At 70.0% G+C, this 56890-nt stretch carries 50 protein-coding genes, 1 tRNA gene and 3 pseudogenes (1 of these 54 running past the window's edge); 23 read left to right on the forward strand and 31 right to left on the reverse strand.

The annotated features are described in order from the left end of the window. A protein-coding gene (locus tag AB0M70_RS33180) for a Crp/Fnr family transcriptional regulator (protein ID WP_016642758.1) crosses the window boundary here: on the reverse strand, positions 1 to 323 show its 5' end (the start). It extends 352 nt beyond the left edge of the window; the window shows 323 of its 675 coding nt (coding positions 1–323); its start codon is at positions 321 to 323; its stop codon lies off the left edge, out of view. A 312-nt stretch (positions 324 to 635) separates the two neighbouring features. On the opposite strand from AB0M70_RS33180, the gene nth reads away from it, so the two are divergent. Genes nth through AB0M70_RS33195 form a run of 3 tightly spaced genes read left to right on the forward strand, consistent with a single transcriptional unit; the run spans position 636 to position 3781 of the window. Beyond that, positions 636 to 1661 (forward strand): endonuclease III, encoded by a 1026-nt coding sequence (gene nth / locus AB0M70_RS33185; RefSeq protein ID WP_365825920.1) that lies wholly within the window; start codon positions 636 to 638, stop codon positions 1659 to 1661. A gap of 49 nt (positions 1662 to 1710) precedes the next feature. After that, positions 1711 to 2529, forward strand: coding sequence for a CoA pyrophosphatase (locus AB0M70_RS33190; RefSeq protein ID WP_365825922.1), 819 nt, complete (start codon positions 1711 to 1713; stop codon positions 2527 to 2529). Between the two features lie 49 nt (positions 2530 to 2578). Beyond that, positions 2579 to 3781 carry a MarP family serine protease gene (locus tag AB0M70_RS33195; RefSeq protein ID WP_365825924.1) on the forward strand — a complete coding sequence of 401 codons (1203 nt, stop codon included), beginning with the start codon at positions 2579 to 2581 and terminating at the stop codon, positions 3779 to 3781. A 71-nt stretch (positions 3782 to 3852) separates the two neighbouring features. Here the strand turns inward: AB0M70_RS33195 and AB0M70_RS33200 are convergent, their stop codons facing one another. The 6 genes from AB0M70_RS33200 to AB0M70_RS33225 form a co-directional block, all read right to left on the reverse strand. Then, the gene (locus AB0M70_RS33200) at positions 3853 to 4041 is read right to left on the reverse strand and encodes a hypothetical protein (RefSeq protein ID WP_365825926.1); all 189 of its coding nucleotides are present in this window, start codon (positions 4039 to 4041) and stop codon (positions 3853 to 3855) included. A gap of 151 nt (positions 4042 to 4192) precedes the next feature. Further along, positions 4193 to 5140 (reverse strand): alpha/beta hydrolase, encoded by a 948-nt coding sequence (locus AB0M70_RS33205; RefSeq protein WP_365825928.1) that lies wholly within the window; start codon positions 5138 to 5140, stop codon positions 4193 to 4195. Next, complete coding sequence (locus AB0M70_RS33210) at positions 5137 to 5643, reverse strand: phage holin family protein (RefSeq protein WP_365825930.1); 507 nt, start codon at positions 5641 to 5643, stop codon at positions 5137 to 5139. Before AB0M70_RS33210 ends, AB0M70_RS33205 begins: the two co-directional genes overlap by 4 nt. Positions 5644 to 5741: 98 nt before the next feature. After that, positions 5742 to 7151 carry a Na+/H+ antiporter NhaA gene (gene nhaA, locus AB0M70_RS33215; RefSeq protein ID WP_365825933.1) on the reverse strand — a complete coding sequence of 470 codons (1410 nt, stop codon included), beginning with the start codon at positions 7149 to 7151 and terminating at the stop codon, positions 5742 to 5744. Between the two features lie 200 nt (positions 7152 to 7351). Further along, positions 7352 to 9355, reverse strand: a complete 2004-nt coding sequence (gene acs, locus AB0M70_RS33220) for an acetate--CoA ligase (RefSeq protein ID WP_365825935.1) — start codon at positions 9353 to 9355, stop codon at positions 7352 to 7354. Between the two features lie 49 nt (positions 9356 to 9404). After that, positions 9405 to 11768, reverse strand: coding sequence for a SulP family inorganic anion transporter (locus tag AB0M70_RS33225; protein WP_365825937.1), 2364 nt, complete (start codon positions 11766 to 11768; stop codon positions 9405 to 9407). Positions 11769 to 12165: 397 nt separating this feature from the next. On the opposite strand from AB0M70_RS33225, the gene AB0M70_RS33230 reads away from it, so the two are divergent. Beyond that, positions 12166 to 13446: a hypothetical protein gene (locus AB0M70_RS33230; protein ID WP_365825939.1), complete on the forward strand. Its 1281-nt coding sequence runs from the start codon at positions 12166 to 12168 to the stop codon at positions 13444 to 13446. 28 nt (positions 13447 to 13474) lie between these two features. Here AB0M70_RS33230 and AB0M70_RS33235 read toward each other — a convergent pair whose 3' ends face one another. After that, positions 13475 to 14455, reverse strand: a complete 981-nt coding sequence (locus tag AB0M70_RS33235) for an ATP-binding protein (RefSeq protein ID WP_365825941.1) — start codon at positions 14453 to 14455, stop codon at positions 13475 to 13477. 101 nt (positions 14456 to 14556) lie between these two features. Between AB0M70_RS33235 and AB0M70_RS33240 the strand changes: the two genes are divergently transcribed. Continuing rightward, a complete protein-coding gene (locus AB0M70_RS33240) occupies positions 14557 to 15372 on the forward strand; it encodes an oxidoreductase (RefSeq protein ID WP_365825943.1) in 816 nt (271 codons plus the stop codon). Positions 15373 to 15699: 327 nt separating this feature from the next. On the opposite strand, the gene AB0M70_RS33245 is transcribed toward AB0M70_RS33240, so the two are convergent. Then, entirely contained in the window at positions 15700 to 16539 is an 840-nt protein-coding gene (locus AB0M70_RS33245) for an HAD-IB family hydrolase (RefSeq protein WP_365825945.1), read from the reverse strand. Between the two features lie 520 nt (positions 16540 to 17059). Between AB0M70_RS33245 and ssd the strand changes: the two genes are divergently transcribed. From ssd to AB0M70_RS33280, 7 genes and pseudogenes are all read left to right on the forward strand, one after another. Then, complete coding sequence (gene ssd / locus AB0M70_RS33250; protein ID WP_365825947.1) at positions 17060 to 18211, forward strand: septum site-determining protein Ssd; 1152 nt, start codon at positions 17060 to 17062, stop codon at positions 18209 to 18211. Further along, on the forward strand, positions 18208 to 19383 hold the full coding sequence (locus tag AB0M70_RS33255) for a TadA family conjugal transfer-associated ATPase (protein ID WP_365825949.1): 1176 nt from the start codon (positions 18208 to 18210) through the stop codon (positions 19381 to 19383). The genes ssd and AB0M70_RS33255 overlap by 4 nt, the downstream gene beginning before the upstream one ends. Positions 19384 to 19388: 5 nt before the next feature. Beyond that, complete coding sequence (locus tag AB0M70_RS33260; RefSeq protein ID WP_365826209.1) at positions 19389 to 20225, forward strand: type II secretion system F family protein; 837 nt, start codon at positions 19389 to 19391, stop codon at positions 20223 to 20225. Next, on the forward strand, positions 20222 to 21013 hold the full coding sequence (locus AB0M70_RS33265) for a type II secretion system F family protein (protein ID WP_365825951.1): 792 nt from the start codon (positions 20222 to 20224) through the stop codon (positions 21011 to 21013). Before AB0M70_RS33260 ends, AB0M70_RS33265 begins: the two co-directional genes overlap by 4 nt. A gap of 85 nt (positions 21014 to 21098) precedes the next feature. Continuing rightward, complete coding sequence (locus AB0M70_RS33270; RefSeq protein WP_365825953.1) at positions 21099 to 21302, forward strand: DUF4244 domain-containing protein; 204 nt, start codon at positions 21099 to 21101, stop codon at positions 21300 to 21302. After that, positions 21289 to 21693: a TadE family type IV pilus minor pilin gene (locus tag AB0M70_RS33275; RefSeq protein WP_365825955.1), complete on the forward strand. Its 405-nt coding sequence runs from the start codon at positions 21289 to 21291 to the stop codon at positions 21691 to 21693. The genes AB0M70_RS33270 and AB0M70_RS33275 overlap by 14 nt, the downstream gene beginning before the upstream one ends. Next, positions 21690 to 22031 (forward strand): annotated as a pseudogene (locus AB0M70_RS33280) (Rv3654c family TadE-like protein); the annotation flags it as partial. The gene AB0M70_RS33275 and the pseudogene AB0M70_RS33280, both read left to right, overlap by 4 nt. Positions 22032 to 22310: 279 nt before the next feature. On the opposite strand, the gene AB0M70_RS33285 reads toward AB0M70_RS33280, so the two are convergent. Further along, positions 22311 to 24764, reverse strand: a complete 2454-nt coding sequence (locus tag AB0M70_RS33285; protein WP_365825957.1) for a DEAD/DEAH box helicase — start codon at positions 24762 to 24764, stop codon at positions 22311 to 22313. Between the two features lie 80 nt (positions 24765 to 24844). On the opposite strand from AB0M70_RS33285, the gene bldG reads away from it, so the two are divergent. From bldG to AB0M70_RS33330, 9 genes are all read left to right on the forward strand, one after another. Continuing rightward, a complete protein-coding gene (gene bldG, locus AB0M70_RS33290; protein WP_003975386.1) occupies positions 24845 to 25186 on the forward strand; it encodes an anti-sigma factor antagonist BldG in 342 nt (113 codons plus the stop codon). A gap of 114 nt (positions 25187 to 25300) precedes the next feature. After that, a complete protein-coding gene (locus AB0M70_RS33295) occupies positions 25301 to 25738 on the forward strand; it encodes an ATP-binding protein (protein WP_365825960.1) in 438 nt (145 codons plus the stop codon). 330 nt (positions 25739 to 26068) lie between these two features. Continuing rightward, the gene (locus AB0M70_RS33300) at positions 26069 to 28477 is read left to right on the forward strand and encodes a sodium-translocating pyrophosphatase (protein ID WP_365825962.1); all 2409 of its coding nucleotides are present in this window, start codon (positions 26069 to 26071) and stop codon (positions 28475 to 28477) included. 199 nt (positions 28478 to 28676) lie between these two features. Then, on the forward strand, positions 28677 to 29258 hold the full coding sequence (locus tag AB0M70_RS33305) for a small secreted protein (protein WP_351166883.1): 582 nt from the start codon (positions 28677 to 28679) through the stop codon (positions 29256 to 29258). 133 nt (positions 29259 to 29391) lie between these two features. Then, positions 29392 to 30924, forward strand: coding sequence for a class I SAM-dependent methyltransferase (locus tag AB0M70_RS33310; protein ID WP_365825965.1), 1533 nt, complete (start codon positions 29392 to 29394; stop codon positions 30922 to 30924). 315 nt (positions 30925 to 31239) lie between these two features. After that, positions 31240 to 31437, forward strand: coding sequence for a hypothetical protein (locus AB0M70_RS33315; RefSeq protein ID WP_363210556.1), 198 nt, complete (start codon positions 31240 to 31242; stop codon positions 31435 to 31437). 296 nt (positions 31438 to 31733) lie between these two features. Continuing rightward, complete coding sequence (gene topA / locus AB0M70_RS33320) at positions 31734 to 34574, forward strand: type I DNA topoisomerase (RefSeq protein WP_365825967.1); 2841 nt, start codon at positions 31734 to 31736, stop codon at positions 34572 to 34574. Positions 34575 to 34699: 125 nt separating this feature from the next. After that, positions 34700 to 37930, forward strand: a complete 3231-nt coding sequence (gene tmk, locus AB0M70_RS33325; protein WP_365825969.1) for a dTMP kinase — start codon at positions 34700 to 34702, stop codon at positions 37928 to 37930. A gap of 174 nt (positions 37931 to 38104) precedes the next feature. Then, on the forward strand, positions 38105 to 39310 hold the full coding sequence (locus AB0M70_RS33330) for a DNA polymerase III subunit delta' (RefSeq protein ID WP_365825971.1): 1206 nt from the start codon (positions 38105 to 38107) through the stop codon (positions 39308 to 39310). On the opposite strand, the gene AB0M70_RS33335 is transcribed toward AB0M70_RS33330, so the two are convergent. Further along, positions 39307 to 39429, reverse strand: a complete 123-nt coding sequence (locus AB0M70_RS33335; RefSeq protein ID WP_365825973.1) for a hypothetical protein — start codon at positions 39427 to 39429, stop codon at positions 39307 to 39309. The two genes, AB0M70_RS33330 and AB0M70_RS33335, sit on opposite strands and share 4 nt — an antisense overlap. A 40-nt stretch (positions 39430 to 39469) precedes the next feature. Here AB0M70_RS33335 and AB0M70_RS33340 point away from each other — a divergent pair, with 40 nt between their 5' ends. Both AB0M70_RS33340 and AB0M70_RS33345 read left to right on the forward strand, forming a co-directional pair. Then, the gene (locus AB0M70_RS33340) at positions 39470 to 41017 is read left to right on the forward strand and encodes an alpha/beta hydrolase (RefSeq protein WP_365825975.1); all 1548 of its coding nucleotides are present in this window, start codon (positions 39470 to 39472) and stop codon (positions 41015 to 41017) included. Between the two features lie 103 nt (positions 41018 to 41120). Beyond that, positions 41121 to 41194: transfer RNA gene (locus AB0M70_RS33345), tRNA-Thr, on the forward strand. Between the two features lie 47 nt (positions 41195 to 41241). On the opposite strand, the pseudogene AB0M70_RS33350 reads toward AB0M70_RS33345, so the two are convergent. From AB0M70_RS33350 to AB0M70_RS33445, 20 genes and pseudogenes are all read right to left on the reverse strand, one after another. Then, a pseudogene (locus AB0M70_RS33350) lies at positions 41242 to 41472 on the reverse strand (integrase); the annotation flags it as partial. Positions 41473 to 41564: 92 nt separating this feature from the next. Continuing rightward, positions 41565 to 42317, reverse strand: coding sequence for a hypothetical protein (locus AB0M70_RS33355; protein ID WP_365825977.1), 753 nt, complete (start codon positions 42315 to 42317; stop codon positions 41565 to 41567). A gap of 3 nt (positions 42318 to 42320) precedes the next feature. Beyond that, complete coding sequence (locus AB0M70_RS33360) at positions 42321 to 43157, reverse strand: hypothetical protein (RefSeq protein ID WP_365825979.1); 837 nt, start codon at positions 43155 to 43157, stop codon at positions 42321 to 42323. 23 nt (positions 43158 to 43180) lie between these two features. Continuing rightward, positions 43181 to 44398, reverse strand: coding sequence for a DNA (cytosine-5-)-methyltransferase (gene dcm / locus AB0M70_RS33365; protein ID WP_365825981.1), 1218 nt, complete (start codon positions 44396 to 44398; stop codon positions 43181 to 43183). 358 nt (positions 44399 to 44756) lie between these two features. Then, entirely contained in the window at positions 44757 to 46166 is a 1410-nt protein-coding gene (locus AB0M70_RS33370; protein WP_365825983.1) for a site-specific integrase, read from the reverse strand. Positions 46167 to 46229: 63 nt separating this feature from the next. Then, positions 46230 to 46433: a helix-turn-helix domain-containing protein gene (locus AB0M70_RS33375; protein WP_161236311.1), complete on the reverse strand. Its 204-nt coding sequence runs from the start codon at positions 46431 to 46433 to the stop codon at positions 46230 to 46232. Positions 46434 to 46888: 455 nt separating this feature from the next. Then, entirely contained in the window at positions 46889 to 48364 is a 1476-nt protein-coding gene (locus AB0M70_RS33380) for an ATP-binding protein (protein ID WP_365825986.1), read from the reverse strand. 2 nt (positions 48365 to 48366) lie between these two features. Next, complete coding sequence (locus AB0M70_RS33385) at positions 48367 to 49254, reverse strand: bifunctional DNA primase/polymerase (RefSeq protein ID WP_365825988.1); 888 nt, start codon at positions 49252 to 49254, stop codon at positions 48367 to 48369. 83 nt (positions 49255 to 49337) lie between these two features. Further along, positions 49338 to 49814 (reverse strand): hypothetical protein, encoded by a 477-nt coding sequence (locus tag AB0M70_RS33390; RefSeq protein WP_365825990.1) that lies wholly within the window; start codon positions 49812 to 49814, stop codon positions 49338 to 49340. 202 nt (positions 49815 to 50016) lie between these two features. Beyond that, a complete protein-coding gene (locus AB0M70_RS33395; protein WP_365825992.1) occupies positions 50017 to 52146 on the reverse strand; it encodes an FtsK/SpoIIIE domain-containing protein in 2130 nt (709 codons plus the stop codon). Between the two features lie 129 nt (positions 52147 to 52275). Continuing rightward, positions 52276 to 52446 (reverse strand): pRL2-8, encoded by a 171-nt coding sequence (locus AB0M70_RS33400; RefSeq protein ID WP_365825994.1) that lies wholly within the window; start codon positions 52444 to 52446, stop codon positions 52276 to 52278. 2 nt (positions 52447 to 52448) lie between these two features. Beyond that, the gene (locus AB0M70_RS33405; RefSeq protein WP_365825996.1) at positions 52449 to 52766 is read right to left on the reverse strand and encodes a hypothetical protein; all 318 of its coding nucleotides are present in this window, start codon (positions 52764 to 52766) and stop codon (positions 52449 to 52451) included. Between the two features lie 68 nt (positions 52767 to 52834). Continuing rightward, positions 52835 to 53023 (reverse strand): hypothetical protein, encoded by a 189-nt coding sequence (locus tag AB0M70_RS33410; RefSeq protein WP_365826225.1) that lies wholly within the window; start codon positions 53021 to 53023, stop codon positions 52835 to 52837. Continuing rightward, complete coding sequence (locus AB0M70_RS33415; protein WP_365826227.1) at positions 53011 to 53577, reverse strand: hypothetical protein; 567 nt, start codon at positions 53575 to 53577, stop codon at positions 53011 to 53013. The genes AB0M70_RS33410 and AB0M70_RS33415 overlap by 13 nt, the downstream gene beginning before the upstream one ends. Beyond that, positions 53561 to 53980, reverse strand: a pseudogene (locus tag AB0M70_RS33420) (DNA cytosine methyltransferase); the annotation flags it as partial. The gene AB0M70_RS33415 and the pseudogene AB0M70_RS33420, both read right to left, overlap by 17 nt. Continuing rightward, complete coding sequence (locus tag AB0M70_RS33425; RefSeq protein ID WP_365825998.1) at positions 53977 to 54879, reverse strand: DUF2637 domain-containing protein; 903 nt, start codon at positions 54877 to 54879, stop codon at positions 53977 to 53979. The gene AB0M70_RS33425 and the pseudogene AB0M70_RS33420, both read right to left, overlap by 4 nt. Continuing rightward, on the reverse strand, positions 54876 to 55322 hold the full coding sequence (locus AB0M70_RS33430) for a Pycsar system effector family protein (RefSeq protein WP_365826000.1): 447 nt from the start codon (positions 55320 to 55322) through the stop codon (positions 54876 to 54878). The genes AB0M70_RS33425 and AB0M70_RS33430 overlap by 4 nt, the downstream gene beginning before the upstream one ends. After that, positions 55319 to 55582 carry a DUF6284 family protein gene (locus AB0M70_RS33435; RefSeq protein ID WP_365826002.1) on the reverse strand — a complete coding sequence of 88 codons (264 nt, stop codon included), beginning with the start codon at positions 55580 to 55582 and terminating at the stop codon, positions 55319 to 55321. The genes AB0M70_RS33430 and AB0M70_RS33435 overlap by 4 nt, the downstream gene beginning before the upstream one ends. A 184-nt stretch (positions 55583 to 55766) precedes the next feature. Then, on the reverse strand, positions 55767 to 55967 hold the full coding sequence (locus AB0M70_RS33440; RefSeq protein ID WP_365826003.1) for a hypothetical protein: 201 nt from the start codon (positions 55965 to 55967) through the stop codon (positions 55767 to 55769). Between the two features lie 90 nt (positions 55968 to 56057). Continuing rightward, positions 56058 to 56441 carry an RNase adapter RapZ gene (locus AB0M70_RS33445; protein WP_365826004.1) on the reverse strand — a complete coding sequence of 128 codons (384 nt, stop codon included), beginning with the start codon at positions 56439 to 56441 and terminating at the stop codon, positions 56058 to 56060. Between the last annotated feature and the right edge of the window lie 449 nt (positions 56442 to 56890).

Here is a 56890-nt window from a genome sequence, read left to right on the forward strand (position 1 = left end):
TCGCCGTGGCCCAGGCCGAGCAGCTTGACCTCGGTGAGCGCCGAGGCGGTGGCCGTACGCGGACCCGGGTCGAACAGCGAGAGCTCACCGATGAGCTCGCCGGGGCCGAGCACCGCGAGCATGTTCTCGCGGCCGTCGGGTGAGGTGCGGTGAAGCTTCACCTTGCCCTCGGTGACCACGTAAAGGCGGTCTCCGGGGTCACCTTCATGGAAAAGCGCATCCCCGCGCGCGAGCGTCACCTCACTCATGGAGGCGCGGAGCTCCGCGGCCTGCTCGTCATCGAGCGCCGCGAAGAGCGGGGCGCGCCGCAGAACGTCGTCCACGAGTTCTCTCCTTGTCGACCTGCATCAGGGGGACCGTGCTCCCCATTTTGCCGGACGGTCCAAACAGTGTGATCAGTCACAAGTCTGCCGCACTGCCGTCGCATGCTGTGCGGGAGGGGGCCAATTGGGGGCCGATCCATGGGGTCCAGGGCGGATGTCAGTGTCGGGCTCTAGGCTGGCCGGGTGTCCAAAAAGCCGGTGGGAGCACAGGCCAGGAGTACCGGGAAGGCTACAGCCCAACCGGATTCCGCTGTGGGCGAACATACATCCACTGGGCCAGAGAATGCGACAAAAGGGACAAGGGTGCCACCGGTGAGCAAGCCTTCGGAGCAGATTCCAGCCACCGCCGCCGCGGCGAAATCCACCCCGGCGAGGAAGGCCCCCGCGGCAGGCAAGAAGGCCCCCGCGGCAGGCAAGAAGACGGCCGCCGCAGCCAAGAAGACCGCCGCCGCGAAGAAGGCCGCTCCAGCCAAGAAGGCCACCCCCGCCAAAAAAGTCGCTGCGGCCGGCACCAAGCCCAACACCGAGCCGAACGCCAAGCCCAAGACCAAGCCCAGCACCAAGCCCAGCAAGCCCGAATCCCACACCGCCCTCGTCCGCCGAGCCCGCCGCATCAACCGTGAGCTCGCCGAGGTGTACTCGTACGCCCACCCCGAGTTGGACTTCGAGAACCCCTTCGAGCTGCTCGTCGCCACGGTCCTCTCCGCGCAGACGACCGATCTGCGGGTGAATCAGACGACCCCGCGCCTCTTCGCCGCGTACCCGACCCCCGAGGACCTCGCCGCCGCAAGCCCCGAAGAGGTCGAGGAGTTGATCCGGCCGACCGGGTTCTTCCGGGCGAAGACGAAGTCGATCATGGGGCTCGCCACGGCCCTCAGGGACAATTACGGCGGCGAGGTCCCCGGCCGCATAGAGGACCTGGTCAAGCTCCCCGGCGTGGGACGCAAGACCGCGTTCGTCGTGCTCGGGAACGCCTTCGGGGTCCCCGGCATCACCGTGGACACCCACTTCGGACGGCTCGTCAGGCGCTGGAAGTGGACCGAGGAGACCGACCCGGTGAAGGTCGAGGCCGCCGTCGCCGAGCTCTTCCCGAAGAGCGAGTGGACGATGCTCTCGCACCGCGTGATCTTCCACGGGCGCCGGATCTGCCACTCCCGCAAGCCCGCCTGCGGTGCCTGCCCGATCGCCGACCTCTGCCCGGCGTACGGGGAGGGCGAGACCGACCCGGAGAAGGCGAAGAAGCTCCTGAAGTACGAGATGGGCGGCCTGCCGGGCCAGCGCCTCAAGCCCCCGCCGGACTATCCGGGAAAGGCCGCGCCCCCGCTGGGCGCCGCATGAGCGAGGAACCAACCGAGGGGTCACAGGCGTTGTCCACAGTTGGACGGGGGTGCCGATGACGCACGCGAGCGACACGAGCGAGACAACCGACACGAGCGATACGCACATGAGCGACGGGAACGGCCACCAGAGGCCCGGCCAGGGACTCGATCAGGAGCGGGGCCACGGCCACGGCCACGCCCGTACCACCGGCCCCCTCGGGCACGTGCGCCTCAGCACCGAAGGCCTCCCCGCATGGCTGGATCCGGTCGCACACGCGGCCGAGACGATCCGGCCGACCCAACTCAGCCGCTTCCTGCCCCCGGAGAGCGGCGCCGGACGCCAGTCCGCCGTACTGATCCTCTTCGGAGAGGGCACACACGGCCCCGAGCTGCTCCTGATGGAGCGCGCGGGGAACCTGCGCTCGCACGCGGGACAGCCCTCCTTCCCCGGCGGCTCCCTCGACCCCGAGGACGGTGATCCGCTGACCGACGGCCCCCTGCGCGCCGCCCTGCGCGAGGCCGAGGAGGAGACCGGACTCGACCCCCGGGGCGTCCAGCTCTTCGGCGTGCTGCCCAAGCTCTTCATCCCGGTGAGCGACTTCGTGGTGACCCCGGTGCTCGGCTGGTGGCGCACGCCCACCCCCGTGGGCGTCGTCGATCCGGCCGAGACGGCCCGCGTCTTCACGGTCCCCGTGTCCGATCTCACGGATCCCTGCAACCGCGCGACGACGGTTCATCCGAGCGGCCACCAAGGCCCGGCCTTCCTCGTCGAATCCGCTCTGGTCTGGGGTTTTACGGCTGGAGTGATCGACCGAATCCTGCATTTCGCAGGCTGGGAGCGCCCCTGGGACCGCACCAAGCAGGTGCCGCTCGACTGGCGCGCATGACAAGGTTGCGGGGACGTGGCGACCGCGATGCGAGGCGAGGATTGAATCGGTGAACGTGCTGGACATCCTTTTGGTGGTCGCCGCCGTGTGGTTCGCGGTCGTCGGTTACCGCCAGGGATTCGTCGTCGGCATCCTGTCGGTGATCGGGTTTCTGGGCGGCGGACTCGTCGCGGTGTACCTGCTGCCCATCATCTGGGGCGCCCTCACGGACGACGAGGGAGCCGTCAGCACGACGGCCGCCGTCGTGGCCGTGGTCATCGTGATCGTCTGTGCCTCCATCGGCCAGGCCTTCACCACGCACCTGGGCAACAAGCTCCGCCGGTACATCACTTGGCAGCCGGCCCGCGCCCTGGACGCCACGGGCGGCGCGCTGGTCAACGTACTGGCGATGCTCCTCGTCGCCTGGCTGATCGGCTCCGCCCTCGCGGGCACGACGCTGCCGACGGTCGGCAAGGAAGTACGTAACTCCAAGATCCTGCTCGGCGTCTCGCGCACGCTGCCCGACCAGGCCGACACCTGGTTCGCGGACTTCTCCTCGGTCCTTGCGCGCAACGGCTTCCCGCAGGTCTTCAGCCCGTTCTCGAACGAGCCCATCACCGAGGTCCAGGCCCCCGACCCCAAGCTCGCCAAGAGCGAGGTCGCCACGAAGGCCCGGCGCTCCATCGTGAAGGTGCAGGGCGAGGCGCGCGGCTGCGGCAAGGTCCTCGAAGGCACCGGCTTCGTCTTCTCCGACCGCCGTGTGATGACCAACGCGCACGTGGTCGGCGGCGTGGACGAGCCGACGGTGCAGATAGGCGGAGACGGCAGGACGTACGACGCGAAGGTCGTGCTCTACGACTGGGAGCGCGACATCGCCGTGCTGGACGTGCCGACGCTCGACGCGCCCGCGCTGCAGTTCACGTCGAAGGACGCGGCCAGCGGTGACAACGCGATCGTCGCGGGCTTCCCGGAGAACGGCCCGTACGACGTCCGCCCCGCGCGCGTGCGTGGTCGCATCACGGCCAACGGCCCGGACATCTACCACCGGGGCACCGTGCGCCGCGACGTGTACTCGCTCTACGCGACCGTCCGCCAGGGCAACTCGGGCGGCCCGCTGCTCACGCCCGAAGGCAAGGTCTACGGCGTGGTGTTCGCGAAGTCGCTCGACGACCCGGACACCGGATACGCCCTCACCGCCGACGAGGTCCGCGAGGACATCAAGGCAGGCCGCACCGCCAACCAAGAGGTCGACAGCGAGGGCTGCGCGCTCTAGTCGGCGCGCAGTCGGGGAGCAGCCGGATCGGTCCGGATCAGTCGCGCGTGTGCCTGAGGCGTGTGTACGCCTCAGTCGCGCGTATGCCTCAGCCGCGCCGAGACCCAGCGGGCCCTGCGGCGCAGGATGCGGGGGATGCCGATGCCTTGAGCGGGGCCTGCATGGCCCGGATCATGGGGACCGCCCCTCTCACGGCTGTTCAGCGCGATGGCTGAGCGGCGGTTGCGTGCTGCGTCACTGTAGTCGTGCGTCCAGCCCATACCCCGACGTGTGCCCGTGCCCCAAGGTCGGTAATCGCGCCCAGGGGCCCCAATTGGCCTATGCGGGAGGCAATTGGCCGTTCGAAGAACAGGTGTTCCCCTGGCCTGGATTCGACCCCGCATCCGGCCCCGCACCCGACCCCCGTACGGCCTACCGGTCCGGCTCGGGGTCCTTCAGCCAGTTGACCAGTTCGGTGGAGAAGGCGACGGGGTCCTCCTCCTGCGGAAAGTGCCCCAGACCGTCGAACAGCCGCCACCGGTAGGGCGCTTCGACGTACTCGCCCGAGCCGGCCGCGCTGCGCGTACGCATCACGGGGTCGAGCGAGCCGTGCAGATGCAGCGTGGGAACCCGCACGGGGCGCTTCATGCGCCGGTTGAACTGGATGCCGTCGGGACGGGCCATCGACCGCACCATCCAGCGGTACGGCTCGACCGAGCAGTGCGCCGTCGACGGGATCGTCATGGCACGGCGATACGTCTCCACCGACTCGTCGTCCGGCAGCCGCGGCCCCGACCAGTCCCGCACCAGACGCCCCACCAGAGCGGCTTCGTCGGCGACGAGTTGACGCTCCGGCACCCACGGCCGCTGAAAACCCCACACGTACGAGGCCGCGGCGGTCTGCTTGCGGTCCGACAGCATCGCCGAGCGCCAGCGCCGCGGGTGCGGCATCGAGGAGACGGCGAGGCGGCGCACCAGCTTGGGCCGCATCACGGCCGCCGTCCACGCGAGGTAGCCGCCCAGGTCGTGCCCGACGAGCGCGGCGTCCGGCTCACCGAGCGACCGCACGACGCCCGTGATGTCGAGCGCGAGGTTCGCCGGGTCGTAACCCCGCGGCGTACGGTCGCTGCCGCCCACGCCCCGCAGGTCCATCGCGACCGCCCGGAAGCCCGCGTCGGCGAGCGCCACCATCTGGTGCCGCCACGTCCACCAGAACTGCGGGAAGCCGTGCAGCAGCAGCACGAGCGGCCCGTCGCCCATCTCGGCGATGTGGAAGCGGGCGCCGTTGGCGGCGACGTCCCGATGGGTCCACGGGCCTTCGATGCGTACGAGTGACGCCGGTTGGGCCGGATGGGGGGCGGGCGTGGCGGGGTCCGTCATGAAGACGAGCGTGCCACAGCCGCAGGCTTCTCGGTGCCACGGTCGAGGGTCGCGCCCACGGCGGGCACGGGGCCGACCGAACGCGGGTGCGGCTTCACGTTCTGCAGTACGGCAGCCGTCTGCTTGGCCGAAGCGGCGGCCTTCTGCGGGCCCTTGCCCTTCTTGGCCTTCTTGGCGAAAACGACGCCGATCAGCGCGAGCACGCCCGCGACCAGCACGTTCGCCGCGAAGGACAGCACGAAGCAGATGGCCATGTTCCAGCCGCTCCAGGTACGGATGCCGTACGCGAGGGCGAAGCTCAGCATCGGCAGCGAGAAGAGCAGCACCGCCCCCGCGGCGGCGAACGCCCCACCGCCGACCGCACCCCGCTTGACGTCCTGTCGCAGCTGGGCCTTGGCCAGCGCGATCTCGTCGTGCACCAGCGCCGACATCTCGCTGGTCGCCGTGGAGACCAGCTGGCCGAGGCTGCGTTCGGTGCCGACGGGCCCGTCGGGTGCGCTCATCGCTTCTCCCCTTCTCCGTAAGCCTGCGTAAGCCTGCTCACATACGTCTGTTCCGGTACGACCGCTCAGCTCAGTCTGCGCAGTCAAGTCTGCTCAGATCATGCCGGACCGTCGTCCTCGGCGCGTGCCCCGGCCGACACTTCGGCAAGCCTGCGGTGTTCGGCCGCCTTCTTCTCATAGATCGCGGCCATCCGCAGGTGGTACTCCGGCTTGTCCTGTTCGTACACGTCCGGGATGCCGTCGAGGTCGTCGTCGCGCTCCTCGTGCTCGTACAGCGCGCGGTAGCGGGCGTTGCGCACCTTGAGCAGGATCCCCGAGAGCACGGCCGCGATGAGAGACCCCATCAGGACGGCTGCCTTGATCTCGTCGGTGAGCAGCGGGTCCTCGGTGAAGGCGAGTTCGCCGATCAGGAGCGAGACGGTGAAGCCGATGCCGGCCAGCGAGGCGACCGCGAACACGTCCGCCCAGGCGAGTTCCTCGTTGAGTTCGGCCTTGGTGAAGCGGGCCGCGAGCCAGGTGCCGCCGAAGATGCCGACCGCTTTGCCGACCACGAGACCGAGCACCACACCGAGCGTCTCGGGCTGGCTGAACACGTCCCCCAGCGCGCCGCCCGACACCGCGACACCGGCGCTGAACAGCGCGAACAGCGGTACGGCGAGTCCCGCGGAGAGGGGGCGCACCAGGTGCTCGATGTGCTCGCCCGGCGAGTGCTCCTCGCCCTCGCGGCGGGTGCAGCGCAGCATCAGGCCCATCGCGACACCGGCGATCGTGGCGTGGATGCCGCTGTTGTACATCAGGCCCCAGATGACCAGGGCCAGCGGAACGTACACGTACCAGCCGCGTACGCCCTTGCGGAGCAGCAGCCAGAAGACCGCGAGGCCGATGACCGCGCCACCGAGCGCCGCGAAGTCGAGGTCGCTGGTGAAGAACACCGCGATGATCAGGATCGCGAAGAGGTCGTCGACGACGGCGAGCGTGAGCAGGAAGGCGCGCAGGGCGGACGGCAGCGAGGTGCCGATGACCGCGAGGACGGCGAGCGCGAAGGCGATGTCCGTGGCGGTCGGCACCGCCCAGCCGTCCATGGAGCCGCCGCCGACGGTGTTGACCAGGACGTACACGAGAGCGGGTACGGCCATGCCGCAGAGCGCGGCGATGACGGGCAGGGCAGCGGCCTTCGGGTCGCGCAGATCGCCCGCGACGAGTTCACGCTTGAGTTCGATGCCGGCGACGAAGAAGAAGACGGCGAGCAGGCCGTCTGCCGCCCAGTGCGCGATCGAGAGGTCGAGGCCGAGGGCGGAGGGCCCGAGGTGGAAGCCGCTCACGGTCTCGTACGATCCGCCGGCGGTGTTCGCCCAGATCAGCGCGGTGACGGCGGCCACGAGGAGGAGGACGCCACCGACGGTCTCGGCACGCAGCGCGTTCGCGACGAAGTTCCGCTCGGGCAGCGAGAGCCGTCCGAGGACCTTGCGGTTGTTGCGGGGTGCGTTGCTGGGGGCGGGCGCGGCCACGGGGGTCGACCTCCGGTCGGTGGGCAGGACGAATCACTTGCCGACCAGACTTCCCGGCGCACCTAGGTTCTTCTTGTCGCGATGTTGACGCGAGCCTCAGCGTACCCAACATGCGACCGGACCTATCCGGCGATCTTCACTTTATGCGCAAGAAGGGCGCCCGGCGTGCTGCCGGGCGCCCCTCGTCGGCTCGGGTCCGACTAGTCCTCGCTCGGCGCGGCCGGCAGCTTGGTCTGGATCAGATCCATCACGGAGGAGTCCGTGAGGGTGGTGACGTCGCCCAGTTCGCGGTTCTCGGCGACGTCGCGCAGCAGCCGCCGCATGATCTTCCCGGAGCGCGTCTTGGGCAGCTCGGCCACCGGGAGGATGCGCTTGGGCTTGGCGATCGGCCCCAGGGTGGTGCCGACGTGGTTGCGCAGGTCCGCGACGAGGCCCTCGTCGTCGGCGTTCGCCGTGCCGCGCAGGATCACGAAGGCGACGATGGCCTGCCCGGTGGTCTCGTCGGCCGCGCCCACGACCGCTGCCTCGGCGACCGACGGGTGCGAGACGAGCGCCGACTCGACCTCGGTGGTGGAGATGTTGTGCCCGGACACGAGCATCACGTCGTCCACGCGGCCCAGGAGCCAGATGTCGCCGTCGTCGTCCTTCTTGGCGCCGTCCCCGGCGAAGTACTTGCCCTCGAAGCGCGACCAGTAGGTGTCGATGAAGCGCTGGTCGTCACCCCAGATGGTGCGCAGCATCGACGGCCACGGCTCGGTCAGGACGAGGTAGCCGCCCCCGCCGTCCGGCACCTCGCGCGCCTCGTCGTCGACGACGGTCGCGGCGATGCCCGGCAGGGCGCGCTGGGCGCTGCCCGGCTTGGTCTCGGTGACGCCCGGCAGCGGCGAGATCATCATCGCGCCGGTCTCGGTCTGCCACCAGGTGTCCACGATGGGGCACGTGTCGGCGCCGATGTTCTTGCGGTACCACATCCAGGCCTCGGGGTTGATCGGCTCACCGACCGAGCCGAGGATCCGCAGGCTGGACAGGTCGAACTTCGCGGGGATGTCGTCGCCCCACTTCATGAACGTACGAATCGCCGTCGGCGCGGTGTAGAGGATGGTCACGCCGTACTTCTGGACGATCTCCCAGAAGCGCCCCTGGTGCGGGGTGTCGGGGGTGCCCTCGTACATGACCTGCGTCGCGCCGTTCGCCAGCGGGCCGTACGTGATGTACGAGTGCCCGGTGACCCAGCCGATGTCGGCCGTGCACCAGTAGACGTCGCTCTCCGGCTTGAGGTCGAACACCGCGTGGTGGGTGTACGCGGCCTGCGTCAGATAGCCGCCGGAGGTGTGCAGGATGCCCTTGGGCTTGCCCGTCGTCCCCGAGGTGTAGAGGATGAAGAGCGGGTTCTCGGCGTCGAACGCCTCGGGGGTGTGCTCGGCCGACTGGCGCTCGGTCAGCTCGTGCCACCACACGTCGCGGCCCTCGGTCCACGCCACGTCCTGCCCGGTGCGGCGCACGACCAGGACGTGCTCGACGGAGCTGCCCTCCCGCGCGACGGCGTCGTCGACGGCGGGCTTGAGGGCGGCGGGCTTGCCCCTGCGGTAGCCGCCGTCGGAGGTGATGACGACCTTGGCGTCGGCGTCCGCGACGCGCTTGGCGATGGCGTCGGCGGAGAAACCGCCGAAGACCACGGAGTGCGCGGCGCCGATGCGGGCACAGGCCAGCATCGAGATGACGGCCTCGGGGATCATCGGCAGGTAGACGGCGACCCGGTCACCCTGCTGGACGCCCAGCTCGATCAGGGCGTTGGCCGCCCGGCTGACCTCGTCCTTGAGCTCGGCGTAGGTGATGGCCCGGCTGTCGCCGGGCTCACCCTCGAAGTGGATCGCCACACGGTCGCCGTTGCCCGCCTCGACGTGACGGTCGACGCAGTTGTACGCGACGTTCAGCTTGCCGTCGGCGAACCACTTCGCGAACGGCGGGTTCGTCCAGTCGAGCGTCTCGGTCGGCTCGGTGGCCCAGGTCAGCCGGCGGGCCTGCTCGGCCCAGAAGCCGAGCCGGTCAGCCTTGGCCTGTTCGTACGCCTCCGCGGTGACATTGGCGTTGGCCGCCAGGTCGGCCGGCGGCGCGAACCTTCGCTCTTCTTTAAGAAGGTTGGCCAGGCTTTCGTTGCTCACGACATCTCCCATTCCCAGGGTGTCCGTTGTGTCCAAAGCCACAGCTCATCAGACCCGAACCCCTGGTGACAAGAGCTTGCCGAAAATTGGTTTAGACCTTTACTCGGCTCGGCGGCTCCTCGCGGGGTTCTCCCTGGTGCGGTGACGGCGTCACCTGGTCGAATACGTCGTCCGGGCTGTCGGTCAGCAAGTAGGCCTGCGCCTCGCCGACATGGAAGTACATGCCATGCAGTTCGAGCGAGCCCTCGGCCAGGCGCCGCGCCACGGACTCGTGGCCCCGCAGATGCGCCAACTGCTGGACCACATTGGTCAGGCAGAGCTGCTCGACGGCGTCGGCGGGCGCCCGCCCGGCGAGCCGCGCCCAGCCCTCCTGCTCGTGGGCCGCCATGCGCTCGAGGCTCGGCATCCCGTGCCGCAGCCACCGCTTCAGGGGCGTCTGGGCGCCTCCGGGCGGAGTGGTGAGCAGCGCCTGCATCGCCCCGCACCCGGAGTGCCCGCACACGGTGATGGACCGCACCCGCAGCACGTCCACCGCGTACTCGATCGCCGCGGCCACCGAGTCGTCGCCGCTCTCGGCGCCCGGCAGCGGCACCAGATTGCCGACGTTGCGGACGACGAAGAGGTCGCCGGGGCCGCTCGACGTGATCATCGAGGTCACGAGCCGGGAGTCGGCGCAGGTCAGGAAGAGCTGCGAGGGCTGCTGCCCCTCACGGGCGAGCCGGGCCAGCTCCCCGCGCACATGCGGCGCCGTGTTCCGCTGGAACGCGCTGATTCCGCTTGCCAGTTGATGCCCGCTGGGGCGTGTCTCGCCCTGCGGCGCTTCCTGGGGGCGGTCGCAGTGGTGATTGCGCCAGGCCGTCCAGGGCCGGCAGCAGGAGTGCGACGAACTGGCGGGCTCGGCGATCCGCGTCCCGGCACGCCCGGTCACCTCGACGGCGCCGCCCTGCGCGGTGTGCGCGTCCTGCCAGCACTGCAAAGCTTCGTACGCCGCGTGGTCCATGAACGATCCGTCCAGCTCGACGACGGCCGAGGCGCCGTGCGGCACAAGATGCAGCGCCCTGCTGAGACGCGGCACGGCGAGGAAGGTCAACTGCCCGCGCACGCGCACGTGGTGGACCCCGTCCTCCTCGGTGTGCGTGATCCGGGTGCGGGCGAGGCGGTGCAGCGCGACGGCGACGGCGACGGCGACACCGATGGTCACGCCCTCGAGCACCCCGAGGAGGACCACGCCGAGCGTCGTGGTCGTGTACACGAGGATCTCGCGGTGGCGGGTGATGGTGCGGATGTGGTTCAGGCTCACCATCTGGATGCCCACCGCCATCACCAGGGCGGCGAGCGCGGCGAGCGGGATCAGCTCGAGGAGGGGGACCAGGAGCAGGGCGGCCACTACTACCCAAACGCCGTGCAGCATCGTGGAGTTCCTGCTGACGGCACCTGCGCGCACATTGGCCACGCTGCGCACCGCGACCCCGGCTACGGGGAGCCCGCCGAGCGCTCCGGACACGGCGTTGGCGGCGCCCTGGCCGAGCAGTTCGCGGTTGAGGTCGGAGCGGACGCCGCCGGCGCGCGGGTCGCGCCGCGCGGAGACCAGCTTGTCCACGGCGACGGCGCCGAGCAGTGACTGCACGCTGCAGACCAGCGTGACCGTGAGGACGGCGGCGACGAGCCCGAGGGCGGGGCCCTCCGGCAGGCCGATCAGCGCGTGACTGCGCCAGGACGGCAGATCGACCTTGGCCACGCTCAGCCCGGCAACCACGGAGACGGCCGTGGCGGCGGCAACGGAGACCAGGGGAGCGGGCACGACGCGCAGGGCTCTGCCCGTACGCCCGGGGATCCGCGGCCAGAGCAGCAGCAACGCCAGGGTCAGCAGGCTGATGGACAGCGCCGCCGGCTGCACGTCGGCCAACTGGGCAGGCAGACCACGGAGGTTGTCGAGCACGGAGCTCTGCGGGGTGCCGCCGAGCACGATGTGCAGCTGGGCGACGGCGATGGTGACACCGATGCCGGCCAGCATGCCGTGCACGACGGCCGGGCTGACGGCGAGCGCCGTGCGGGCCACGTGCAGGCAGCCGAGGGCGAGTTGGCAGAGCCCGGCGAGCACGGTGATGGCGCAGGTGGTCCGCCAGCCGTACTGGTGGATGAGGTCGGCGGTGACGACCGTGAGCCCTGCGGCGGGCCCGCTGACCTGCAGCGGCGATCCGCCGACCCAACCGGCGACGAGGCCGCCGACGGCGGCGGCGACGAGGCCCGCCTGGAGCGGCGCCCCGGTGGCGAGCGCGATGCCGAGGGACAGGGGAAGGGCGATCAGGAAGACGGCGATCGACGCGGAGACGTCGGCGCCGGCGATGCGGAACTTACGGCCTTTGCGGAACTTGCCGGGCGGCGGAGCGTGGGGCTCGTGGTCGCGTGAGGCGTGGGCCGAGTCGGTGGCGTGGGCGGGGACGCAGGCAGACATGTTTCCCGTCTCCTCCGGGGCAGCGCGGTCGCGGGACAGGGGGCCCTCCGGAGGTCTCCGGTGGGCGGGGTCGCGGCCGTGGGTCACGGCGTTGCAGCGGCGGGATTTCTCAACTCTCGGTAAACGAATCGTAATGGAGAGTAAAGGCTAGGGATAGACAAGCGGGGCAAATGGGGCACTAGATCACTCCGAAGGGTGAATAAAGCATTTTGTCGGCTTGTCGCACCACGCGGCTCATGACCCCGTGCGACGTTGGCGGCGCTGTGGTTCATTACCGGGCAATTACGGACTAATCGCGTCCCGGTGGTGACCCCTGCAGTGCCCCCGTGGGCTCCCTGCAGTCCCCTGCAGCCGTGCCCCATTCGAAGCCGACTCGAAGGAAGAAGGTGGGCGGAAGATGGCCGCCACCCAGAGGATCCAGCGGATCGCCGCGGGCTCCACCGCCCTCGTGGCATGCGTCGCGGTACTGGCCGGCTGCTCCAGCGGCGACACCGGCACCAAGTCAGGCGCCGCGGGCGCCAAGAAGGCATCTCCCGCCCCGGCCCCCAAGAGCGCGGTCCGCATGATCGGTGACGGCTCCACTGCCTTCACCGGCCGTCAGCCGCACCTGCCCGAGCCCGCCCGGCTGAGACCCGGCAAGAAGCCGCCCCAGTTCGTGGTCTTCTCCTGGGACGGCGCAGGCGAGGACAGCCAGAAGCTCTTCTCGCACTTCCGCAAGGTGGCCAAGCGCAACGACGCCACGATGACGTACTTCCTCAGCGGCGTGTACATGCTCCCCGAGGCGAAGCGGAAGCTCTACGACCCGCCGCAACACCAGTCCGGCAGCTCGGACATCGGCTTCAACGACCGCAAGGGAATCAAGGACACCGTGGAACAGCTCCGCGGCGCCTGGTTCGAGGGCAACGAGGTCGGCACCCACTTCAACGGCCACTTCTGCGGCGCGGGCCGCGGTGTGGGCGAGTGGTCGGTCGAGGACTGGAAGAGCGAGATCAACCAGGCCAAGTCATTCGTGAAGGCCTGGAAGACGAACACGGGCATGAAGAAGGCGCAGCCGCTGCCCTTCGACTACGACAAGGAACTCATCGGAGCCCGCACACCCTGCCTCGAAGGCCAGAAGAACTTCATGCGGGCCGCCCGCGACCTGGGCTTCCGCTACGACACCAGCGGCGTCAACAACCAGGTCTGGCCCAAGAAGAAGGAAGGCCTCTGGGACCTGTCGATGCAGCTGGTCCCCGTGCCCGGCCGCAAGTTCGAGACGCTGACCATGGACTACAACTTCATGGTGAACCAGTCGGGCACGACGTCACAGGGCGACCCCAGCAAGCACGAGTACTGGGGTGACCAGATGCGTGACGGGCTGCTGGAGGGCTTCGACCGCGCCTACAAGGGCAACCGTGCCCCGCTGATCATCGGCAACCACTTCGAGTCCTGGAACGGCGGCACGTACATGCGCGCCATCGAGGAGACGATCGAGACGGTCTGCACCAAGCCCGACGTGCGCTGTGTCTCCTTCCGTCAACTCGCCGACTGGCTCGACGCCCAGGACCCGCAGACCGTTCAGCGCCTGACCAAGCTCCCGGTCGGCAAGGCGCCGAAGGAGGGCTGGAAGTCCTTCCTCTCCGCACGGCCCGCGCCGGCCCCGAAGGGCGTACCGGGCGCTCCGGCAGCCAAGCCGTAGCCCTTCGCCGCAGCGCCCCTGGTCTGGTTCAGGCCGTGGCGACGGTGCGCTCACGCAGGACGAAGTCGGGGTCGACCTGGGCAGCCAGGTCGGCACCCGTCCGTTCGTTGCCCCAGCTCTGCGCGTTCTTCAGGTGGAAGTGGACCATCTGACGGGTGTAGCGGTCCCAGTCCCTGCGGTCGTACGAGGTGTCGACGGCGCTCTGAAGTGCTTGCAGGGAACGGCGGTTGTCGCCCTCCAGGAACTCGAACCGGGGCGGGCGGCCCTTCTCCATGGCGCGCACCCAGTCCGAGTGCCCGACCGTCACCAGGAGGTCGTCGCCGACCTGCTCGCGCAGGAAGTCGATGTCGTCCTGGCCCTGCACCTTGTTGCCGACGACCTTGAGGTCGACGCCAAAGTCCCGTGCGTATTCCTTGTACTGGCGATAGACGGAGACCCCCTTCCGGGTCGGCTCGGCCACCAGGAACGTCATGTCGAAGCGGGTGAACATGGCGGAGGCGAAGGAGTCCGAACCGGCGGTCATGTCCACGACCGCGTACTCGTCGCGGCCGTCGACCAGGTGGTTCAGGAGCAGCTCCACCGCCCCCGTCTTGGAGTGGTAGCAGGCGACACCGAGGTCGGCTTCGGTGAACGGCCCTGTGACCATCAAACGCACGGCTGCGTCGTCGAGTTCCACCGGCCGCGCACAGGCGTCGTACACGGGGTTGTCCTCGCGCACCCGCAGGATGCGCGAGCCCTCGCCGGGCGGTGTCGTCTTGATCATCGTGTCGGCGGAGGCGATCCGCGGGTTGGAGCCCCGCAGGTAGTCCTTGATCAGGGGGAGGCGCGCGCCCATGGCGGGCAGGGCGGCGGCCTCGGCCTCGTCGAGTCCGAGCGCGGGGCCCAGGTGCTGGTTGATGTCGGCGTCCACCGCGAGGACCGGTGCTCCGGTGGCGGCGAGGTGGCGGATGAAGAGCGAGGACAGCGTGGTCTTGCCGCTGCCGCCCTTCCCTACGAAAGCGATCTTCATGTTCACCAAGGGTAGCCGGACGATCACGTGCCGTATCGATGCGGCGTGAAGAAGACCACTCCTTCGTGGGGCGGGCGCCCGGGGTGCGTAGGGTCGTACTCATGAGTACGACAGCCGATCCGCTCGCGGCCCTGGGCGCACTGCCCGGCGTGGCCGACTCCGTGGACTCCGTGCGCAAGGCCGTGGACCGGGTCTACGGGCACCGGATCATGCGGCGCCGCAGCAATGAGGTCACCTCCGAGGCGGCGCTGCGCGGCGCACGCGGCTCGGCGGCCCTCTCCGGTGCCGACTGGGCACTCGAAGAAGTACGCCGCCGCAGCGACTTCAGCGGCGACGACGAGGCCCGCACGGTCGGCGCGGCCCTGCGGCTGACCGCGGAAGCCGGTCAACTCCTGTCCATCTGGCGGCAGTCGCCGCTCCGGGTTCTCGCGCGCCTCCACCTGGTGGCCGCCGCCGAGAACGACGAGGCGGCGGGGCGTCCGCGCCTGGCGGGCGAGCCGGTCGACGAGCCGCTGGTCGAGCTGGCCGTGCCGGACTCCGACGAGGTGGCGGGGCGCCTTGAGGGTCTTTCGCAGTTGATCATCGCGGGCGGCTCCGCGCCGGCCCTCGTGACGGCGGCCGTGGTGCACGGCGAACTGCTCAGCCTGCGGCCCTTCGGCTCGCACAACGGCCTGGTCGCGCGGGCGGCCGAGCGCATCGTCCTGGTGGGCAGCGGCCTCGACCCGAAGTCCGTCTGCCCCGCGGAGGCAGGGCACGCGGAACAGGGACGCGCGGCCTACGTGGGAGCGCTCGACGGCTACGCGTCCGGGACCCCCGAGGGGATGGCGGCCTGGATCGCCCACTGCGGGCGTGCGGTCGAACTGGGGGCCAGGGAGTCGACGGCGGTCTGCGAGGCGATGCAGCGCGGGGCCGCGTAGAAGGCTTCACGCGGGGATTCGGCGCCCTGCACAGGGATGCGGCGGTACGAAACTTCTCGTACCGCCGCTGGCATGTTCACCGGGTTACCAAGCGTCCTCGAAGGTTGCCCATCAGGTCGGGACTTTGCCCGTCACCTGGTGCGGCTGGCCCGTAATCGACGGGTCGACGTCGCGTGGGTGCTCGGTGTCCATGCTTCGGTCCGTGGGGCCTTGGTTGCGTTTAAAGGTAATCCTCTCGGATGTCCTTGGTCTCGCGGGCCGTTGACTCCTTTGTACTCCTGTCCTGGGGTAAGCGGAAGTCCTGGCACTACTTCTTTACTTTTAGGTTCAAACAAGGGCGAATCGGGCGCGTGACGTCCGGCGACGGCTCACGAACCACACGAGACCCGCGGTGGCCGCCGCGGCGCCCACGGCCGCCACCGCGACGAGCGCGGGCCGGGACGGCTTCTGGCGCCGCTCCTTGAGCCGGACCGGGCGGTGGAAGTCGAGAATCGGCCACCCGCGCGCGAGAGCCTCGCGGCGAAGGGCCCGATCGGGGTTGACCGCGTGCGGATACCCCACGGATTCGAGCATGGGGACATCGGTCGCGGAGTCGCTGTAGGCGTGGCAGCGGTCGAGGTCGTACCCCTCGGATTCCGCGAGTTCCTTGATGGCGGCCGCCTTGGTGGGGCCATAGGCGTAGTACTCCACCTCGCCCGTGAAGCAGCCGTCGTCACCGACCACCATCCGGGTCGCCACCACCCGGTCCGCGCCGAGCAGTTCACCGATCGGCTCGACGACCTCGGCGCCCGACGTGGAGACGATGACGACGTCCCGGCCTGCGGTGTGGTGCTCCTCGATGAGGGACGCGGCCTCGTCGTAGATGATCGGGTCGATCAGGTCGTGCAGCGTCTCGGCGACGATTTCCTTGACCTGCTGCACGTTCCATCCACGGCACAGCGCGGAGAGATACTCGCGCATCCGCTCCATCTGGTCGTGGTCGGCTCCGCCGGCGAGGAAGACGAACTGTGCATATGCGGTGCGCAGAACCGCCCTGCGGTTGATCAGGCCGCCTTGGTAGAACGACTTGCTGAAGGTGAGTGTGCTCGACTTCGCAATGACCGTCTTGTCCAGGTCAAAGAAGGCAGCTGTGCGAGGCAAGGAGTGGTTTTCCACGAGGCCGAGCATAGGCGCCCACCATTCGGCGTAAGGTGAGGCGCGTGGGTTTGCCTGAGAAGGCTCTCGGGTACACCATGGAAGTCACGGATCGTTCGCGACCGTGCTAACCCGGTCTGGCTCCTCCCCCCCCGAGTCGGACCGTGGGGACGACCCCCGCTCTCCCCCCCGGCGGGGGTCGTCGCATGTCCGGATGGGTTTTCCGGGCCCCGTTCGACCCCTATCTGATCGCCCGACGCCGTCTGACGGCCGTTTTGGGCGATCTTTCGCATGTCCAAGATCCGTCACGGTGTGTAGTCGTCAGGCTGCTCTGCGGAAGTCTTCGAGATGTCACCGGTATGGGTGATGGGGATATTCACAGCCCTCGCCTTGTCCACAGTTATTGACCAAGATCCACACGTTATCCAGGACAGCTGCACGCTGATTCCGCCGCTTCTGCACGCGAAGTTCATGGCCGGATTGCTTTGGCCGACTCATCGCTCATGTGGAACGCGGCATTCAACGGGCTTGCAGTGAGAGGGGGCTGGAGATCGTGGCCGGAGTGATTACACGTGACATGTCGCCGTCGAACGACGGACGACAGGGCGGACCGCTGATCGTCACGGAAGACGTGGACCTGCTGGACGACCTGCTGCGGCTGTGTGCCGCGGCCGGTGCGCGCCCCGAGGTGCAGCACGGCGTGCCGGAGCGCAGAGGCGGCTGGGACGCGGCGCCGCTGATCCTCGTCGGGGACGACGCGGTGGACCGGGTGCGAGGCGCCGCGCGCAGGCGCGGGGTCGTCCTGGTCGGCCGGGACCAGGACGACTCCGGGGTCTGGCAGCGCGCGGTGCAGATCGGGGCCGACCACGTCCTGGTCCTGCCCGACGGCGAGCGCTGGCTGGTGGACCGCATCGCCGATGTCGCCGAAGGAGTGGGGCGGCCCGCGCTCACGGTGGGGGTGATCGGCGGGAGCGGAGGCGCCGGCGCCTCGACGCTGGCGTGCGCGCTCGCCGTCACGGCGGCCCGCGCGGGGCGGCGCACGATGCTTGTGGACGCCGACCCGCTCGGCGGCGGGCTCGACGTACTGCTGGGCGGCGAGGCGGCCGACGGACTGCGCTGGCCCGCCTTCGCGCAGTCCAGGGGCCGGGTCGGCGGGGGCGCGCTCGAGGAGTCGCTGCCCGAGCTGCATTCCCTGCGGGTCCTGAGCTGGGATCGGGGCGACACGGTGGTCATCGCACCCGAAGCCATGCGGGCGGTGGTCGCCGCGGCCCGCAGGCGGGGCGGGGTGGTGGTCGTGGACCTGCCGCGCCGCGTGGACGAAGGAGTGGCCGAGGCGCTGGCCCAGGTGGATCTCGGGCTCCTGGTGGTGCCCGCGGAACTGCGCGCGGTCGCGGGCGCCCGGCGGGTCGCCTCGGCGGTGGGGATGGTGCTGCGGGACCTGCGGGTGGTGGTCGGCAGGGGAGGCGCCGGTCGCGGGGGAGGCGGCGGACTCGGTGGACACGGCGGTCCCGGGGAGTTCGACGCCGAAGAGGTCGCGCGGCTGCTCGGGCTGCCCCTCGTCGGCGAAGTGCCGAGGGAAGCGGACCTGTTGGCCGCGCAGGCCGGGGGCATGCCGCCCGGAGGCGTCGCGCGGGGCCCGCTCGCCCGGTTCTGCACCGCCTTCTGGGACCGGGTTCCGGTGGACGCCACCGGGGGTGGCTCATGAGCGCCGTCGTGGGGGCCCGGATGCTGGACGGGGTGCGCCAGTGGCTCGCGGAGAACGGCACGGAGCCGACCCCGGCCCGCGTCGCCGAGGCGCTGCGGGCCCAGGGCAGGGTGCTCGGCGACGCGGAAATCCTCGGGACGGCTGCGCGGCTGCGGTCCGAGCTGGTGGGCGCCGGGCCTCTGGAGGCGTTGCTCGCGGACGACTCGGTGACCGATGTGCTGGTGTCCGCGCCCGACCGGGTGTGGGTGGACCGCGGCGGCGGCCTGGAGCTGACCGGGGTGTCCTTCGAGGACGCGACGGCCGTGCGGCGGCTCGCACAGCGGCTCGCGGCCGTCGCGGGGCGGCGCCTCGACGACGCCAGGCCCTGGGTGGACGCACGGCTCCCCGACGGCACCCGCCTCCATGCGGTGCTGCCCCCGGTCGCCGTCGGATCGACGTGCCTCTCCTTGCGTGTCGTACGCCCCCGGGCCTTCACCCTCGCGGAACTGACCGCGGCGGGGACGGTGCCGCCGGGTGGGGACCGGGTACTGCGGGCACTGATCGACGCCCGGCTCTCGTACGTGATCAGCGGCGGTACGGGGTCGGGCAAGACGACGCTCCTCAGCGCCCTTCTCGGTCTCGTCGGGCCGGGCGAGCGGATCGTGCTCGCCGAGGATTCGGCGGAGCTGCGCCCCGACCACCCGCATGTGGTGCGCCTGGAATCCAGGCCCGCGAACCAGGAGGGGGCCGGCCAGGTGGGCCTCGACGACCTGGTGCGGCAGGCGTTGCGGATGCGCCCCGACCGGCTGGTCGTCGGCGAGGTGCGGGGCGCGGAGGTGGTCCATCTGCTGGCCGCCCTGAACACCGGGCATGAGGGCGGCTGCGGCACGGTCCACGCCAACGCTGCGGGGGACGTGCCCGCCCGCCTGGAGGCGCTGGGGACGGCTGCGGGGCTCGATCGGGTGGCGCTGCACAGCCAGATGGCGGCCGCGCTGTCCGTGGTCATCCATCTCGTACGGGACCGGGCAGGCCGACGGCGGATCGCCGAGGTGCATGTCCTGGAACGAAATCCCTCCGGCCTCGTGGTGACGGTGCCGGCGCTGCGGTGGGGCGAGAAGGAGTTCGTACGGGAGCGGGGCTGGGAGCGGCTGCAGTCGCTTCTGGAGAGCGGTGGTGGGGGTGAGAGGCCGTGAGCGCGATGGGCTTGGCGGCTGCTGTGTGCGCGGGAGGTTCGGCCTGGCTGTGGGTCGGGCGGGACCGTGAGCGGCGGCGGACGCGGGCGGTGCTCGGGGGTGAGGTCTCGGCGGGGCCTTCGGTATGGCAGCGGGCAAGGGCCCGCGTCGGCGGCAGGTTGCGGTACGAGTGGTGGGCGCTGGCGGGAGGGGTGGCCCTCGGGCTGCTCGGGGAGTCCGTGCTTCCGCTGGCCCTGGGAGCGGCCGGGGTGCCGCTGATACGGCGCGTACGGCGAGGCCGGGACGCACGGCTCGAAGAGGAGCGCCGGGCCACCGAAGTGATCGCGCTGTGCGGGGCGCTCGCGGGCGAGGTGCGGGCCGGGAGGCAACCGGGGGAGGCGTTGCGCACGGCGGCGGCCGGGACCGGTGCCGGGCTCGGTGAAGCGCGGGCCGGGGTGCTTGCGGCGGCGCGGTTCGGCGGTGATGTGCCGGGGGCGCTGGAGGACGCGGCCCGGGAGCCGGGGGCGCGGGGGCTTGTGGGGCTCGCGGCGTGCTGGCGGGTGGCGGTGGACCGTGGCGCCGGGCTCGCGGCGGGGCTCGAACGGCTGGAGGGCGCGCTGCGCGTGGAGCGCGACCAACGCGCTGACCTCCGGGCCCAGTTGGCGGGAGCTCGGTCGACTGCGGTGATGCTCGCGGGGCTGCCGGTCCTCGGGCTGCTGATGGGGAGCGCGCTGGGTGCGGAGCCGCTGCGGGTGCTGCTGCACACCGGGGCGGGGATCGGATGCCTGGCGGTGGGCGGGGCGTTGGAAGGGGCCGGCGTGTGGTGGGCGATGCGGATCGTACGAGGAGCGGAGGAGCGATGAGCCTTGTTGTTGTCCACAGGCTGGGGGTGGCCGTGTGGGGTGCGGCGGCCGTGCTGTGGCTGATGTCGGCTGCACTTGCCGCGCGGCGTGAGCGGGTGGCTCGGGGGCGTACGAGGGTCGTGCTCGGCGGGGTGGAGCGGCTGCCGGGGGGTCGGGACCGGCGGAGGCATTGGTTCCGGTGGCGGGGTGCGGTGCGGGGGTGGCTGGCGGTGGCCGGGGCGGTGAGCGCCGGGTTCGTGCTGGTGGGCGGTGTCGCGGGGATTCTGGCGGGGGCCGGTGGCGGGTACGGGGTGTGGCGTTGGTTGCGGGGGCGAGGGGCCCGCGACGCTGAACTCGACGCGGCGGAGGCCGCTCGGCAACTGCCGCTCGCAGCGGACCTGTTGGCGGCCTGCGTCGCCGCCGGCGCGGGGCCTGTCGTGGCCGCTCAGGCTGTCGGTGACGCGCTGAAGGGGCCGGTCGGGGAACGGCTGGCGCAGGGCGCGGCGGAGGTACGGCTCGGCGGCGAACCAGGCGATGCCTGGCGGGGGTTGAGCGCGATACCGGGCGCGGCGGCGCTGGCCCGTCTGTTGGAGCGGGCGGGGGACTCCGGGGCTCCGGCGGCCGAGCGGGTGGCGCGCCTCGCCGCGGACTGCAGGGCGGATCGGAGCCGCGCGGCGACTGCTGCGGCGCGCAGGGCCGGGGTGCTGATGACGGCGCCGGTGGGGCTGTGCTTCTTGCCCGCGTTCATCGCGGTGGGGGTGCTGCCCGTGCTGATCGGCCTGGCGGGTGGGTTGTTGAGCGGCGTCTGAGCAGCTCGATCGATCGAAGTCGTGATGACAGAACGCGTCAACAGAACGCGTTGACGGAACGTACGGAAATTTCACGGGGGTTGCGATGTGGGGACAGCTGTGTGCGCGGGCGTCGAAGGCTCGGTCGCGCGGGGTGCGAGGGGACGCGGGGATGGTCACCTCGGAGTACGCGATGGGGCTCATCGCGGCGGTGGGGTTCGCCGGACTGCTCTACAAGGTGGTGACGAGCGGGCAGGTCAGGGCGGCGTTGCAGGCGGTCGTGGAGAAGGCGCTCGATGTCCAGTTCTGAGCGGGCGCGGGGCTGCCGGGGCCGCGGCGGTGACCGAGGCTTCGTGACGGCTGAGGCGGCCGTGGTGCTGCCCACGCTCGTGCTGTTCACGATGGCGCTGGTCTGGGCGTTGCTGACCGCGTCCGCGCAGATCCAGTGCGTGGACGCGGCGCGGGCAGGGGCGCGGGCGATGGCCCGCCAAGACCCCGAGAGCGCGGCCGTGGCCGCGGCGCGGCAGGCGGCGCCACGGGGCGCGGCGGTGGCCGTGCGGCGTGACGGCGACCTGGTGCGGGTGGAGGTCGTCGCGGACTCGCCGGGGCCCGGGGCGCTGAGGCTCGGGCTGCGCCTGCGGTCGGAGGCGGTGGCGTTGGCGGAGGAGACGGCGCAGGAGACGGCGGAGGTGGGCGCGTGAGAGGGCGGGCCGGGGGGCGGGCTGCCGGGAAGGGCTCGGACCGGGGAGCCGCCACGGTGTGGGTCGTCGTCGTGATGGCCGTGCTGTGCGTGGTCTGCGGCGCGGTCCTCGCGATGGGGCAGGTGATCGTCGCCCGCCATCGAGCCGGCGCCGCGGCCGACTTGGCGGCACTGGCTGCCGCGGACCACTGGATGGAGGGGCGTTCGGGTGCGTGTGCCACGGCCGGTCGGGTGGCCGAGGCCCAAGGGGCGAGCCTCGTGCGGTGCGCGGTGCACGGCGAGATCGCGGATGTCACGGCGACGACGAGCCTCGGCACGTTCGTGACGGAGGTCAGATCCCGTGCGGGCCCGGCGGGACCGGGCGCTCCGGAGCCGGAGACGGAGTCGGCACCGGAGCCGGAGACGGAGTCGGTAGTGGAGCCGGAGCCAAGGCCGGGAGCAGGCTCTGTGGCGCCGACTGGGTGGCGGCCTGAGGTACGGCCGTCACGCGGTGCCGGAGGGCGGCCAGGTGTGCTTGTGGGGCTTGCTGAGCGCAGGCATGAGGCGAGGGCAGAGCCCGCGCCCCCACGACCCGGCCAGGAACGAGACCCGAGCCGGACAGCACGCGGCCCCTCCCCCTCAGGGCGTGGGCGCGTCCTTGAGGAGGGTGGTGAGGAGGCGGATCGCGCCGCGCTTGTGCAGGGGGTCGTTGCCGTTGCCGCACTTCGGGGACTGGATGCAGGAGGGGCAGCCGGCGTCGCACTCGCAGGAGGCGATGGCCTGACGGGTGGCCGTCAGCCATTCACGGGCCGTGTGGAAGGCCCGCTCGGCGAAGCCCGCGCCGCCGGGATGGCCGTCGTACACGAAGACGGTCGGCAGGAGCGTGTCCGGATGGAGCGGCACGGAGACGCCGCCGATGTCCCACCGGTCACAGGTCGCGAAGAGCGGCAGCATGCCGATGGAGGCGTGTTCGGCGGCGTGCAGGGCGCCGCCGAGGATCTCTGGATTGATCCGGGCGGCGTCCAGCTGGTCCTCCGTGACCGTCCACCAGACCGCCCGGGTGCGCAGCGTGCGGGGCGGCAGGTCCAGCTTGGTCTCGCCGAGGACCTCGCCGGTGATCAGCTTGCGGCGCAGGAAGGAGACGACCTGGTTGGTGACCTCCACGGAGCCGTAGCAGAGGCGGCCCGAACCCCAGGGGATCTCGGTGTCCGTCTCCAGGATCGAGATGGCCGTGGTGTCGCGGGCGGTCGTGGAGTACGGCGGATTGGCCTCCTCCACCAGGGCGGCCGAGTCCTCCAGGTCCAGACGGCGCACGAGATACGTACGGCCCTGATGAAGGTGGACCGCGCCCTCGTGGACGGCGGTGTGCGCGGCGGACGCGTCGACGGTCCCAAGCAGCCGCCCCGTGCCCTCCTCGACGATCTGGACGGGCCTCCCGCCCTCGCCGCGGATGTCGGTGAGGTCGGCGGCCCGCTCCCTGCGGGTCCAGTGCCAGGCCTTCGTCCGGCGGCGCAGCAGCTTCGCGGCCTCCAGCTGCGGGAGCAGGTCCTCGGTGGCCGGGCCGAAGAGGGTCAGGTCGTCGTCCGTGAGCGGGAGCTCCGCGGCGGCCGCGCAGAGGTGGGGCGCGAGGACGTAGGGATTGTCGGGGTCGAGGACCGTCGACTCCACCGGCTGCTGGAACAGCGCCTCGGGATGGTGGACGAGATACGTGTCCAGCGGGTCGTCGCGGGCGACGAGGACGGCCAGCGCGCCCTGCCCGGAGCGTCCGGCACGGCCCGCCTGCTGCCAGAGCGATGCGCGGGTGCCCGGATAGCCGGAAATGATCACGGCGTCGAGACCGGAGACGTCCACACCGAGTTCGAGGGCGGTGGTGGCCGCGAGCCCGAGAAGTTCCCCGGAGTGCAGCGCTCGCTCCAGGGCGCGGCGTTCCTCGGGGAGATATCCGCCCCGGTAGGCGGCCACGCGGCGGGCCAGGGAGCGGTCGACCTCGGAGAGGCGTTCCTGGGCGATCACCGAGATCAGCTCGGCGCCACGCCGGGACCGTACGAAGGCGACCGAGCGGACGCCCTGGACGGTCAGGTCGGTCAGCAGGTCCGCGGTCTCGGCGGTGGCGGTGCGGCGGACAGGCGCGCCCTTCTCGCCGTGGAGCTCGGTGAGCGGCGGTTCCCACAGGGCGAAGACGAGGTCGCCGCGGGGCGAGGCGTCGTCGGCGACCTCCTTCACGGGAAGCCCGGTGAGGCGTTCCGCGGCGATGGCCGGCTCGGCGGAGGTGGCGGAGGCGAGGAGGAAGACGGGGTCGGAGCCGTAGCGGGCGCAGAGGCGGCGCAGGCGGCGCAGGACCTGGGCGACGTGGGAGCCGAAGACGCCGCGGTAGGTGTGGCACTCGTCGATGACGACATAGCGCAGGGCGCGCAGGAAGGAGGACCAGCGGGGGTGGGAGGGGAGTATCCCGCGGTGCAGCATGTCGGGGTTGGTCAGGACGTAGTTGGCGTACTGACGTACCCATTCGCGTTCTTCGACCGGGGTGTCGCCGTCGTACACGGCGGGGCGGATCGCGTTGCCGAGGGGCTCCGCCAGCGCGCGTACGGCGCGGCGCTGGTCGGCGGCCAGGGCCTTCGTGGGGGCCAGGTACAGCGCGGTCGCGCCACGCCCGTTGGGGGCCTCGGAGCCGTCCAGGAGCGCCGAGAGCACGGGCGTGAGATACGCCAGCGACTTGCCCGAGGCGGTGCCGGTGGCGACGATGACCGACTCGCCGTCCAGGGCGTGCTCGGCGGCGAGTGCCTGGTGGGCCCAGGGGTGCTCGATCCCGGCCGACTGCACCGCGGCGACGACCTCGGAACGAATGCGATCAGGCCAGACTGCATACCGGGCCTCGCGCGGGGGCAAGTGCTCCGTATGAGTGACGCGCGAAGCACGGCTCGGTCCCGCGGTGAGCCGGTCCAGGACCGTCCGTGGAGACGTGCGTACCGGGGCGCCCGCGGCGGGTCCTCCGGGCGGAGAAAAGTTGGCCATCGGCACCGAGTGTGTCACTGGCGGGATGGACAATGGTCCCAAGGCGTCGTGCACGCCTGCCTGTAAGTGATTGAATGCCATCGCGGCTGGCGATCCGTCCTGGGGGCTCTGCCGAGGTGTCCCGAGGGATGACCGCTCGATAGCAAGGTGCTGGAGGATCCGTGGACCTGTCCCTGTCGACCCGTACCGTCGGCGATCGTACGGTCGTCGAGGTCGGTGGCGAAATCGATGTTTATACCGCGCCCAAGTTGCGCGAACAGTTGGTCGAGTTGGTGAACGACGGCAGTTTCCACCTGGTCGTCGACATGGAGGGCGTGGACTTCCTCGACTCCACCGGGCTCGGCGTACTGGTCGGCGGCCTGAAGCGGGTGCGTGCCCATGAGGGCTCGCTGCGCCTGGTCTGCAACCAGGAACGCATTTTGAAGATCTTCCGCATCACCGGCCTGACCAAGGTGTTCCCCATTCACACCTCGGTCGAGGAAGCGGTCGCGGCCACCGACTGAGAGCCGGATGTCCCGGGTCGCCTGCTTGTGCGGCCCGGGAGTGGCAGTACAGCAGGGGACCGGGCCCTCGGCCCGGCCCCCTGACAGCACGCGCGTATGTCCGAGGGGGAATGCATGGCCACCGTTGAACTCCGCTTCAGCGCGCTGCCCGAGCACGTCAGAACCGCTCGGCTCGTGGCGGCGGCGGTCGCGCGCAGGGCCGGAGTGGACGAGGCGGTCCTCGACGAGGTCAGGCTCGCCGTCGGCGAGGCCTGCACGCGCGCCGTGGGGCTGCACCAGAGCAGCGGCGTCTCCGCGCCGGTGCGGGTGGCCCTGATCGAGGACGAGAAGCAGTTCTCCATCGAGGTCGGCGACGAGGCCCCCCACGCGACGCCCGGCGACCGGACATCCGGTCCGGAGTCCGGTTCGGCCGACGATCTGGACGCCGAGGGTGAGGACGAGATGGGTCTCGCCGTCATCAGCGGGCTCGTGGACGACGTGGAGGTCACCGCCGGCGAGGGCGGCGGTCTCATCCGGATGACGTGGCCGACGGCCCCGGTGCCCCTCGTCTGAGCCAATCCCTGAGCCGTCCCCGCGTCGGCTCCTGAACCGGGCTCCGGCCCGGCGGGCCTCGGCTCCACATCGCCCCATCAAGGTCTTGCTCCCCGTCCGGGAGCAGGGCCTTTTTCTTTTTGGATCATTGCCCCGGTCAATTGCCTCGGGACTGGCGGTCGCCGTCAACGCTTTTGGGGCATTACCGCTTTCGGGGTCAATCTGTGGTCGCGATCATTTGCTGGGAAGCAATCTCGCGCCAATTCCGTTTGCGGCGCTCTGTTTTGATCAGGTTCAGCTCCCTACAATCCGTCCACATCTTGAGCTCAGCCCCAGCGTCAAGGAGGACGAATGGCGGGGCTTTCTACCCCTCATCAGTTTGACCATCCCTCAACCTTCGCAGCCGCAGTACTGACCGACGACAACCGCCTCATCGTGATGGTCATCGCGGCCGTCGCGGTGGCGGCTCTCGTGGTCGCCTGGGTGCTCGTACGCCAGGTTCTCGCGGCCGACGAGGGCACCGACAGCATGAAGAAGATCGCGAAGGCGATCCAGGAGGGCGCCAATGCCTACCTAGGCAGGCAGTTGCGCACTCTCGGTGTTTTCGCCGTCGTGGTGTTCTTCCTGCTCATGCTGCTGCCCGCAGACGACTGGAATCAGCGTGCCGGCCGATCGATCTTCTTCTTGATCGGTGCGGTGTTCTCGGCGACCACCGGCTATATCGGCATGTGGCTCGCCGTACGCAGCAATGTTCGTGTGGCGGCAGCCGCCCGAGAGGCCACTCCGGCGGAAGGAGAACCCGAAAAGGATCTCACCGCTGTTTCACACAAGGCCATGAAGATCGCTTTCCGCACGGGCGGCGTTGTCGGCATGTTCACGGTGGGGCTCGGTCTTCTCGGCGCCTCCTGTGTGGTGCTCGTCTACGCGGCCGACGCGCCGAAGGTCCTGGAAGGCTTCGGCCTCGGGGCGGCGCTGATCGCGATGTTCATGCGTGTCGGCGGCGGCATCTTCACCAAGGCCGCCGACGTCGGCGCCGACCTGGTCGGCAAGGTCGAGCAGGGCATTCCGGAGGACGACCCGAGGAATGCCGCGACCATCGCCGACAACGTGGGCGACAACGTCGGCGACTGCGCGGGCATGGCCGCCGACCTCTTCGAGTCGTACGCCGTGACCCTGGTCGCCGCGCTGATCCTCGGCAAGGTCGCCTTCGGCGACTCCGGACTCGCCTTCCCGCTGATCGTTCCGGCGATCGGCGTCGTGACGGCGATGATCGGGATCTTCGCGGTGGCGCCAAGGCGCTCCGACCGCAGCGGCATGACCGCCATCAACCGCGGGTTCTTCATCTCCGCGTTCATCTCGCTGGCGCTCGTGGCCGTTGCGGTCTACGTCTACCTGCCGGGCTCGTACTCCGACCTGAACGGTGTCACGGACGCGGCGATCGCCGGTCATGACGGTGATCCGCGGGTCCTCGCGGTCGTCGCCGTCGCGATCGGCATCGTCATGGCCGCGCTGATCCAGCAGCTCACCGGCTACTTCACGGAGACCAGCAGGCGTCCGGTGAAGGACATCGGCAAGACGTCCCTCACCGGACCGGCCACCGTGGTCCTGGCCGGCATCTCGATCGGGCTCGAATCGGCCGTCTACACCGCGCTCCTGATCGGGCTCGGCGTCTACGGTGCGTTCCTGCTCGGCGGTACGTCGATCATGCTCGCGCTGTTCGCGGTGGCGCTCGCCGGAACCGGCCTGCTCACCACGGTCGGCGTGATCGTCGCCATGGACACCTTCGGTCCGGTCTCCGACAACGCGCAGGGCATCGCCGAGATGTCCGGTGACGTCGAAGGTGCCGGCGCGCAGGTCCTCACCGACCTGGACGCCGTCGGCAACACCACCAAGGCCATCACCAAGGGCATCGCCATCGCCACGGCCGTCCTCGCGGCCTCGGCGCTCTTCGGCTCGTATCGCGACGCCATCGCGAGCGCGGCCAAGGACGTCGGCGAGAAAATGGGCGACGGCGCTCCGATGAACCTGGTCATGGACATCTCACAGCCCAACAACCTGGTCGGCCTGATCCTGGGCGCCGCGGTCGTCTTCCTCTTCTCGGGGCTTGCGATCAACGCGGTGTCGAGGTCGGCAGGAGCGGTGGTCTACGAGGTGCGGCGGCAGTTCCGCGAGCGCCCCGGGATCATGGACTACTCCGAGGAACCGGAGTACGGGCGCGTCGTCGACATCTGCACCAAGGACGCGCTGCGCGAGCTGGCCACGCCAGGTCTGCTCGCCGTGCTCACGCCGATCGCGGTCGGCTTCTCGCTCGGCGTCGGCGCGCTCGGCTCGTTCCTGGCGGGCGCGATCGGCACCGGCACGCTGATGGCGGTCTTCCTCGCCAACTCGGGCGGTGCCTGGGACAACGCGAAGAAGCTCGTCGAGGACGGCCATCACGGCGGCAAGGGCAGTGAGGCCCATGCCGCGGTGGTGATCGGCGACACCGTCGGTGACCCGTTCAAGGACACCGCGGGACCCGCGATCAACCCGCTCCTGAAGGTGATGAACCTGGTGGCGCTGCTCATCGCGCCCGCGGTCGTCCAGTTCAGCTACGGGGACGACGCGAGCGCAGGGATGCGGGCACTGATCGCGGTGCTCTCGATCCTCGTCATCATCGGCGCGGTGTACGTCTCCAAGAGGCGGGGCATCGCCGTGGGCGACGAGGAGGAGGGTGGTACGGAGCCGGTAAAAAGCTCACCTGACCCGGCCGTGGTTTCGTAACACCGGGTCAGACTCTGCCCAACACAGGGGCGGGCGGCGCGTTTTGACGCGGCGTCCGCCTTTCGTGTGGGGCGTGCGCTCTCTGGTGAGCCTTCTCATGCGCTCTCCGCTTGGTGCAAATGGCTTCAATAGGGGTGGTACCGGACCCCCGGCATGCGGTTGTAGCCCAGTTGGCGTGTAAGTTCCGGGGCCGAGAGCCATGGAAGGGACCAATCCGGTGAACAAGAAGCTTGCAGCCGCACTGTCCGGCGGTGCGGTACTGGTACTGGCGCTGTCGGGCTGCAGCGACGACGGCAACGAGAAGCTGGACTCCTGGGCCAAGGACGTCTGTGACTCGGTCCAGCCGCAGTCGAAGAAGATCGCCGCCGCCAACGCCGCGATCCAGAAGGAGACCTCGGACAACAGCTCGCCGGAGGATGTGCAGAAGACCGACTCCAAGGCGTTCCAGGACATGTCCGACGCCTACAAGGCGATGGGCACCGCGGTGAAGGACGCGGGCGCCCCGCCGGTCGACGGCGGCCAGAAGAAGACCGACGACGCGGTGAAGGAACTGAACGCCATCTCCAAGTCGTACGGCGACCTGAAGAAGAAGGTCGACGGCCTGGACACCAAGAACCAGGCGGACTTCGCGGACGGGCTCAAGAGCGTCGCGGGCGAGCTGGACAAGCTGAGCAAGAGCGGCAACGAAGCACTGGAGAAGTTGCAGGAGGGCGAGGTGGGCAAGGCGATGAGCAAGCAGGACAGCTGCAAGTCGGCCAGCGCCACGCCTTCTGCCGCCTAGGGGCCCCCTACAACGACCTGCTGCCCCGGAGCCTTGGGAGAGATCCCCCGGCGTCCGGGGCAGCGGCGCGTTCAGCCGTGCCCGGCAGTGGCGGACTCGGCGTGCGGAGGCAGAAGCGGGTCACAATGAAGGGGTGAGTATCGCTAGCGCCCCCCTGCCCTCGTCCGATCGTGCCGACGTCTCCGCCCAGCTGCGGGAAGCCCTGCTGGAGGCCGACTTCACCGCTGACGGGCTGCTGGAGCTGCTCGGGGCGCCTGCCTACACGGCGCTCGCCCGCAGCGAGACCGTGCCCGCGCTGCGGGCCACCCGCGGCGAAGGGCCGCTGGAGACGCTCGTGCGGCTCTTCCTGCTGCAGCGTTCCGTGCCGCACGCGCGCGTGGCGGCCGTTCTGCCGGTCGGGCCTCTACAGGAGAGCGGTTGGCTCTCGGCGGCGGACGGTGAGGGCGCGCTGAAGGCGACGGTGGACGTGCGACCCTACGGCGGGCCGAGCGGCGAGGACTGGTTCATCGTCTCGGACCTGGGCTGCGCGGTCGGCGGCGCCGGTGGCATCGGCAGCCATGACGAAGGCGTCGTCCTGGGAGTCGGCGGGGCGTCGACGACGCTCGCGGGGCTCACCGTGCGTACGCCCGTGGCCAGCGCTCTTGACCTCGGCACCGGCTCCGGCATCCAGGCGTTGCACGCCGCGCAACACGCGACACGGGTGACGGCGACCGACCTCAACCCCCGTGCGCTGCACATCACGCGGCTCACACTCGCGCTGTCCGGCGCTCCCGGTGCGGACCTGCGCGAGGGCTCCCTCTTCGAACCCGTGGGCGAGGAGACGTACGACCTGATCGTGTCCAATCCGCCGTTCGTGATCTCTCCCGGAGCGCGGCTCACCTATCGCGACGGCGGGATGGGCGGGGACGATCTGTGCCGGTCGCTCGTTCAGCAGGCAGGGGAGCGGTTGAACGAAGGGGGGTACGCGCACTTCCTCGCCAACTGGCAGCACGTGGAGGGCGAGGAGTGGACCGAGCGGCTCCGGTCATGGGTGCCGCGCGGATGTGACGCGTGGATCGTGCAGCGTGAGGTGCAGGACGTCACGCAGTACGCCGAGCTGTGGCTGCGCGACGCCGGGGACCACCGCACGGACCCGGAGGAGTACGCGGCGCGGTACGACGCGTGGCTCGACGAGTTCGACGCCCGCAAGACACGCGCGGTCGGGTTCGGGTGGATCACGCTGCGCAAGTCCGCGGCAGGGGCCGGTTCCGCCGAGCCGACCGTGACCGTGGAGGAGTGGCCGCACCCCGTCGAGCAGCCGCTGGGCGAGACGGTGCGGGAGTTCTTCGCGCGGCAGGACTACCTGCGGACGCACGACGACGCCGCGCTGCTCGCAGGGCACTTCAAGCTCGCGGACGAGGTCGTGCAGGAGCAGGTCGGGCTGCCCGGCGCCGAGGACCCCGAGCACGTCGTGCTGCGCCAGCACCGCGGGATGCGCCGGGCCACCAAGGTGGACACGGTGGGCGCGGGCTTCGCCGGTGTGTGCGACGGCACGCTGAGCGCCGGGCGGATCCTCGACGCCATCGCGCAACTGGTGGGCGAGGACCCCGTATTGCTGCGCGACCGCACGCCCGCGCAGATCCGGCTCCTCGTCGAGCAGGGCTTCCTGGAGCCGGTCGAACTGTAGGCGGCTCGTGGGCGTCCCGCACGCGGCATCCGGGGCCGCCGGGCCGTTGGCGGGACGCGTACGGCGTGTCTCGTACGTTTCGCGGACATGGGTCCCGCGTTGTGGGTGGGATGGATGGACGTCGGCGACCGCCGGACGTACATCGAGAAGGTGGACTGTGCGAACCAGCCCCGCGGCGATCGGTTCCGGTCGAGTCGGGCCGGGCGACGGCCGGTGTTCGTGGCTGGGCGCCCTGCGTTCACCCGAGGTTCGCGCCCCGGATTCCCGGGCGTGTCAGTTTGCCGATCCGGGAACTCAGTACGGGGAGGCAAAGACATGGAGAGTGGACCAGCGATCTTCGCGGGCACGGTGTTCGCGCTGTTCGGAGCGGGACTGCTGCTGTGGACCGGAGCACGCGTCGCACACCGCGCGCCCGTCGCCGACGGTGTGAACCCCGTCGCATCGGCGACGCTCGCCGCGCTCGCCGGCTCGGGCGCACTGGTGCTCGGAGTGTGGTGTTTCACTCGTCTCTGACCGGAAGCGGTCGGTGGCCGCGGGGCGTGTACGGGCCGTAGGCCCGGCGCCGGTGCCGAGCCGGTGGTGAAGCCGGTGGTGAAAGGGCAGGTCGCCACTCCGGGCGGCAGGAATGGCGGTAGTCGGGTTACCGTTCGAGTGGCCGTTGCGGGCTTTTCCCGTTTGACACGGGGGCGGGATGTACCGTCACACTCCGCAGCGTCAGCGCAACTCAAGCGCACCGAGCGAGGCCACGCACCGCGGCCCCGAGGCCACGCAGCACGGCCACCGAGTACCGACCGGAGAGAAGAGCGAAGTTGTCCCCGACCAGCGAGACCGCAAAGGGCGGCCGCCGACTCGTCATCGTCGAGTCGCCTGCCAAGGCGAAGACGATCAAGGGTTACCTCGGCCCCGGCTACGTAGTCGAGGCGAGCGTCGGGCACATCCGCGACCTCCCCAACGGCGCCGCGGAGGTACCCGACAAGTACACCGGCGAGGTGCGCCGTCTCGGCGTGGACGTCGAGAACGACTTCGAGCCCATCTATGTCGTCAACTCCGACAAGAAGGCGCAGGTCAAGAAGCTCAAGGACCTGCTGAAGGACTCCGACGAACTCTTCCTCGCCACCGATGAGGACCGCGAGGGCGAAGCCATCGCGTGGCACCTCCTCGAGGTCCTGAAGCCCAAGGTCCCGGTCAAGCGGATGGTCTTCCACGAGATCACCAAGGCCGCGATCCAGGGCGCCGTCGCCAACCCGCGCGAGCTCAACAAGCGCATGGTCGACGCCCAGGAGACCCGCCGCATCCTCGACCGTCTCTACGGCTACGAGGTCTCGCCGGTCCTGTGGAAGAAGGTCATGCCGCGCCTGTCGGCCGGCCGTGTCCAGTCCGTGGCGACCCGCCTCGTCGTCGAGCGTGAGCGCGAGCGCATCGCCTTCCGCTCCGCCGAGTACTGGGACCTGACGGGTACCTTCGGTACCGGCCGCACCGGTGACGCCTCCGACCCCTCGCAGCTCGTCGCGCGCCTCACCACGGTCGACGGCAAGCGCATCGCCCAGGGCCGCGACTTCAACTCGGTCGGACAGCTCAAGTCCGACACCCTGCACCTGGACGAGACCAACGCCCGCGCGCTCGCCGCGGCCCTGGAGAACACCAGGTTCGCGGTCCGCTCCGTCGAGTCCAAGCCCTACCGCCGCTCTCCGTACGCGCCGTTCCGCACGACGACGCTGCAGCAGGAGGCCAGCCGCAAGCTCGGCTTCGGCGCGAAGGCCACGATGCAGGTGGCGCAGAAGCTGTACGAGAACGGCTTCATCACCTACATGCGTACGGACTCCACGACGCTGTCCGACACGGCGATCACCGCCGCCCGCGCGCAGGTCACGCAGCTCTACGGCAGCGACTACCTGCCGGACAAGCCCCGTACGTACGCCGGGAAGGTCAAGAACGCGCAGGAGGCGCACGAGGCGATCCGACCCTCGGGCGATCGTTTCCGCACGCCCGCCGAGACCGGCCTGACCGGCGACCAGTTCCGGCTCTACGAACTGATCTGGAAGCGGACCGTCGCCTCCCAGATGAAGGACGCGATCGGAAACTCCGTCACGGTGAAGATCGGTGGCACGGCCGCCGACGGCCGCGACGCCGAGTTCAGCGCGTCCGGCAAGACCATCACCTTCCACGGCTTCATGAAGGCCTACGTAGAGGGCGCGGACGACCCGAACGCCGAGCTCGACGACCGTGAGCGCAGGCTCCCGCAGGTCAACGAGGGCGACGCGCTGACCGCCGACGAGATCACCGTCGACGGGCACGCGACGAAGCCGCCGGCCCGCTACACCGAGGCCTCGCTGGTCAAGGAGCTCGAAGAGCGCGAGATCGGCCGCCCGTCGACGTACGCGTCGATCCTCGGCACGATCCTCGACCGCGGTTACGTCTTCAAGAAGGGCACGGCCCTCGTGCCGTCCTTCTTGTCGTTCGCCGTGGTCAACCTCCTGGAGAAGCACTTCGGGCGGCTCGTCGACTACGACTTCACCGCACGCATGGAGGACGACCTCGACCGCATCGCGCGGGGCGAGGCGCAGGCCGTGCCGTGGCTGAGGCGGTTCTACTTCGGCGAGGGCGACGACTCCGGTGTCGCCTCCAGCGCGGGCAACGGCGACGGTGACCACCTCGGCGGGCTCAAGGAACTGGTGACCGACCTGGGCGCGATCGACGCCCGGGAGATCTCCTCCTTCCCCGTCGGCGACGGCATCCTGCTGCGCGTCGGCCGCTACGGCCCGTACATCGAGCGCGGCGAGAAGGACGCGGAGGGCCACCAGCGCGCCGACGTGCCCGACGACCTGCCGCCGGACGAACTGACCGTCGCGTACGCCGAGGAGCTGCTCGCCAAGCCGAGCGGTGACTTCGCGCTCGGCACCGACCCCACGTCGGGCCACGAGATCATCGCCAAGGACGGCCGCTACGGCCCGTACGTCACCGAGGTGCTCCCCGAGGGCACTCCGAAGACGGGCAAGAACGCGGTCAAGCCGCGGACGGCCTCGCTCTTCAAGTCCATGTCGCTCGACACGGTGACGCTCGAGGACGCCCTGAAGCTGATGTCCCTGCCGCGTGTGGTCGGGGTGGACGCCGAGGGCGTGGAGATCACCGCGCAGAACGGCCGCTACGGCCCGTATCTGAAGAAGGGCACGGACTCGCGGTCCATCGAGACCGAGGAGCAGCTCTTCAACATCACGTTGGACGAGGCCCTCGCGATCTACGCCCAGCCCAAGCAGCGCGGGCGGGCCGCCGCCAAGCCGCCGCTCAAGGAGCTCGGCGAGGACCCGGTCAGCGGGAAGCCCGTCGTCGTCAAGGACGGCCGCTTCGGGGCGTACGTGACGGACGGCGAGACCAACGCGACGCTGCGGGCCGCCGACAGCGTCGAGGACATCACCGCCGAGCGGGGCTACGAACTGCTCGCCGAGAAGCGGGCGAAGGGTCCGGCCAAGAAGACCGCCAAGAAGGCGGCGAAGAAGGCCCCGGCCAAGAAGACCGCCGCCAAGAAGACGGCTGCTTCGACGGCGAAGAAAACGGCCGCCAAGAAGACGACGGCCGCGAAGAAGACCACTACGAAGACGGCGGCCGCCAAGAAGACCGCTGCTTCGGCCGCGAAGGCGTCCGACGCCGAGTAGCCGACCGGACGCGGTGCCTGTGTGCGGCGCTGTGAATGAGTGAGTTGTGAAGGTGTGAACCGAAGGGGCGTCCGTTTGTTCGGGCGCCCCTTCGGAGTGTCGCACCGTCCAGATAGGCTGGACGGATGACGCGTGCCGAGCAGCCAACGGTCGGAAACCCGGCCCCCGACGACGCCCTGGTCGCAGATTCCCGAGAGCGTGCTGTCCGCGCCTTGCTGCGCGTGCCGCAGCTGAAACGGCTCTGGAGCGCCCAGCTGGTCGGCGGTGTCGGCGATGCCCTCGCCCTGCTTGTCCTGGTGGTGCTCGCTCTGCAAGCGGCCATCGCCGAAGGGGCGTTCGGGGGCGGTTATCGCGGGGTCGCTTTCGCGGTCACCGCCGTCTTCGGGGCACGCGTCCTCGCGACGCTGCTCTTCGGAGCGGTGCTTCTGGGGCCGCTGAGCTCCCTCACGTCACCGGACGGGCCGCTCGACCGGCGCTGGACGATGGTCGTCGCAGACGGCCTGCGGGCCGCGCTCCTGATCGTCGCGCCGCTGTGGATCGACTGGACCCCGGACAACGCGCTCGCGATGCTGCTCGTGACCGCCTTCGTGATCGGCGTCTCCGAACGCTTCTGGACGGTCTGCCGCGAGAGCGCGGCGCCCGCGCTGCTGCCCGCCCCGCCCCTGGAGGGCGCCACGGTGCGGCCGCTGCCGGACCACATGGACGCACTGCGGCGCCTGTCGCTGCGTACGGGCTTCGTGGCGCTGCCCATCGCGGCCGCCGCGCTCGTCGCCGTCACGCTGATCGGGAACCTCCTCGGCGCCGGGCTCGACTGGTTCGAGGCGCACCAGGCGGGGCTCGCCTCGTTCGTCGCCGCCGGACTCTTTGCGGCCTCGCTGTCGATCGTCTTCTTCCTCGAACTTCCCGCCACCCAGACGCCACGCGCGCGTAGCCCGCTCGAAGGGCTGCGCAGGCCGCGCACCGGCAGCGGCACCGACCGCGGCCGCACCGGCGCCATCCCGCTGCTCGTCGCCGCCTGCGCCGCCATCGCCGGGGCCGTCGCGGCCTCCGTCGCGGTCGCCGTGCTGCACGCCAAGGACCTGGACGGCGGGCCCGTCACGTACGGCCTGATCGTCCTCGCGCTGACCGGCGGCACCGTCGTCGGCATCCGTACGGCGCCCTCGCTGCTGCCCTCGCTCTCGCGCCGCAGGCTGCTCGCGCTCGCGATCGCCCTCGCCGGCGTCGCCCTGCTCGCCGCAGGCCTCGTGCCCGACGTGACGACCGTGCTGCTGCTCCTGGCGCTCGCCGGGGTTGCCGCGGGCATCGCCGCCCACACCGGGCACGCACTGCTCGACCAGGAGGTCGAGGACTACCGCAGGGCGCGCACGACGGAGCATCTCCAGGCGGTCGTACGCCTCTTCGTGGCGCTCGGCGCGCTCATCGCCCCCGTGGTCGCCGCGGCGATCGGGCCGCACCGCTTCGTCAACGGCAAGTTCGTGTTCGACCACGGAGGCGCCGCCTTCACGCTGATGCTGGTGGGCGCGATGCTCCTGCCGGTGGCCGCGCTGGTCCTCGCCAAGATCGACGACCGGCAGGGCGTGCCGTTGCGGCACGACCTGCGGGACGCGCTGCGCGGCGGCGACGACCCCGAGCAGGGGATCGCCGCCACGGGCTTCTTCATCGCCCTGGAGGGCGGCGACGGCGCCGGCAAGTCCACGCAGGCCGAGGCGCTCGCCGAGTGGATCCGGGCCAAGGGCCACGAGGTCGTCGTGACACGCGAGCCGGGGGCCACCCCGGTCGGCAAGCGACTGCGGTCGATCCTGCTCGACGTGTCGTCGGCCGGTCTCTCGCACCGCGCCGAGGCACTTCTGTACGCCGCCGACCGCGCCGAGCACGTCGACACGGTCGTACGTCCCGCCCTCGAGCGGGGTGCGGTCGTCATCTCCGACCGCTACATCGACTCGTCCGTGGCCTACCAGGGCGCGGGCCGTGATCTGTCCCCGACCGAGATCGCCCGTATCTCGCGGTGGGCGACGGCCGGGCTCGTGCCGCATCTGACGGTGCTGCTCGACGTGGCGCCGGAGGCGGCCCGCGAGCGGTTCACGGAGGCCCCCGACCGCCTCGAGTCGGAGCCGGCCGAGTTCCACGCGCGCGTGCGGTCCGGTTTCCTGACGCTCGCCGCCGCCGACCCGGGGCGCTATCTGGTGATCGACGCCGCCCAGGAGCCGGAGGCGGTCACGACCGTCGCCAGGCACCGGCTCGACCTGATGCTGCCGCTCTCCGAGGCCGAGGTGAAGGCACAGGAAGAGGCCCGTAAGGCGGCCGAGGAAGAGGCACGGCGCAAGGCCGAGGAAGAAGCCGCGCGCAAGGCCGAGGAGGAGCGGGTCGAGCGCGAGCGCCAGGAGCAGCTCGCCAAGCTCCGCGCCGAGGAGGAGGAGCGCAAGCGCCGCGAGCTGGAGGAGGCGCAGCGCCGCGAGGCCGAGCGCCAGGCCGAGGAGGCCAGGCAGCGCGCCGAGGAGGCGAAGCGCCGCGCCGAGGAGGAGCAGGCACGCCTGCTCGCCGAGGAGAAGGTGCGGGCGGCCGAGGAGGAGCGGCGGCGCCAGGAGGCCGAGGAAGAGGCGCGGCTCCGGGCCGAGGCCGAGGCGCGCCGCCTGGAGAAGCAGCGCAAGGCGGAAGAGGCCCTGCTGCGGGCCGAGGAGGCGCGACGCCTCGCGGCGGCTTCGGCGGCGGCCGCTGCGGCGGCTGCGGCGAGCGCGGCGGCTCCGGCTCCCAAGGCGGCTCCGGCTCCGAAGCCCGCTGCGGCTCCGAAGGCGGGTCCCGCTGCGAAGTCTGGGCCTGCTCCGAAGTCGGGTCCTGCTCCGAAGGCGACTTCCGCCTCGTCCGCGGCTGCGGCCCCTTCGGATGCCGTGCCGGACAACGAGACGACGATCCCCACGCCCGTCGTGAAGCCCGGTGCGCCCGCTCCGGCCGCCCCCGCTCCGGGTGCCCCCGCGCCGGGTGCGGCCGACGAGACCGCGGTGCTGCCGCAGGTGCAGGACACCCGCGACGCCCGCGCCTCGGACGAGACCGAGGTGCTGCCGCAGCCGCCGGTTCCGGGTGCCGCCGACGAGACGGCCGTCCTGCCTCCCGTACGCGAGGACAAGGTGCCGCCGGGGTACTTCCGCGACGAGCGCCCCGAGGGCGGCAACGACCGCACCCGTGAGCTGCCCCAGGTCGACGAGAACGGGGAGCCCGTCCAGCGGCCTCGCTCGGACTGGGCGGAGGAGACTCCGCTGGACGATCTGCCCTCCCTGGCGGACGAGTTGCTGGGGGACCGGGACGACGACGAGGACGGCCGCGACGGTGGCCGCGGCGGCCGGGGGCGGAACAAGCGCTGAGCCTCGCCAAGGCGAGCTGAGCCTCGCCGGGTGAGCGGACCGCGTCGGCACCGCGTCGGCACCGCGTCGTCATCGCGGTGGCGCCGCGTTGTCAGTGGCGTGCCCCACAATGAAGTCGACAGCGTGACGTGAAGTGCGGGGCGCGACGCAGGTGCAGGGCGGAGGCGGTGACCGATGACCGTATGGGACGACCTGGTGGGCCAGGAGCGGGTGAGTGAGCAGCTCGGCGCCGCCGCCCGGGACGCCGACACGCTGGTCACCGCCGTGGCCTCGGGCTCCCCGCGGCCCGAGTCGTCGAAGATGACGCACGCCTGGCTGTTCACCGGACCGCCCGGCTCCGGGCGGTCCACCGCCGCCCGCGCCTTCGCCGCCGCGCTCCAGTGCACGAGCCCGGACCGCGCGCTCGGCGGCGCCCCCGGCTGCGGCTTCTGCGACGGGTGCCACACGAGCCTGGTCGGCACGCACGCCGACGTCGAAGTGGTGCGTACGGACCTGCTGTCCATCGGCGTCAAGGAGACCCGCGAACTGGTCAGGCGGGCCCAGCTCTCTCCCGCCGGAGGCCGCTGGCAGGTCATCGTCCTTGAGGACGCCGACCGCCTCACCGAGGGCGCGGGCAACGTCCTGTTGAAGGCCGTGGAGGAGCCAGCCCCTCGCACCGTATGGCTGCTCTGCGCGCCCTCACTGGAGGACGTGCTGCCCACCATCCGTTCCCGCTGCCGCCATCTGACGCTGCGTACGCCTCCGGTGGATGCCGTCGCCGACGTACTCATCCGGCGTGACGGCATCGAGCCGGACGTCGCCTCCGCCGCCGCGCGCGCCACCCAGGGGCACATCGGCCGCGCCCGCCGCCTCGCGACCGACCCGCGGGCCCGCGAGCGCCGTGCCGCCGTGCTCAAGCTCCCGATGCGGGTGCAGGACATCGGCGGCTGTCTCAAGGCCGCGCAGGAACTGATCGACACGGCGGGCGACGACGCGAAGCAGGTCGCCGAGGAAGTCGACGTCAAGGAGACCGACGACCTGAAGGCGGCGCTCGGCGCGGAGAAGGGCGGCCGGATGCCGCGCGGCACGGCGGGCGTCGTGAAGGAACTCGAGGACCGGCAGAAGCGCCGCAGGACCCGCACCCAGCGGGACAGCCTCGACCTCGCACTCATCGAACTGACCGGTGTCTACCGCGACGTGCTCACCCTCCAGCTCGGCTCGCGCGTGGCCCTGGCCAACACGGAGGTGCTCGACATGCTGGAGCGCCTGGCGCGCGGCACGTCCCCCGAGTCCACCCTGCGCCGCATCGAGGCGATCAGCGCCTGCCGCACCGCACTGGACCGCAATGTGGCGCCGCTGCTCGCGGTGGAGGCGATGACGGTGGCGCTGCGGGCGGGTTAGGCGGGGACCGTGACCGAGGCCGCGACGTTGATCGTGGCCGTGGCCGTGGCCGTGGCCGTGGCCGTGGCCGTGGCGCTGCGGGCTGAGGGAGTCCGTTGGCGGGTCACCCGTACGAGCACATTGCGTAACGTAGGCAACGCGTAGCGTTAGTCTCGCTTGATGCGCATCAGAGGACTCCGCACCCCCGCGACCGTGTTCCTGGCCGCCGGACTGCTCATCTCCGGCTGCTCGGCCGGGAGCTCGACGGCGGACGCGTCCATGGCCGCGCTGCCCCGCGCCACCCCGCAGGAGCTGTCTCCGTACTACGACCAGAAGCTGAGCTGGCGCGCATGCGGCGTCCCCGGCTTCGAGTGCTCCACGATGAGGGCGCCGCTCGACTACGCGAAGCCGGACGGCCCGCAGATCAAGCTCGCCGTCTCCCGGAAGAAGGCCACGGGCCCCGGCAAACGCCTCGGCTCGCTCCTGGTCAACCCGGGCGGCCCCGGCGGCTCGGCGATCGGCTACCTCCAGTCGTACGCGGCCCTCGGCTACCCCGAGGAGGTCCGCGCCCGGTACGACATGGCCGCCGTCGACCCGCGCGGTGTGGCGCGCAGTGAACCCGTCACCTGCCTGGACGGCAAGCAGATGGACGCGTACACGCAGACGGACGTCACCCCCGACGACGAGCGCGAGACCGCCGAACTGTCGGACTCCTTCAAGAAGTTCGCGGCGGGCTGCGAGAAGCGCTCCGGCGAGGTGCTGCCGCATGTCTCCACGGTCGAGGCGGCCCGCGACATGGACATCCTGCGCGCGGCGCTCGGCGACAAGAAGCTGAGCTACGTGGGTGCCTCGTACGGCACGTTCCTGGGAGCGACGTACGCCGGGCTCTACCCTGACCGCGTCGGCCGCCTGGTCCTGGACGGCGCGATGGACCCGTCCCTGCCGGCGCGCCGCATGAACCGTGACCAGACGGCGGGCTTCGAGACGGCGTTCACGTCGTTCGCGAAGGACTGCGCGAGCCGGTCGGACTGCCCCCTGGGCACGGAGGGCGGGACGGACGCGGGCAAGCGCCTCAAGTCGTTCTTCGACGAACTGGACCGCGTGCCGCTCCCCGCCGGCGACTCCGACGGCCGCGAACTCGGCGAGGCGCTCGCCACGACCGGCGTGATCGCGGCGATGTACGACGAGGGCGCCTGGCCCCAACTGCGCACGGCGCTGTCCGCCGCGATGAAGGAGAAGGACGGCGCGCCCCTGCTCTCCCTCTCCGACAGCTACTACGAGCGCGACGCGGACGGTTCGTACGCGAACCTCATGTTCGCCAACGCCGCCGTGAACTGCCTGGACCTGCCCCCGGCCTTCAAGACGGCCGCCGACGTGAAGAAGTCGCTCCCGGACTTCGAGAAGGCGTCCCCGGTCTTCGGCGAGGGCCTGGCCTGGGCCTCGCTGAACTGCACGTACTGGCCGGTGAAGGCGACGGGCGAGCCGCACCGCATCAAGGCGGAGGGCGCCGCTCCGATCGTCGTGGTCGGCACCACGCGCGACCCGGCGACCCCCTACCGCTGGGCCGAGGCCCTGGCCGACCAGCTCTCCTCCGGCAAGCTGCTCACCTACGAGGGCGACGGCCACACGGCGTACGGCCGGGGCAGCAAGTGCGTGGACTCGGCGATCAACGCCTACTTGCTGGACGGCAAGGCCCCGGACGACGGAAAGCGCTGCTCACAGGGTTGATGCGGGCCCAAGCGGTCCGCCCACCGGGGGTGTGCGGAGCACCCCCGGAAACTGTGTAGACTTGGCGTCGCTGCTGATCGCACCATAGGTGCGGGACGCGTGCGCCGCCTTAGCTCAGATGGCCAGAGCAACGCACTCGTAATGCGTAGGTCTCGGGTTCGAATCCCGAAGGCGGCTCTGTGGAAGCCCCAGGACTCACTCGCCGTGACCTGGGGCTTTTGCTTTTAACGGATGCGGCGACGGCGCTGGGCGCGCGCCGCGCGGGTGTCGGCGGTCTCAGTTCTGGTCTCAGTGGGGCCCGCAGACGGCGGAACGAAGAACTCGCCCATGCGCCGCATCGCGTCCTTCGACAGGTGCGATCGACCCTTCACGTAGCGCCTCGTCTGGCTGATCTGAGTGTGCCGAAGGATCTCCATGATCGTGGGCATGTCGACGCTCAGCTCGTTCCGTAATGTGGCAGACGCACATCAGCGTCTCTGCGCCAGCTCTAAGAAGGGCTGCGGAGTGGCAAGACGTGGGGCGCAGGAAAAGCGCTGTGGCTGACTGCCTATACGTCGACGGCCCATTCGAACGGCGGGTCGTTTCTGGCGTCGTAGACCCTGATTACCTCGCTGACGAACTGCTCGAAGTCCACCACCTCGTCGGCCTTCGGGCGCCTACCGAACGGAGGTTTGGGTCGATCTACGTCATAGAAGTCCAGCTTGCCCAGATTCGCCCCGGAGTGCTCATACAGAGCTATATAGAACTTTTCGAAGAGGTCGGGCGGCGCGGCCACTGTGTCCCGGCCGGCTCGGTTCCTGAAGTGCTTCACTGCAGCTCCGAAGGATGATGGATGCTTCCCTCCTGTGCAGTCATCTGCAGCGTCATAGGGCAGGAACAGGACCCCGATCATGACTGCGTAGGGCTGACGCTCGTGATAGTCCATCGCTTCGGCACGAAGTTCGTTGTCGTTCCGCGTGAAATTCTTCGAGTAGCGCTTGGTTTCCGCGTCGCGATATCCGATGTGCTTCAGTGACACTCCAAGCCCCAACCCAAGCTCCGGAGTTGAGTAGTTGACGTCCAGCTTCTTGAACCCCTTCGCGGTTCTGGCGCGGGATTCCTGGCCAGAGCCATCAGGGCGAGGGAGGACCCCAGGGAACGTGTCACGAAGCGAGTTGGCAAAGAGGACCGCCAGACGGTTGGCGAAGCGCGTTGCATAGGCGTTCCGCTTTCCCTGGGGCTGTGTCGCATCTGGCCTGGGTTCTGCTGCGAGAACGTCAGAGAACGTGGTGAAGCCGGTTGCCTTGCTTACCGTCGTCACGTCTCAAATGCTCCTGAAAGCTGCGTCGTACTCATGGGCCACGCGATGGATCATGGAGTCGTAGTGGAAGATCTCCCCAGGCTGTGGGGCTGGTGCTGAGGCGACGAGGTCAACCGGCGTCCCCCCGTCGTTGAGCATGTCGACCACCACTATCCCGAACCCGTCGTACCCCACCGAGTTGGTGCCACTCCGGCGAGGGAGCCGACTCACCGCTTCGATCGCCTTCTCTGCGGCGCGGGGTTGGTTGTGCTCGTTGGGGCCGCCGCCGTTGTGCCGGTTGGTAGGGCTGTAGAAAGACGTCGCCGCGTTCACCATGCAAAAACCAACAGAGAGCGCCTGATTAGAAGAGCCATGAACGATCTGATGGCTTGAGTTGAGCTCGTCGTAGAGGCGAGGGCCTGCTTTTCCGTGCTCCGTCATGCACGCCTTCGCCTCCAGCGCGACGAGCACGCTGGAGACGGGTGCCTCGGCGAGGATAGGGAGTGACATAAGGCGGGACTGTTGGTCAGCGGTAAGTTCAACACCGTTCTTCTGGGCCAGCGATTCGAGGGTGTAAGGCCTCCGCTTCGGCCTCGGGCCGGTACCTGGCCGGCACAGCACAAGGTCCAAGTCCTTGTGCTTGTGGTTCACATAGTCGGTCATTCGGTGGTTGATGCCGAAGGCGACCTTCCCAGACTCGACGTGATCGCGAAGCAATCCACTGGTCTGTAGCAGGTCGAACATGATGCCCCAACAGGCAATCCTTGAGTGTCGATCGCTCCGTGGGTGGTACTGCATGAGCTCGCCCTTGATGTCTACAGGCTTGCTCAAACTCCTGACCAGAATGTCTACCGCGTCCAAGGCTCACCCTCCCTGGGGGAACCCTACCCCTCGCTACTGGCAACGACTGGAGCTTTGTTGGCAGGGTCCATCAGCTCGACGTGCTGCTTCATGTCGACGAGGAAGTCTTCGTCGAACTTCAGCTTCGCCTTCTGCGTACGGGAGTAGAAGCCAGCAGCTGCGCGATGGCTGAGTGGGGTGAGCTTGCCGTGCTCGACGAGATCCGTCAGGTGTATGTATGGACGGTGCTCGGGCCACATGCCGACATGGGAGAAGTAGCGCTTGCCCTTTTCACCCCAGGCCGCGGTGGGCCACCGAGCGGCGTCCGACATGAGGTCGGACTCGGACTCGTCGTACTCGCCGGGGTTTAGCAGTTGCTCGCCGAGCCACTGCGATACTCCGACCGTGACCGCGTTGCCGACCAGCTTCCAACGGTCGCGTCCGCTCTTCTTGTCGGCTGTTGCTTCGGTCAGGGTCCAATCCTTCTCGAAGCCCTGGAGCTGCTCGGCATCAGTGATGGACGGCGTCACGATTCGGTGGCCTTCAGGGTTGCCGGGAATCCAGATTCCCGGTGGGGACGGGATGCTCAGGCCCGACCCGCCCTTAACCGTCGGTACTGCGTCCTTCGCCCAGCCCAAGCCGCGGAGCCCCTCGGTCCAATAGAAGCCGTGAGCGTTGTTGGCCCGACCGGTCTCGTCCGGCTCGCCAGCGTCCTCAGCGAGGAGGACATTACGAGGGTCTTCTGTGAGGCTGGCCACAAAGAGGACGCGTTGGCGTCGCTGGGGTACCCCAGTAAAGCGGGAGTCGACGAGCCGGTACGCCCAACGGTAGCCGAGGGCTTCGAGCTCCTCGACGAGGTGGAGCATCGCTTTGCCCTTGTCGAGCACCAGCATGTTCCGCACGTTCTCAAGTACGAGCCAACGCGGGTGGTGCTTCTTGAGGAGGCGGAAGACGTGGGAGACGAGGCCGGACTGTTGGCCCCCGATGCCTGCTGTCCGCCCGGCCTGCGAGAGGTCCTGGCAGGGGAAACCGGCGGTGACGACGTCTACGTCATCCGGGAGAGCCTTCAGATGCTGGACGTCCGGCATGAGCGGAACATCAGGGAATTGCTTGGTGAGAACGGACTGGGCGGGAGTCCACACCTCGCAGAGCATGGCTGTTTCCAGCCCGGCCCGCTTCAGGCCGAGCTCAAGGCCACCCACGCCCGCGAAGAGACCCGCGACGCGTAGGGGCTTCTGGGTCACATCTTGCTCACTACTCACGGCGAGATCCTGTCATATGGGACCGACACGGCAGGCCAGAACGCTTTGAGGCCGACGCTGCCTGTCAGACCTGTGTGGCTTGAGACCACTGCGCCACGGCGCAGTGGGAGACGGCGTGGCATCAGCTTCCGCAGGAAGCCTCCGGTGCACATTCAGTACGAGTGAGGCCTGCAGCCCTGTGACCACAGGTGATGCGGCGAGACGAATTGATGCGGGTGGGAGATCCTGCGATTGGAGTTCCCGCAGATGGCCGCCTTGGTCCGGAACTCCCTCGCAATGCGTCGGCATCGTTTCGAAACCTGCAGGCGGCCCGGCTTGGGGGCCTAGGTCAGAACCTGCAGACCTGGAGCTTTCTCGTTCAGCGGATGCGGCGACGGCGGCGGAAGCGGGCCGCGGAGGTGTCGGGTGTCTCGGTTCTGGTCTTAGTAGGGCCAGAATCCGGGGCTGGCATGGGGCCCGCAGACGGCGGAACGAAGAACTCTCCCATGCGCCGCATCGCGTCCTTCGACAGGTGCGATCGGCCCTTCACGTAGCGCCTCGTCTGGCTGATCTGAGTGTGGCGAAGGATCTCCATGATGGTGGGCATGTCGACGCCCAGCTCGTTCAGGATGGTGCCGGCAGTGTGGCGGCTCCCGTCGTACAGGCGGCGGTCGTCGATCCCGGCCTCCTTCAGGAGCTCCTTGAATTCCTCGTAGTCGGCGCGCGGGTCGAGGGGGCGACCATCGGGCCGCGAGAACACGACGTCGTGCTCCTCCCACAGTTCCTCCGCTGCGGTCCGCATCTCGTCTTGCTGTGCCTTGTGATCGAGCAGGAACGGGATGAACACGGGCGGGATTGGTACGGCGTTCTGGCTCTTCTTGGTCTTGGGGCGGGTGAAGACGAGGCCGCCCTCCTTGCGCTCGGGGCAAGCGCTCGCGTGCTTCGAGCACGTCTTCGTGCAGGGCTTGGGGCAGCCGCGCTTGTAGCCCTTATGTGTGGTGCAGTCCGGAGGGCACGGCTCGAAGCGGTGGAGGCGCTTCCCGCAGGCGCGCGGGTCGGTGCAGCCGTGCCGCCAGGTGAGGCGCTGTAGCTGCCACTTGGGGTGGAACAGCTCCGCCTCCAGGTCGACGTACGCCCACCGCAGGCCGAGCGTCTCGCCTTGCCGGAAGCCCATGCCGACACCGACGATCCACCGCATGAAGGTGGGCCGCTTCGAGGCCGCCTCGAGGAACGCTTTCGCCTCCTCCTTCGTGAAGGGGTTCGCCTCGGTCTCGTCGACGCTGGGCGGGTCCACGAGCGTGGCGACGTTCTCACTGATCATGCGGCGGCGGTGGGCAATCTTCAGGGCGCGGGACAGGATGCGGTGCACCTTCACTACGTGCGAGGGGGCGCGGCCCGCGTCGAGCAACGCCCGGTACATGCGCTCCAGGTGCTCCGGGCGGAGCTTGTCGATGCGGTGCTGGCCGACTCCCGGAATGATGTCGTTGCGCGTCTTCGACCAGTAGTCGTCCAGGGACCGCGGCTTGAGCTTCAGGCTGGCGATGTCGGTCAGGTAGGTCTCCATCCACTTCGCGATGGTGGGCTTGCGGCCTGCGGCGGGCGCGTTGCCCTGGTCGCGCTGCCGCTCCAGCTCCCGGACCTTGCGCTTGATCTCAGGCTCCGTCTTGGCGCGGCGGTGCCGGCGGTCGGGGCTTCCGTCGTTCTTGACGCCCATCGTCACGCGGCCGTGAAACCAGCCGTCGGCGCCGAGGTAGATGGACGATTCCATGTTGGGCTTGCGGGGGCTCATGGGTTCCTCCATGCGGGAGGCGCCCCGAGCGGAGTGCTCGGGGCGCCTCATGGGGTGTGCGGATCAGTTGGGCAGAACGGCGAGGCTTTCAACGAAGGCTTCGAGATCAGCACGTCGTATCCGGCGCGTGCGGCCCAACTTGATGTACTTCAGGGCGCCTTCGGCCATCAACTCGTAGACGGTGGAGCGTCCGAGTGAGAGTGCCGTGGCAGCCTCCTCGGGCTTGTAGAGGAGTCGGTCGACGGGGGCAGCGATCGCCGTGCTCATCCGGGGGTGCCTCCTCGGCAGTACGTCTTTGGGGGCAGTGTGTGTCCGAGCTGGGGATTTCTGCGTCACCGCGTCATCTGCGTCATCTGGGCGCCTGGCCTGCGGCTTTGGGTGACGTGGGGGTTTGGTCTGCGTCACCCACTGCGTCATCGGTGACGCAGGCCGGTGACGCAGGTGACGCAAGATGACGCAGACCTCGGCTGTCTGCGTCACCCCTGTAGCAGCAGGTCAGGGGTGGTTTTTCACCCTCTGGTGACGTAGGTGACGCAGGATCTCTTCTCTTAGGAAAAGAGAGGGGGGTTTCTGTTGTGGTGCGGTGTGGCTCAAAGCGTGAAGGAGGAGCCGCTTCGCGGCGCGTCCTTCGGGCGGCGGCGAGCCGCCGAACTGCAAGAGGAGCACCCCATGGGCCGGGCGTGGTGCTCTTCTTGCTTGTGCCTGGGCCGCCACGGCGGCGGTCAGAGCAGCGCGTTCTGTTCGTGAGGAGGCGAGCTCGGCGGGATCGTCATTTCGAGGTAGCGGCCCTCTTTGGTGCGGCCCGCGTCGATGAGGACGCCACGGGCGGCGAGGGTCGGCTGTAGGCGCTTGAGGCGGTCGGAGAGCACCTTGCCCGTGGTGGGCCACCCCTTGGGCAGAGAACGACAGTCCTCGCCGCTGTAGAGCCGCGTGAGGCAGTGGAGCCACTCGGTGGACGTCATCCGTTCGTCGGCGCCAGGGGCGAAGGCGGCGGCGTACTGCAGGACGGTCTGTGCGAGCAGGTCGCCTTCGATGACGTCGTCGTTGAGGTCGTCCAGGCTGCTGCGGTAGGCGTCGAGGGAGTTGAACCCGGTTGCCGCGTCGAGCTGCGCGCACAGGTGGGCGAAGTCGGCCATGCGCAGGTCGGTGGGAATGTCCGCCTCTGCGGCGCGGACTTTGACCGTGAGGTCGAGGAGCGAGCCGAGGACGACGGGCAGGATCTCCTCGTACTCCGCCCACAGTTCCGCCTCAGTACGCCGGACGGTGGGCCGCTCCAGGCGCAGCGGCAGGAGGCGTTCGGCGAGGTCGGGCCGGATGACGCCGACGTCGATGCCGGTCATGAGCAGGGGGCGGCGGTAGCGGGCCCTGACGACGTCGCCGTCTGTGTAGAGGGCGCGCTTTACGGTCTCGGCCCCGGTGACGATGCAGCACATCGCGTCGGAGAGGTCCGGGGAAAGGTAGGAGAGGTTGTCGAGCGCGGTGACCCATCCGGCCGCGACGGCCGCCGTCAGGTTCTCCTCGTCCTTCGGGGCGCGGCGCAGGTCGCCGCTCATGCCCTCGATGATGCGGACGAGCATCCGGCCGCCGGTGGACTTGCCTGCGCCCTGGGGGCCGGTGAGGAAGGGGGCGGGCACGGGAACGGACGGTCCGAGGCAGCCGATGAGCCAGGCGATGGCGAGGGATTCGGTTGCGGCGGTGGCGAAGTTGCACAGTCGCAGCAAGAGGTCGATGCCCTTGCCGTCGGTGTCCTTGGCGGGCATCGGGAGCTCGCCGGTGAGCTGGGTGCGCCGCCAACACACCTCGGCCGGGTCGGGGGTGATGATGTCCCATCCGGTGGGGTGGATGCGGATGGACTGTCCGTCGTTGCGGCCCAGGTCGAGCCAGGTGGCCCCGTCGTATCCGGGAGCGACGCGGATGTGGACTTGCTGCACTTCCTGCTTCATCGCGAGTGCTTCGATCAGGTCCAATGCCTCCTTGAGGGCGGTGCCGTTGAAGACGCCGTGGCCGTCGTCGAACAGGCCGACCATGAGTTCCTGGCGGTGGCTGCCGGTGGTGCCCTGGGAGCGGATCGGGCGGGCGACGGGGTGGCCGTTCTTCTGCGCGTAGACGGTGCCGTCTGCGGTGCGGAAGTAGCGGAAGTGCGCCTGCGCGTAGTCGGCGATGACCTTGCGGGCGGGGTTCTTCTCGTCGTCGGACATGCTCACAGTCCCAACCTGGTGCGGGCGTTGGTCCATGCGTCGGTGCAGTGCCGGGGCGTCTCGCCCCTGGCCTGCGCGGCGGCGAACAGCCGCGTGATGTGAGCCTCGGTGAGGCAGCCGCAGCGGCCGTGGGCGGACAGGACGGCGACGAACGTGCGATAGACGGTGGTGTGGATCGCGCTGCGGGCCTCGGTGATGCGCTGCTCGGCCATCGCGATGCCGCGGTTCAGGTAGGCGGGCATGCGGTGGGGGCACTCCGCTCCTCCTGCCGGTGCGGGCACGGCGATGGCTTGCCGAGCCGTTCCGGCCGTGGAGGGCTCCTTCACAGCCAGCGCGCGGGCGGCGTCCGGCAGCGTGGCGCTGATGCCGGTGCCGGGCCCGAGCCACCGGGCGTAGGACATCGCGGACTTGATGTCGACCCCGTCCCGGACGCCGTTCACGGAGCGCATCGTGCCCCGGTAGATCCAGTGCTGTCCGCGCGTGGTGGCCACGGTCTGGGTGCGCGGCAGGGTCTGGACTGCCCAGGCGATGGCGGCCGGGTGGTCGAGGTCGACGACGGTCAGGCCTGCGCCGCCGGGGTGGTAGGCCACAGCTGCCGCGTCGCGCCATGCCTGCGACCACGCTCCCGAGTTGATGGTGCGGAGGTCGGTGGTAGCGGCGGCCCAGGCGTGGCAGGGGGCCGGGCAGGTGCAGGGGCCGGGGGTCTTCATGTTCGGCCGGCCTCCGCATGCGTTCTTGGCGCATGCGCGGCAGTTCCCGTACGGCACCTTGCCCACTCGCAGAGGCAGGACGGGCACCCCGGCCTCCGCGAGGTCCAGGGCGGTGCGCAGGTGATCGGCGGGAAGTAACGGCTGGTGGCGCTCTCGCCGGTCGGCGGTGAGGTGGGTCATGCTGGGTTCCTCCACAGGTTCTGTAGGGATCAGGTGGACAAGGGCGGCCCCGGACTTTGGCGAGACGGGGGCCGCCCTTGGCGTTACTGGTTGTTGTTGGTCTTGGCCCATACGCCGCTGGTGCGGCTGGTGACGTTGCGGTGGTCCTGGTGGACGGGGCCTTCGTAGTGGTGGTGGACGTCGGGGGCGGGCTTGGCGCGTTTGGCGAGCCGGGCGAGGGCGAGCAGGAGCGCGGTCGGGGCGCCGAATACGAGGCCGCAGACCACTGGGTCGGCGTACTGGGAGACGTACATGAGCACGGCCGCCGTGCCGCCGACCATGGCGGTGGTGGTGCCGCCCGCGAGCATGAGCACGCTGGCATCGGTGGCGCCCTGGCTCATCGGGGGGCGTCCGGGTTGGGCGACGGCCGGGGCGTCGCCGTGGGCGGGGAGGGGGGTGTGGTCGCGGTAGGCGGTGGGCCGGTAGGCGTCAGCGATGATCCGCCGCGCCTCGGTTTCGGCCTGGGCCTCGCTCAATCCGGGGCTCGGGACGTCGGTTCGAGGGGGAGTCTCGGGATGCATGCGGAATACCTTCCGAGATAGAGCAGGGAGGCGGAGGCACCCCCTGCCGGGTGGCGTGTCGAGGGGGTTTTAGGGGTGCTGACCTGCGGGCCTCCCTGCCTCCCTGAGCGATCATTCGTGCAGGTCAGGGCCAGGGAGGCGGGTCAGGGAGGCGGTCAGGGAGTTCTCCCTGCCTCCCTGACCCGGCCGAGGGTGACTCCCTCTACTTCGAGGCAGAAGCGGAACCCTCGCCGTCGCCTTCTGCATCGCGGATGGCGAGGGCGCGGGAGAGGCGGTCGGAGGCGATGACCATGCGGCCGTCCGACTTGTAGGGCTCGGCGCCGGTGCCGTCCAGGACGCGCTTGAGGTCGACGAACGACCACTTGCCGTACGCGTCCGCATTGAGCGCTGTGAGCCGCTTGAGGACGTCCTGAGTGAGCAGCCGCGTCGAGGTGCCGAGGACGGCGGCAATGTCGGCGAGCGGGTCGCGCTCCTCGCCGGGCTCGATGGCGTGCAGAGTGGGGACGCCGTCGCGCAGGGCCTTGGCGCGGTCGGTGATGGCCTGTGCGCAGTCGTCGTTGATGTAGTGCGTGCGCACTGTGATGGACGACTGGCCCTGGGGGATGTCGATCCCGGACGAGGCGACGACCAGCGTTCCCTGGTCCAGGCCCGGCCGCAGCAGGTTGGGGGCGGCGCCGCCGTCCACCGCCTTGTCTCCCAGCGCCATGCGGGCCTGCGATTCGGTGCCCAGGGCGAGGGAGGCGCGGGTGTGGGCGCCCTCGCGGACCAGCTTGGGCAGGTTCTCGTTTGTGGGGTCCTGGGTGCCCTGCCACATCAGGACGTTCACGGCCCGCCCCTGGTTGTGGATTTTGCGGACGGCCATGAAGTAGCGGGAGTTGGCCTTGGAGCCGCCGTAGGGCCGCTTCTCGCCGTCCTTGGCCGGGCACATGAACGCCACCTGCGCCTCGTCGACCAGCACGATCAGTGCCGGGAAGACGGTGCCGGGCGGGGCCTGGATACGGCGGTTCATCTCCTCCACCGCGCCCTCGACCATCTCCGTGACCTGGATGACGTGCTCGTCGGTCGGTCCCTGGATGAGGGTGGAGGCGAGGCCGTCGAACATGGCCCAGTCGCCGACGCCCTTGAGGTCGCCCATCAGGAACTGCACCGACTTGTCGAGCGCGACCCATAGGGCGAGGGAGCGCAGGGCGACGGTCTTGCCCTGGTTGGACAGGCCGGTGATGAGCAGGTGGCGCTGGTAGAGGCTCAGGGCTGCGGCGTCGCCGCGCAGGTCCTGCCCCCAGGGGGCGCGGCCCTTGGCGTAGTCGGCGGTCATCGTCTCGTCGGTGACCAGCGGGGACGGGCCGATCGGCTCATCCAGCGCGCCCGAGTCGGCGATCCAGAGCCGGACGGTGCGGGCGGCCTGGGGGATGGTGATGAACACTTCGTGCTCGTGGCGGGTCAGGTTCTCCGCGAGCTTGCGGCGCTTGTTCTGCACCTCGATCGTCGAGACCCCGGAGGGGAGCGTGACGTCGACTTCGACGCCGCATCCGGCGATCGTGATCGGGCCGAGCATGGCGGCCCCTGCGTCGCCCATCTCCTTGATGGCATTGCGCAGGGCGGGCACTCCGAGGTCGCGCAGGGCCTTGACCACGATCGAGGGTGTGATGGGTTCTCCCTCGCCGTTGCGGACGTTGGCGGGCAGCGCCCACTGGGGTGCGGCTTGCTGCTGCTTGCCGACGGCCCACAGGGCGAGCAACGCGAGGAACGGGCCGATAGTGAGCGTGGGTCCCCATACGACCTGAACGATCCGGATGAGCAGGCCGATGAACTCGATCGTGGCGGCGAGCGGGGTGATGACGTCGGCGACGTTGCCGTTGTTGATGGCCATCACGATGCCCAGCGCGACCAGGCCGCCGATGCCCATTCCGGTGCCGACCAGGGCACCCTTGGCGGCATCCACGGGCGAGTGGAGCAGATCCATGCGGCGGCGGTGGCGCGCGTCGCGGAAGCGCTGAAGACGCTCCTCCCACTCCTGGGCCACCTCGTAGTTGCCGGCCGCTTCGGCGGCGCGCAGCATGCGCTCGTAGCGGGAGCCGGTGCGGCCGTCCCAGGTGCGGCGGGCCACGATCCGGGTGCCGCCGACCACGTACATGGTGTGGCGGACGGTCAACCGGCCTGCTCCCTTGGTGCGTTCGTGCGTGAGACCCGTCTTTATGGCGCGCCCGGAGCGCACCCACAGCGGCACGACAGGCGCAGCAGCGGGCTCGGGGACCACGCTCAGCGAGGTCACGGTCGCGGTGTCGGTGGGCGGTTCGGGGTTCTTGTGCAGGTGAACGACGTTGTCACCCATTGCGGGAAGGCTCCTGACTGCCCCACACGGGGCGGGAAGACGAGGGGCACCGCGGTGGCCGGTCCCTGGGAAGGGACGGCCACCGCGGGCAGCCGCGTCACGCGGCGGGAAGCGCGCGGGCGGGTGCGGTCACCACCAGCGGGAGGGCTTCTTGGGTACGAGGGAGGGGCAGCCGTTGGCCATATGGTTCAGGCACTGCGGGCAGTCCTCGCGCGGCTTGAGGCGGCGGTGGATGCTCTTGTCGTGGGCGTGCTGCCAGCACTGCGGGCACTCACCGGGAGGCGCCGGTTTGGCGGCCATGCTCACCACCACCCCGACGACTTCTTGGCGGCCTTGGCCTTGGCGTCCTCGTTCACGACGCGCTGCCGTTCGACCTGGAGGGCGGTGATCTCGGCGGTGAGGCGGGTGGTTGCCGCGTTCCAGGCGGTGTCGGCCTTCTCCGCGCTGCGGTCCCCGCTCTTGCCCCGCGCGACCTTGATGGAGCCGCTGGTGGCGGCGGCGAGGATGGCGCGCCGTTCGGGACCGGTCAGCGGCCACATCTGGCGCTGCTGTGCTGCTTCGAGCTTGCGGTTCGCTTCCCGGATCGCACGGTCAATGCGGCGGGTATCGGGCTTGGCCATGATCAACCCTTCATCGGGGTGTGATGGGCGAAGGTGCTCACGTTCGGTTTCGCGTCCGTCGCCACAGCTCAGGCGGCAGTACGAGCCGTGGAGGCGGCGGGTGCGAGGAAGCGGAGCGCGGCGATGGCCTGGTGCGGGACCACGCCGTTGCCCAGCGCTTTGAGCTGTGCGGAGCGGGAGAGGCCGGGGACGTCGGTGACGTGTCCGGCGGGCAGCCCCATGAGCCATTCGACGAAGGCGGGACTCAGCCGTCCCACAGCGTCAACTGGCCCTGGGGCAGGGCAGCCAGTGACTTGCGCCCACGCTTCGATGGCTGGGGCGTACTCGCCCCACTCGACGACTCGTTCGGGAACGCGCTCAGCGCAACCTCGGGCAGGTTCGCCCTTCCCGACTGCACCCGCCGGTCCGTTGCGCTTGTGCGCGACACCGCGCCCTTCGTGCCGTCCGTGGCTCGCGGTGTCGGCAGCAGCGAGCCCACTTCCGCGGCCAGGCTCTTGCCGTGCGTCCCCGCTTCCTGCGGGGGCGTGCGTTTGGTCTGCCGGTTCTCGCTCGCCGACGCGCGAAGCGTGGGCAGCAGGGCCACCTGCGCCCGCAGCGTGTCGTTGCGGGGCCCGTCCAGGCGGCCCACTCCGGTCGCCTCCGACGTCGAGGGCGTCGGCAGCAGCGAGACCGTGGCGGGAAGCCCGTCCGCGAAGCCCTGGCCCTTGGCGTCCCGAGCCCTGGGGGTCGGCAGGCCAGGCGAGGAGGAAGAGTCGGTTGCGTTGGTGAGCCGCGCCCACGTCAGATGCGCGAAGAGTGCACCAGCGCGCATCGAACCCGAGGGCGGCAAGGTCAGCGAGGACGGTGTCGAATCCGAGAGAAAGGTGCCCTGCGACGTTTTCAAAGACCGCGTAGCGGGGTCGTAGAACGCCAAGGGCACGGGCGATGTGGGGCCAGATGTGCCGGTCATCGGCGGTTCCCTTCCTTTTGCCGGCGGAGCTGAACGGCTGGCACGGATAGCCGCCGCAGACCACGTCGACCGGCGCCACGTGCGCGAAGTCGGTGGTGGTGATGTCGCCCAGGTTCGGCACCTCGGGATGGCGGTGGGCCAGGATGCGGCCCGCTCCGGGGTCGTTGTCCGCCACCCAGGCAAGCTCGCCGCCGAACACCACCTGGACGGCCATGTCCAGGCCGCCGTAACCGGTGCACAGAGAGCCGATCCGTAACGGCGTCATGCCGTCACCTGCCCCGCTTGCGCACCGCCGGCCCGCTCTGCCCGCAGCGTCTCGCGCAGCGTCCGGGCGTTTTTTGGCGACGTGTGGACGGTGAGCCGGATGCCTTCGGCGGTCAGTTTCGCGTCCGGCCAGTCGGTTGTCGCGGTGCGCGCCTCGTCGAGCAGCTCGTCGAACGTGCGCTTGGGGCGGGGTGATCGGGCGACTTCGGGAACGCGACCGGTCGCCCGACGCGGGCGGGTCGACTCAGCGGCCACCGCACGCGGCTCGATCGATGCCGCCGGGGTCGACTCGATCGATGGGACGGGCTTGAGCGGCAGAGCCGACTTGAGGAAGCCGACGGGTACCGGGATCGGCATCGAGGCCCGGTTGACCGCCACCGGTTCCGGGGTGGATTCGGGGAGGTCAGCGGTAGACCGATTGCTCACGATCTTTGTCGATTCCTCCGCATATGCGGTCGGAGGGTCGATCGGGGTGGGGCGGTGGTGCAGGACCTTGGCGACCAGATCGGAGCCGAAGTAGATCGACCCGACCGGCAGCGACGTGGCGAGCAGTACGAGGACCCAGTTGGCGGGGTCCCAGTCGGCGAGCCGTCCCCAGTCGACCGTGCGGCCGTGCAGGTCCGGTACTAAGCCGTGGACGTAGTTGAGGATCAGCGAGGCGGCGGTGTAGGTGCCCAGCACGCGCAGCGCGAACGTCCGATCCTGCCCGGCGAGGACGAGGGTGGCGACCAGGGCGAGCGCCATCAATCCGTCGACCACGAACGGGTAGAGCGTCGCCGCTGTCTCGTCCGCGCCCACCGCGTTCGCGATGTCCCGCAGTGCGTTCCACGAGACGCGAAACGCCATGCTGACCACCGCGACCAGCGCGGCCACCAAGAGGACTTTGCCCTTTCGGTTCATACCGCGCCTCCGATCGCCAGAAGCGCGGCCAGGACCAGCAGCGCACCGCCCGCACAGACCAGGTCGACCGCGCGCTTCAGCCCGGTGAACTTGGCGACCGCGATGCGGGACAGGCCCGCGATGTCGGCGCTCAGGTCGGTGGCGAGGGTGGCGCTGATCTCCTCGGCGGTGAGGGTGGCCCACAGCGGGAAGCCGTGGCGGCCTCCCAGGTTGGGGCGCGCTGACCGCAGCAGCAGAGCCGCCGCAGCGAGCAGCAGCGCCGTCCCGAGTCCGCCGGCCACGTAGGCGGGGGCGGTCAGGGGCGCGTCCTTGGCAAGGGTCCAGGTACCTGCGAGTAGCGCGCCGACGAAGGCGAGCAGCAGGCTGGTCTTGGTATCGGTCCGCGCGATCTCGGCCTTCACCTCAGCGTGCGCGGCCGCCAGCTTCGACTCGATGGCACTCACGCGCCCACCCCCGCAACCGTCGCGGAGGCGTTGGCGAGCGTGACGCGGGCGGCGAGGGCCTTGCGGCGGGCCCGGCGAAGACGCCGCGCGTCCAGCTCGTTCGGCGTGCGGTCGAGGGTGATGATCTGCGCGTCCAGCAGCTCGACGTCCGCCAGGATGACGGGCATCTCCTGCTCGATGGCGTCCAGCTCAGCGGCCGTGGGCTCCCTCCACGGCTCGAAGGCGGTAACAGCGTCCTGAACAGTGACGATGTGGTCCATGGGTCGTGTTCTCCCTAGCAGGTGGCAACGGCCCGAACAGCACCCCCGGAGTTACAGCTCCGGGGGTGCGCGCCGTTTGGGATGAGGCCGCTGAGTGAGCGGCGGTGCGGTCAGCGAGTGCGACCGCAGTGCCCCGACAGGGAGTCGAACCCTGCCTTGCGACCATCGGGGTGATGGAGCCTGGTCAGAACCGCTTGGCGTCACCGGGAGCGAACGGCGGGTCGACGATGACGGTCGCGTCGCAGTCGCCGCTGCCGCACGTGTAGCGGCCGCCCTGGTGCGTCATCCCCTGGCCGTGATGGTCGGGAGTGCCGGTCATCTGCTCCGTGTAGGCGGCGTTCTTGGCTTCGTCTTCCGTCATGCCGGAGTACATGCGCGAGCTCATAGCGATCTCCTTGCGAGACGTGGATGTTGGTCGGAGGCGGGCTGACCGGCTCCCCTTGCCGCCCGGATCACCGGGCGACGCGGGCAACCGTCAGCGCTGCACGACGGCCTTGCTCAGGTCCCGGTGGGAGACGGTCACGGCGTGCCCTGCCGCTGTCAGCTGCTCGGCCAGGGCACGGGCGAAGGTGGGCGCCCGGTGGCGACCGCCTGCGCACCCGTCGGCAACAGTGACCGTTCCGGCGCTGGGCCCGGCGGCGAATGCGGCGACCGCCGTGGCGGTGGCCTCCACCAGATCGGCGATGCCGGGTGTGCCGAGCACGGCGGTACGGACCGGCTCGTCATCGGCGGTCATGTACCGCAGTTCCGGCGATACGTGCGGGTCGCGGAAGTGGTGACGCAGGTCGATGGTCAGGTGCGCGGCGGGCGGCGCGTCGTGCAGGTAGCCGAACGAGACGATCTCAACGGCAGTGCTCATGAGGGCTCCCAGAAGGCGAAGGGGTGTTCCGGCTCCCCTCAGCGCTGCTCGTACGGGACGAGCAGCGGAGGCAACCGGCCGCAGCCGTTGCGCTGCGAAGCAGTTGGCAGGCGGGATGCGCTGTTCCACGCACGGGACAGGACCCGAGCGAGCCCGCCCACTTGTTGCGAGGTGGGGCGGGATTCCCTCAAGCACGCTGTTCAGTTCTCAAGGCGCCGCAAGGCGCTGCGGTCGCATTCGATGAGCGCGGTAACCCAGGGCTCCCGTCTCCACGGGACTCATCGAGCGCATTCAGTCCAGCCATAGCTCTGTACGGGCCACCTATTCCGACTTGTCTGGAGGAGTGGGCCGCGGCATGAGTTTGCACACTCCTCCCTTGGAAGGTCAAGCCTTCTCGTCTAACTTGTATGGAGGAGTCGGCCCATAGAGAGGATCACGCGGATGCGACG

Source organism: Streptomyces sp. NPDC051214, assembly GCF_040682375.1.
Taxonomy (GTDB): domain Bacteria; phylum Actinomycetota; class Actinomycetes; order Streptomycetales; family Streptomycetaceae; genus Streptomyces.

Excerpts from the sequence above, each read along its gene's own strand:
- AB0M70_RS33200 (WP_365825926.1), bottom strand. The coding sequence starts at position 4,041 with ATGGGCTGGACGCACGACTACAGTGACGCAGCACGCAACCGCCGCTCA.
- AB0M70_RS33205 (WP_365825928.1), bottom strand. The coding sequence starts at position 5,140 with ATGACGGACCCCGCCACGCCCGCCCCCCATCCGGCCCAACCGGCGTCA.
- AB0M70_RS33210 (WP_365825930.1), bottom strand. The coding sequence starts at position 5,643 with ATGAGCGCACCCGACGGGCCCGTCGGCACCGAACGCAGCCTCGGCCAG.
- AB0M70_RS33225 (WP_365825937.1), bottom strand. The coding sequence starts at position 11,768 with ATGTCTGCCTGCGTCCCCGCCCACGCCACCGACTCGGCCCACGCCTCA.
- AB0M70_RS33230 (WP_365825939.1), top strand. The coding sequence starts at position 12,166 with ATGGCCGCCACCCAGAGGATCCAGCGGATCGCCGCGGGCTCCACCGCC.
- AB0M70_RS33235 (WP_365825941.1), bottom strand. The coding sequence starts at position 14,455 with ATGAAGATCGCTTTCGTAGGGAAGGGCGGCAGCGGCAAGACCACGCTG.
- AB0M70_RS33240 (WP_365825943.1), top strand. The coding sequence starts at position 14,557 with ATGAGTACGACAGCCGATCCGCTCGCGGCCCTGGGCGCACTGCCCGGC.
- AB0M70_RS33245 (WP_365825945.1), bottom strand. The coding sequence starts at position 16,539 with ATGCTCGGCCTCGTGGAAAACCACTCCTTGCCTCGCACAGCTGCCTTC.
- AB0M70_RS33255 (WP_365825949.1), top strand. The coding sequence starts at position 18,208 with ATGAGCGCCGTCGTGGGGGCCCGGATGCTGGACGGGGTGCGCCAGTGG.
- AB0M70_RS33260 (WP_365826209.1), top strand. The coding sequence starts at position 19,389 with ATGGGCTTGGCGGCTGCTGTGTGCGCGGGAGGTTCGGCCTGGCTGTGG.
- AB0M70_RS33265 (WP_365825951.1), top strand. The coding sequence starts at position 20,222 with ATGAGCCTTGTTGTTGTCCACAGGCTGGGGGTGGCCGTGTGGGGTGCG.
- AB0M70_RS33270 (WP_365825953.1), top strand. The coding sequence starts at position 21,099 with ATGTGGGGACAGCTGTGTGCGCGGGCGTCGAAGGCTCGGTCGCGCGGG.
- AB0M70_RS33275 (WP_365825955.1), top strand. The coding sequence starts at position 21,289 with ATGTCCAGTTCTGAGCGGGCGCGGGGCTGCCGGGGCCGCGGCGGTGAC.
- AB0M70_RS33285 (WP_365825957.1), bottom strand. The coding sequence starts at position 24,764 with ATGGCATTCAATCACTTACAGGCAGGCGTGCACGACGCCTTGGGACCA.
- AB0M70_RS33295 (WP_365825960.1), top strand. The coding sequence starts at position 25,301 with ATGGCCACCGTTGAACTCCGCTTCAGCGCGCTGCCCGAGCACGTCAGA.
- AB0M70_RS33300 (WP_365825962.1), top strand. The coding sequence starts at position 26,069 with ATGGCGGGGCTTTCTACCCCTCATCAGTTTGACCATCCCTCAACCTTC.
- AB0M70_RS33305 (WP_351166883.1), top strand. The coding sequence starts at position 28,677 with ATGGAAGGGACCAATCCGGTGAACAAGAAGCTTGCAGCCGCACTGTCC.
- AB0M70_RS33315 (WP_363210556.1), top strand. The coding sequence starts at position 31,240 with ATGGAGAGTGGACCAGCGATCTTCGCGGGCACGGTGTTCGCGCTGTTC.
- tmk (WP_365825969.1), top strand. The coding sequence starts at position 34,700 with ATGACGCGTGCCGAGCAGCCAACGGTCGGAAACCCGGCCCCCGACGAC.
- AB0M70_RS33330 (WP_365825971.1), top strand. The coding sequence starts at position 38,105 with ATGACCGTATGGGACGACCTGGTGGGCCAGGAGCGGGTGAGTGAGCAG.
- AB0M70_RS33340 (WP_365825975.1), top strand. The coding sequence starts at position 39,470 with ATGCGCATCAGAGGACTCCGCACCCCCGCGACCGTGTTCCTGGCCGCC.
- AB0M70_RS33370 (WP_365825983.1), bottom strand. The coding sequence starts at position 46,166 with ATGAGCCCCCGCAAGCCCAACATGGAATCGTCCATCTACCTCGGCGCC.
- AB0M70_RS33375 (WP_161236311.1), bottom strand. The coding sequence starts at position 46,433 with ATGAGCACGGCGATCGCTGCCCCCGTCGACCGACTCCTCTACAAGCCC.
- AB0M70_RS33380 (WP_365825986.1), bottom strand. The coding sequence starts at position 48,364 with ATGTCCGACGACGAGAAGAACCCCGCCCGCAAGGTCATCGCCGACTAC.
- AB0M70_RS33385 (WP_365825988.1), bottom strand. The coding sequence starts at position 49,254 with ATGACCCACCTCACCGCCGACCGGCGAGAGCGCCACCAGCCGTTACTT.
- AB0M70_RS33390 (WP_365825990.1), bottom strand. The coding sequence starts at position 49,814 with ATGCATCCCGAGACTCCCCCTCGAACCGACGTCCCGAGCCCCGGATTG.
- AB0M70_RS33395 (WP_365825992.1), bottom strand. The coding sequence starts at position 52,146 with ATGGGTGACAACGTCGTTCACCTGCACAAGAACCCCGAACCGCCCACC.
- AB0M70_RS33400 (WP_365825994.1), bottom strand. The coding sequence starts at position 52,446 with ATGGCCGCCAAACCGGCGCCTCCCGGTGAGTGCCCGCAGTGCTGGCAG.
- AB0M70_RS33405 (WP_365825996.1), bottom strand. The coding sequence starts at position 52,766 with ATGGCCAAGCCCGATACCCGCCGCATTGACCGTGCGATCCGGGAAGCG.
- AB0M70_RS33415 (WP_365826227.1), bottom strand. The coding sequence starts at position 53,577 with ATGCGCGCTGGTGCACTCTTCGCGCATCTGACGTGGGCGCGGCTCACC.
- AB0M70_RS33425 (WP_365825998.1), bottom strand. The coding sequence starts at position 54,879 with ATGAACCGAAAGGGCAAAGTCCTCTTGGTGGCCGCGCTGGTCGCGGTG.
- AB0M70_RS33435 (WP_365826002.1), bottom strand. The coding sequence starts at position 55,582 with ATGGACCACATCGTCACTGTTCAGGACGCTGTTACCGCCTTCGAGCCG.
- AB0M70_RS33440 (WP_365826003.1), bottom strand. The coding sequence starts at position 55,967 with ATGAGCTCGCGCATGTACTCCGGCATGACGGAAGACGAAGCCAAGAAC.
- AB0M70_RS33445 (WP_365826004.1), bottom strand. The coding sequence starts at position 56,441 with ATGAGCACTGCCGTTGAGATCGTCTCGTTCGGCTACCTGCACGACGCG.